The 57,671-nt window shown below is 56.5% G+C and carries 49 protein-coding genes (1 of these 49 running past the window's edge); 17 read left to right on the top strand and 32 right to left on the bottom strand.

The features are described 5' to 3' along the window. The 7 genes from rep to G8770_RS20280 all read right to left on the bottom strand — a co-directional run. Positions 1-530, bottom strand: partial view of a DNA helicase Rep gene (gene rep, locus G8770_RS20310; RefSeq protein WP_167191372.1) — the start only. Its footprint begins 1,489 nt before the window's first position; 530 of the gene's 2,019 nt are visible here — the first part of the coding sequence; its start codon is at positions 528-530; the stop codon falls past the left edge of the window. 201 nt (positions 531-731) lie between these two features. Beyond that, positions 732-3,842: a TonB-dependent receptor domain-containing protein gene (locus tag G8770_RS20305; protein WP_167191370.1), complete on the bottom strand. Its 3,111-nt coding sequence runs from the start codon at positions 3,840-3,842 to the stop codon at positions 732-734. Between the two features lie 274 nt (positions 3,843-4,116). Then, complete coding sequence (locus tag G8770_RS20300) at positions 4,117-5,205, bottom strand: FecR family protein (RefSeq protein ID WP_167191368.1); 1,089 nt, start codon at positions 5,203-5,205, stop codon at positions 4,117-4,119. Between the two features lie 4 nt (positions 5,206-5,209). Further along, positions 5,210-5,722 (bottom strand): sigma-70 family RNA polymerase sigma factor, encoded by a 513-nt coding sequence (locus G8770_RS20295; protein ID WP_167191366.1) that lies wholly within the window; start codon positions 5,720-5,722, stop codon positions 5,210-5,212. 493 nt (positions 5,723-6,215) lie between these two features. Then, on the bottom strand, positions 6,216-8,507 hold the full coding sequence (locus G8770_RS20290) for a TonB-dependent receptor (protein WP_167191364.1): 2,292 nt from the start codon (positions 8,505-8,507) through the stop codon (positions 6,216-6,218). Between the two features lie 387 nt (positions 8,508-8,894). Then, on the bottom strand, positions 8,895-10,523 hold the full coding sequence (locus G8770_RS20285) for a YifB family Mg chelatase-like AAA ATPase (RefSeq protein ID WP_167191362.1): 1,629 nt from the start codon (positions 10,521-10,523) through the stop codon (positions 8,895-8,897). 246 nt (positions 10,524-10,769) lie between these two features. Continuing rightward, complete coding sequence (locus G8770_RS20280; protein WP_208022405.1) at positions 10,770-11,078, bottom strand: accessory factor UbiK family protein; 309 nt, start codon at positions 11,076-11,078, stop codon at positions 10,770-10,772. Positions 11,079-11,377: 299 nt separating this feature from the next. On the opposite strand from G8770_RS20280, the gene G8770_RS20275 reads away from it, so the two are divergent. From G8770_RS20275 to G8770_RS20260, 4 genes are all read left to right on the top strand, one after another. Beyond that, entirely contained in the window at positions 11,378-12,028 is a 651-nt protein-coding gene (locus G8770_RS20275; protein ID WP_167191360.1) for a TorF family putative porin, read from the top strand. An 86-nt stretch (positions 12,029-12,114) separates the two neighbouring features. Continuing rightward, positions 12,115-12,453 (top strand): P-II family nitrogen regulator, encoded by a 339-nt coding sequence (gene glnK, locus G8770_RS20270; protein ID WP_167191358.1) that lies wholly within the window; start codon positions 12,115-12,117, stop codon positions 12,451-12,453. Positions 12,454-12,511: 58 nt separating this feature from the next. Beyond that, positions 12,512-13,744, top strand: a complete 1,233-nt coding sequence (locus G8770_RS20265) for an ammonium transporter (protein WP_167191356.1) — start codon at positions 12,512-12,514, stop codon at positions 13,742-13,744. 287 nt (positions 13,745-14,031) lie between these two features. Further along, on the top strand, positions 14,032-14,370 hold the full coding sequence (locus G8770_RS20260) for a P-II family nitrogen regulator (RefSeq protein WP_167191354.1): 339 nt from the start codon (positions 14,032-14,034) through the stop codon (positions 14,368-14,370). Positions 14,371-14,651: 281 nt separating this feature from the next. Here the strand turns inward: G8770_RS20260 and G8770_RS20255 are convergent, their stop codons facing one another. Beyond that, the gene (locus G8770_RS20255; RefSeq protein WP_167191352.1) at positions 14,652-15,401 is read right to left on the bottom strand and encodes a 2-thiouracil desulfurase family protein; all 750 of its coding nucleotides are present in this window, start codon (positions 15,399-15,401) and stop codon (positions 14,652-14,654) included. Between the two features lie 256 nt (positions 15,402-15,657). Between G8770_RS20255 and G8770_RS20250 the strand changes: the two genes are divergently transcribed. After that, positions 15,658-15,858, top strand: a complete 201-nt coding sequence (locus tag G8770_RS20250) for a hypothetical protein (RefSeq protein ID WP_167191350.1) — start codon at positions 15,658-15,660, stop codon at positions 15,856-15,858. A 189-nt stretch (positions 15,859-16,047) separates the two neighbouring features. Here the strand turns inward: G8770_RS20250 and xerC are convergent, their stop codons facing one another. The 8 genes from xerC to argH form a co-directional block, all read right to left on the bottom strand. Continuing rightward, entirely contained in the window at positions 16,048-16,983 is a 936-nt protein-coding gene (xerC, locus tag G8770_RS20245) for a tyrosine recombinase XerC (RefSeq protein ID WP_167191348.1), read from the bottom strand. Between the two features lie 145 nt (positions 16,984-17,128). Beyond that, the gene (locus G8770_RS20240) at positions 17,129-17,821 is read right to left on the bottom strand and encodes a DUF484 family protein (protein WP_167191346.1); all 693 of its coding nucleotides are present in this window, start codon (positions 17,819-17,821) and stop codon (positions 17,129-17,131) included. Between the two features lie 46 nt (positions 17,822-17,867). After that, positions 17,868-18,698 carry a diaminopimelate epimerase gene (dapF, locus tag G8770_RS20235; protein ID WP_167191343.1) on the bottom strand — a complete coding sequence of 277 codons (831 nt, stop codon included), beginning with the start codon at positions 18,696-18,698 and terminating at the stop codon, positions 17,868-17,870. A 158-nt stretch (positions 18,699-18,856) separates the two neighbouring features. After that, complete coding sequence (gene lysA / locus G8770_RS20230) at positions 18,857-20,119, bottom strand: diaminopimelate decarboxylase (RefSeq protein ID WP_167191341.1); 1,263 nt, start codon at positions 20,117-20,119, stop codon at positions 18,857-18,859. Between the two features lie 213 nt (positions 20,120-20,332). Next, positions 20,333-20,476 (bottom strand): LPS translocon maturation chaperone LptM, encoded by a 144-nt coding sequence (lptM, locus tag G8770_RS24755; protein WP_425050867.1) that lies wholly within the window; start codon positions 20,474-20,476, stop codon positions 20,333-20,335. A gap of 147 nt (positions 20,477-20,623) precedes the next feature. Then, positions 20,624-23,731, bottom strand: a complete 3,108-nt coding sequence (locus G8770_RS20225) for a response regulator (RefSeq protein ID WP_167191339.1) — start codon at positions 23,729-23,731, stop codon at positions 20,624-20,626. Positions 23,732-23,867: 136 nt separating this feature from the next. Beyond that, positions 23,868-24,089: a hypothetical protein gene (locus G8770_RS20220; RefSeq protein WP_167191337.1), complete on the bottom strand. Its 222-nt coding sequence runs from the start codon at positions 24,087-24,089 to the stop codon at positions 23,868-23,870. 46 nt (positions 24,090-24,135) lie between these two features. Beyond that, entirely contained in the window at positions 24,136-25,536 is a 1,401-nt protein-coding gene (argH, locus tag G8770_RS20215; protein ID WP_167191335.1) for an argininosuccinate lyase, read from the bottom strand. Positions 25,537-25,844: 308 nt separating this feature from the next. Between argH and G8770_RS20210 the strand changes: the two genes are divergently transcribed. From G8770_RS20210 to G8770_RS20180, 7 genes are all read left to right on the top strand, one after another. Continuing rightward, positions 25,845-27,047: a sensor histidine kinase gene (locus tag G8770_RS20210; protein ID WP_167191333.1), complete on the top strand. Its 1,203-nt coding sequence runs from the start codon at positions 25,845-25,847 to the stop codon at positions 27,045-27,047. A 63-nt stretch (positions 27,048-27,110) separates the two neighbouring features. Then, positions 27,111-27,860 (top strand): LytR/AlgR family response regulator transcription factor, encoded by a 750-nt coding sequence (locus G8770_RS20205; RefSeq protein ID WP_167191331.1) that lies wholly within the window; start codon positions 27,111-27,113, stop codon positions 27,858-27,860. 180 nt (positions 27,861-28,040) lie between these two features. Next, the gene (gene hemC / locus G8770_RS20200; RefSeq protein ID WP_167191329.1) at positions 28,041-29,060 is read left to right on the top strand and encodes a hydroxymethylbilane synthase; all 1,020 of its coding nucleotides are present in this window, start codon (positions 28,041-28,043) and stop codon (positions 29,058-29,060) included. A gap of 10 nt (positions 29,061-29,070) precedes the next feature. After that, on the top strand, positions 29,071-29,934 hold the full coding sequence (locus G8770_RS20195; protein WP_167191327.1) for a uroporphyrinogen-III synthase: 864 nt from the start codon (positions 29,071-29,073) through the stop codon (positions 29,932-29,934). Positions 29,935-30,225: 291 nt separating this feature from the next. Then, complete coding sequence (locus tag G8770_RS20190; protein ID WP_167191325.1) at positions 30,226-31,557, top strand: uroporphyrinogen-III C-methyltransferase; 1,332 nt, start codon at positions 30,226-30,228, stop codon at positions 31,555-31,557. Beyond that, on the top strand, positions 31,557-32,771 hold the full coding sequence (locus G8770_RS20185) for a heme biosynthesis HemY N-terminal domain-containing protein (protein WP_167191323.1): 1,215 nt from the start codon (positions 31,557-31,559) through the stop codon (positions 32,769-32,771). The genes G8770_RS20190 and G8770_RS20185 overlap by 1 nt, the downstream gene beginning before the upstream one ends. A gap of 342 nt (positions 32,772-33,113) precedes the next feature. Then, positions 33,114-33,521 carry a diacylglycerol kinase gene (locus tag G8770_RS20180; RefSeq protein ID WP_341771182.1) on the top strand — a complete coding sequence of 136 codons (408 nt, stop codon included), beginning with the start codon at positions 33,114-33,116 and terminating at the stop codon, positions 33,519-33,521. 141 nt (positions 33,522-33,662) lie between these two features. Here G8770_RS20180 and G8770_RS20175 read toward each other — a convergent pair whose 3' ends face one another. The 3 genes from G8770_RS20175 to ubiD all read right to left on the bottom strand — a co-directional run bounded on the left by G8770_RS20175 (position 33,663) and on the right by ubiD (position 36,031). Beyond that, on the bottom strand, positions 33,663-33,875 hold the full coding sequence (locus G8770_RS20175) for a hypothetical protein (RefSeq protein ID WP_167191322.1): 213 nt from the start codon (positions 33,873-33,875) through the stop codon (positions 33,663-33,665). Positions 33,876-33,954: 79 nt separating this feature from the next. Further along, positions 33,955-34,359, bottom strand: coding sequence for a hypothetical protein (locus G8770_RS20170; protein ID WP_208022404.1), 405 nt, complete (start codon positions 34,357-34,359; stop codon positions 33,955-33,957). Between the two features lie 190 nt (positions 34,360-34,549). Continuing rightward, positions 34,550-36,031 carry a 4-hydroxy-3-polyprenylbenzoate decarboxylase gene (gene ubiD / locus G8770_RS20165; protein WP_167191320.1) on the bottom strand — a complete coding sequence of 494 codons (1,482 nt, stop codon included), beginning with the start codon at positions 36,029-36,031 and terminating at the stop codon, positions 34,550-34,552. Positions 36,032-36,244: 213 nt separating this feature from the next. Between ubiD and G8770_RS20160 the strand changes: the two genes are divergently transcribed. After that, positions 36,245-37,279 (top strand): mechanosensitive ion channel family protein, encoded by a 1,035-nt coding sequence (locus tag G8770_RS20160; RefSeq protein WP_167191318.1) that lies wholly within the window; start codon positions 36,245-36,247, stop codon positions 37,277-37,279. Positions 37,280-37,444: 165 nt separating this feature from the next. Here G8770_RS20160 and G8770_RS20155 read toward each other — a convergent pair whose 3' ends face one another. From G8770_RS20155 to trxA, 3 genes are all read right to left on the bottom strand, one after another. Next, positions 37,445-38,695, bottom strand: coding sequence for an OmpP1/FadL family transporter (locus G8770_RS20155; RefSeq protein ID WP_167191316.1), 1,251 nt, complete (start codon positions 38,693-38,695; stop codon positions 37,445-37,447). A gap of 476 nt (positions 38,696-39,171) precedes the next feature. After that, positions 39,172-40,431 carry a transcription termination factor Rho gene (gene rho, locus G8770_RS20150; protein ID WP_167191314.1) on the bottom strand — a complete coding sequence of 420 codons (1,260 nt, stop codon included), beginning with the start codon at positions 40,429-40,431 and terminating at the stop codon, positions 39,172-39,174. 800 nt (positions 40,432-41,231) lie between these two features. Continuing rightward, a complete protein-coding gene (trxA, locus tag G8770_RS20145) occupies positions 41,232-41,558 on the bottom strand; it encodes a thioredoxin TrxA (protein WP_167191312.1) in 327 nt (108 codons plus the stop codon). 251 nt (positions 41,559-41,809) lie between these two features. Between trxA and G8770_RS20140 the strand changes: the two genes are divergently transcribed. After that, positions 41,810-42,202, top strand: a complete 393-nt coding sequence (locus tag G8770_RS20140; RefSeq protein WP_167191310.1) for a hypothetical protein — start codon at positions 41,810-41,812, stop codon at positions 42,200-42,202. A gap of 93 nt (positions 42,203-42,295) precedes the next feature. Here G8770_RS20140 and G8770_RS20135 read toward each other — a convergent pair whose 3' ends face one another. The 7 genes from G8770_RS20135 to G8770_RS20105 form a co-directional block, all read right to left on the bottom strand. Continuing rightward, entirely contained in the window at positions 42,296-44,719 is a 2,424-nt protein-coding gene (locus G8770_RS20135) for a hybrid sensor histidine kinase/response regulator (protein ID WP_167191308.1), read from the bottom strand. Positions 44,720-44,925: 206 nt separating this feature from the next. Next, a complete protein-coding gene (hemW, locus tag G8770_RS20130) occupies positions 44,926-46,095 on the bottom strand; it encodes a radical SAM family heme chaperone HemW (RefSeq protein WP_167191307.1) in 1,170 nt (389 codons plus the stop codon). Positions 46,096-46,175: 80 nt separating this feature from the next. Next, the gene (gene rdgB, locus G8770_RS20125; protein WP_167191305.1) at positions 46,176-46,793 is read right to left on the bottom strand and encodes an RdgB/HAM1 family non-canonical purine NTP pyrophosphatase; all 618 of its coding nucleotides are present in this window, start codon (positions 46,791-46,793) and stop codon (positions 46,176-46,178) included. 137 nt (positions 46,794-46,930) lie between these two features. Then, positions 46,931-47,410: a DUF4426 domain-containing protein gene (locus tag G8770_RS20120; protein WP_167191303.1), complete on the bottom strand. Its 480-nt coding sequence runs from the start codon at positions 47,408-47,410 to the stop codon at positions 46,931-46,933. A 491-nt stretch (positions 47,411-47,901) separates the two neighbouring features. Next, on the bottom strand, positions 47,902-48,498 hold the full coding sequence (gene metW, locus G8770_RS20115; protein WP_167191414.1) for a methionine biosynthesis protein MetW: 597 nt from the start codon (positions 48,496-48,498) through the stop codon (positions 47,902-47,904). A 65-nt stretch (positions 48,499-48,563) separates the two neighbouring features. Further along, entirely contained in the window at positions 48,564-49,712 is a 1,149-nt protein-coding gene (gene metX / locus G8770_RS20110; RefSeq protein ID WP_167191301.1) for a homoserine O-succinyltransferase MetX, read from the bottom strand. A gap of 479 nt (positions 49,713-50,191) precedes the next feature. Beyond that, a complete protein-coding gene (locus G8770_RS20105; RefSeq protein WP_167191299.1) occupies positions 50,192-52,183 on the bottom strand; it encodes a dynamin family protein in 1,992 nt (663 codons plus the stop codon). A gap of 196 nt (positions 52,184-52,379) precedes the next feature. Between G8770_RS20105 and G8770_RS24460 the strand changes: the two genes are divergently transcribed. Continuing rightward, entirely contained in the window at positions 52,380-52,511 is a 132-nt protein-coding gene (locus G8770_RS24460) for a hypothetical protein (RefSeq protein ID WP_279537202.1), read from the top strand. Positions 52,512-52,702: 191 nt separating this feature from the next. Here G8770_RS24460 and G8770_RS20100 read toward each other — a convergent pair whose 3' ends face one another. The 3 genes from G8770_RS20100 to G8770_RS20090 form a co-directional block, all read right to left on the bottom strand. Beyond that, complete coding sequence (locus G8770_RS20100; RefSeq protein WP_167191297.1) at positions 52,703-53,299, bottom strand: YggT family protein; 597 nt, start codon at positions 53,297-53,299, stop codon at positions 52,703-52,705. A gap of 86 nt (positions 53,300-53,385) precedes the next feature. Continuing rightward, entirely contained in the window at positions 53,386-54,207 is an 822-nt protein-coding gene (proC, locus tag G8770_RS20095) for a pyrroline-5-carboxylate reductase (RefSeq protein ID WP_167191295.1), read from the bottom strand. 140 nt (positions 54,208-54,347) lie between these two features. After that, positions 54,348-55,046, bottom strand: coding sequence for a YggS family pyridoxal phosphate-dependent enzyme (locus G8770_RS20090; protein ID WP_167191293.1), 699 nt, complete (start codon positions 55,044-55,046; stop codon positions 54,348-54,350). 112 nt (positions 55,047-55,158) lie between these two features. On the opposite strand from G8770_RS20090, the gene G8770_RS20085 reads away from it, so the two are divergent. Continuing rightward, positions 55,159-56,193, top strand: a complete 1,035-nt coding sequence (locus G8770_RS20085) for a type IV pilus twitching motility protein PilT (protein WP_167191291.1) — start codon at positions 55,159-55,161, stop codon at positions 56,191-56,193. A gap of 184 nt (positions 56,194-56,377) precedes the next feature. After that, positions 56,378-57,520: a PilT/PilU family type 4a pilus ATPase gene (locus tag G8770_RS20080; RefSeq protein WP_167191289.1), complete on the top strand. Its 1,143-nt coding sequence runs from the start codon at positions 56,378-56,380 to the stop codon at positions 57,518-57,520. Positions 57,521-57,671: the final 151 nt, after the last annotated feature.

The following is a 57,671-nucleotide window of genomic DNA, read 5'->3' as shown; positions in this document are numbered from 1 at the left end:
AGCAGTGCCGAGTTATAGCGCTTGTAGATGTTGGCGATGTACTCTTCGCCGGGGCTCTGGGCCTTGCTGATGGCGTGCCCCGGTGACCACAGGTCATTTTTCCAGGTGGAGATTTGATGTTGCACCAGATCCAGGTGGTCAGTGTCGAGATCCCCGTCCTTGAGCATCAGCTCTTTCAGCAGCGAGCGGGCATCCTCCTGATCGAAGATGCTGAAGCCGGGCTTGAAGCCCAGCGTCTTGTGCTCCTTGCGGATGATGTTGAGTCCCAGATTGTGGAAGGTCGACACCGTTAAGCCTTTGCTGGCTCGGCCTTTGACCAGTCCCCCAACCCGCTCTTTCATTTCCCGGGCAGCTTTGTTGGTGAACGTCAGCGCCGCTATGTGCTTGGCCTGCATGCCGCACTCCTGAATCAGGTAGGCGATTTTGCGGGTGATCACACTGGTTTTACCACTGCCCGCCCCCGCCAGCACCAGACTGGGGCCGTCGATGTAATGGACGGCTTCACTTTGACGGGGATTGAGTTTGGACATAGGGGTGAGGTTAACCAAAAAGTTGTGGAATCTGCGGCTAGGCAAGCGGAGCGGCATTGTACCAATGCTGGCTGGCAGGCTCCAAGATAAGAGTGGAATAGATACGCCTTTTGATAGACGCCGGGCCGGGAACCGTCGCTGGCGTCCGGGGTTGGGTTGCCGCTACCCCGCTGTGGGTAAAACCGGTGGCTCGGCGGACGGCTAAAAACGATGCTGCAGGCGCACTTTCACCATGCGCCCAAAGGCGTTGTGGAGAGAGGTATCAAAGCGCATGTCTTCACGCACCACCGGTGGCTCCCGGTCGGCGAGGTTGAGTACCGACAGACTGAAGGCCGTCGCCTCGCCGGGCAGGGCCCAATTCAGATGGAGGTCCCACAGGTACGAGGCGGCGACCGTGGTTTCAGTGATGTACTGGTCCAGCGCCGTCTGGGACAGAATGTTGAGTCCGTCATCGGTGTAGGCACTGATGCCATTGAGCTCCAGGCGGCCATTGAAGGCACCCCGGGCGTAATTGAGGTACAGCTTGCCCTGCCACTTGGGCAGCGACTTTAAAAAGGTGCCGCTGTTTAAGCGACCGTCCGCGGAGAAGGCCGGTATCAGGTCACTGGCGCTGACATCGTAGCGTTGCAGGTAAGCCAGATCCACGCCCAGCATCAACTCGCCGCTGCCTGCCGGCGTGTGATATTGACTGTGGAAATCCACTCCATTGGCCACCAGATCGGGGCCGTTGATGTAGTGGCTGAGGATGCGGGAAATATTGCCGCTGCCATCGTAAATGATCTGCGATGCCCATTGCGAGGCGGGGTCGGCCTGGGTGGCATTGACAATGGCGTTGGCGCTTTCCTGAATGATGAGGTCGTCAATGTTGATGTGCCAATAGTCGAGATTGATGTGCCAGCGGTCGGTGGGCGTCCACAGCAGCCCTAGGCTGGAGCTGACCGATTGTTCGGGCTTGAGGTTGGGGTTGCCGATGCGATCGACCGCTTTGTAGGCATAGGCCGCACCGATCAGCGACAGGGAGGTGGTCTCCAGGCCGGTTTGGTTGAGTGACGGGGCCCGGAAGGTGGTGCTGGAGGAGGCGCGCAAGCTCAGCGACGGTGTCAGATCCCAGCGCAGCGCAATTTTCGGGTCGAGGCTTTGGCCGATGTTGCCGCCATAGTGTTCAAAGCGCAGGGCCAGCTGCAGGTAGAGACGGTCGCTGACCGGCATGGCCAGCTCGCCAAACAGCGCCACCACGTTTTGGCTGACGTCATCCTCCTGCCCGCCGCGAAAGAACACAAACGCCCCCGGCAGTTCACCGGGTGTAGAAACCTCGCCCGGATTGACCGACACATCGGCGAGGTCGTTAAAACGAATCTGCAGTTGCTCATTGCGGTATTGCAGGCCCAGGGCGTAATCGATGTCCGGGAGGGTGCGGTTTTTAAACAGGCCTGAGTTAACACGATCCGAGTTGAGGCTGCCGGTCACCAGCGCGTCAGCCACCCACAGCTGCGAAATGTTGTTTTGCACCCCTTCGGCACGCATCCAGTCCAGCAGCTGCGGGTCATTGGCCAGCGCGGGCTGGTGATTGGGACTGAAGGCAATGGCCGAGGCAAAGGGGGTGTAGTAAAGGCAGCCGTTTTGGCCTGCCTCCGTGCCGCGACAGTTCTCGCCGCCAAAGCCCTGCAGGGCCGATTGCCAGCGATCGATCAATACATCCTTGGTTCGCGCTTCGGCCTGGCTGCGGGCGTAAGCCAGGGACAGATCAAAGCTGCCGGGGCCCGATGCGCCGGCGTTGGCGCCGTATTCACCCCGCACCCCGGTCAGCAGCCGCAGGGTTTGTTGCGAGCGGACCCCCTCCGTCACCGGTCCGCTGACACCCACGGGCCGGCCGACGAAAATGGCCCCGCCGGAAAAATCGGCGACATCACCGTCATTTTCAACCACCCCCGGGTTGCGGGCGATAAAGTCCAGCAGCCCGGGGTGGTCGGCGGGCAGGTAACGATTGGCGTCGGCCTCGTTGACCGGCGGGTAACTGGGTGAGGTTTTCCAGGCGGGCACCCGGGTGTCTGCATAATTGATTTCAACATAGGCCTGCGAGGCATCCCCGAGCCAGTTTGTGGCCAGCGGCCGCTGCCAGCGCGTGAACGCCTGCCAGTGATCCTCTTTTTCGACCAGGTTATCGAAGCTGACATAATTAAACCCGCAGCGGGCGCCGTCGATCAGGTAGCCGCCGACGTCGGTGCAGTTGGGGTCGCGGACATAATTGTTGCGGTCCGTGGCTGCCGCGCTGACTTCGGCATCGGTCAGACCAGCGCTTGCTGTGGCGGCATTGATGGGAATGAACGCACCGGGATTGCCAATGGAGGAGACGGTGTAGATCATGCGGTTGAGCTCGGGAATGTCCACCCGGGGGGCGAGTATCTCCTCGCGACTGGCATTTTTCAGTTCACTGCGCCGGGTATAGTTGAACGCCGCCAACCAGTGTGACTGGCCCCACTGTCCCCCACCCAGCAGGCTCAGGTCCCAGTCGCCATCGCTCTCGTCAATGTATTTACCGCTGGCTTGCAGCTCCACACCGTCGTAGCGGTCGCGGGTGATAAAGTTGACGACGCCGGCGACGGCATCGGAACCGTAGGTGGCACTGGCGCCATTTTTCAAAATGTCCACCTGCTCCAGCGCGATGGCGGGAATGCTGTTGATATCCACGAAGGCCTGGCCGTCATTGTGCGGCAGCGAGCTTGCCGGCAGGCGCTTGCCATTGAGCAGTACCAGGGTGCGACTGACACCGAGGCCGCGCAGGTTGATGTTGGCGGTGCCGGCGGCATTGGCATTGCGAAACTGGTTGCTTTGGTTTTCGGTCCCCGACACCACCGGCAAGGTGCTGACCAGGTCGATCATGCTGGGGGAGCCGCTGGTTTCCAGTGTCTGGCGATCGACCACTTCGATGGGGTTGAGGTTGCGCAGCAGTCCGCCGCGGATATTGGTGCCGGTGACCACCAGCTCTTCCAGCGGCGAACTCAGGTCGGTGGCGGGTATGGCGGCGATGGGAGGCTGTGGGTGACGAATGACGAAGTAGCCGGCGGCGTTTTTATCCGCCCGGAGGTTCAACCCCGTCAGCATCTGACGCAGGGCCGTTTCACTGTCGAACTCCCCCCGCAGACCCTGCACCTGCTGCGACGTATCCACATCTACAGCCACCACCACACCCTTGCCCGACTGGGCGACAAACTGGATCAGGGCGTTGGCCAGAGGGGCTGCGTCAATGGCAAAGGTAAGTTTCTCCTGAGCCAGGGCGACACCGCTCAGCAGCAGCAACAGACAAGCGCACACGACCTGCCGGTAGCGAGTCAGGGTGTGAGTCAGGGAGTTACTCGTGGCTAGCAGAATGGGTCTCTCAGCAGGCGTTTGCCTATCTCAATTTCTTATTATGGTGGCGGAGCGGCCGCTGGCAGAGCTGATCGGTACCCTGCCTGGCCTGGCGACTCTCGCGTCCAACACAAGAGGTTAAACCAGCGGCTGTGCAAAAGCCAAGGGATTACGTGACCGGCCGGTTTTGACCTTTGAGCACCCTGGGGCGCCCGGTTTCAACTTTTGGACAGAGCGCTTAACGGGCCCGAATGTCGATATGTTCAGGGCTGATATAGACAATGCTCACTGGCAGCACGGTTTCCAGGGCCAGCAGTATGGTGTCGATGTTGTCGGTGGGGAATACGGCGGTTACCGGCAGCGCTTTCAAGTGTGGGTCCTGCACCGTCAGTTTGGCCTGTTGGTAGCGGCCCAGGTCTTCCAGTACTTCCGCCAGGGGGCGGGACTGGTAAACGCGCAGGTTTTGTCGCCACACCCCGGCGCTGGAAGGGGTGATGTTTTCCAGCGGCTCCAGCCCCTGTTGCTGACTGACGCGTACGCGCTGCCCGGCCAGCAATTCTTTGCGCTCGGTGTCAGGGCCGGACAGGCTCTTGCCGCTGACCTGCACGTGCCCTTCTTCAACGGCGACGGTCACCCCGTAGCTGCTGTTGTTGACATTGAACATGGTGCCCAGCACTTTCACCTGGGTGTAGAGGCTGTCGACAATAAACGGGCGGTTGGGATTGCGGGCGACATTAAAAAACGCCTCCCCGGTCTGCAGCTTCACATGCCGCTGGTCGTGACTGTAGCGAATCTGCAGCGAGGATTTGGGGCCGAGGGTGACCGTGGAGCCGTCGGGCAGATTGATCGTTTGCCGCTGCGCCACCTGGGTGTGGTAACTCCAGCTCTGCGGTGTTTCGGCGGGCATTTGCAGGACCACAGCCACCAATATCACGACCGTGGCCAAGGCGATTCCGGCTGGCATCAGCGCGCGTTGCCATTGCTGCCACCATTGCCGGGGCGCGGCGCGGGAGCGGGTGGTGTTCGGTGGTGTTGCGGTCTTCAGGGGTTCGAGTGATTTTAACGCTTGCAGGCTGGAGCTTGCCTGCCACACCGCTTGCACCTGTTGGAAGGCAAGCCGGTGTTGCGGATCGAGGTTGAGCCAGTGCTCCAGTCGCTGTTGGTCTTCGCCGGTGGCTTCGTCCGAGTCGATCAAGACCAGCCATTCACGGGCGCGACGGCGGGCATCCTGCGCGGTCGATGAGACGTCATCGAGTTCCAGGGGAGACACTGCGGTTGCATCAGGCTGATGCTCGAGAGGGTGAGGGTCGCGGGGAAACTTGTCCATACCATTACTCCTCAAACCGGTGTTGCAGGTGGGTTTGGCAGGTTTCCAGCGCTCGCAATACGTGCTTTTTGACCGCGTCCACGGAAATGTCCATGTCCTCAGCCACCTCTTTATAACTCATTTGATACACTCTGTTCAGTACGAAGGCCCGGCGCCGCTTGGCGGGCAGGGTCTCAATCACTTGTTGTAATACCTGCAACTGCTCGGTCCCCAGCGCGGTTTGCAGCGGTGAGACGGCGGTGGCCTCTTCCGACGCCAGCTCTGACTGTGCATGCTGACTGCGCACCTGTTCACGGCGCAGGCCGTCCACCACCAGATTTCTTGCCAGCTGATACAGGTAGGCCCGCGGCTGCTCAATGCGCTCCGGTTCGGCGACGGCCATAAAACGCTCAAAAGCCTGGTGAGCAATGTCCGAGGCGTCCTGAGGTTGCTTGCGCCATTTACCTTGCAGGTAGCGCACCAGCTCTGACTGGTATTGGTGGTACAGCTTATTCCAGAGCTGTTTGTGTGATGGCACTGCCCGAGTAACCTTAGACTGCGTGAGAGGAGGCTCTATTGTCGGGCGATCGTTTTCATACCGCAAGCGACTTTGTTGGCCGCTCAGACTCGGTTGGCCACTCAGACTCGGTTGGCCACTCAGGCTCGGTTGGCCGCTCAGATTCGGTTGAGCGCTCAGACTTTGGCTGCCAGTCAGGTCGTTCGATGGGCTGTCTGCTCCCGCACTTGCTACTCTCACCTAAGAGGCTCCCGATCATGGGTATTTTTGTCGTTATAGATGGAGGACGTTTGTAGCGGACAAAAAGGGACAATTCGGGGTGTGATTTTTTTGGGGGTGCTTTGTGGTTGTTTGGTGAGTGTTAAGTGGCAGCGCACACTGCTCGAGGTTGGAGTTGTGCAGCCCACAAAAAAGCCAGCACACCGGTGCTGGCTTTTAAGGCCGGCCCCTCAAGTGAGGGGCCGGAGGTGTTGCAGGGCTGTCGTTAAAAGCGCTGTCGTAAAACGCTCTGAAGTTAGAAGCGCAAGCGACCTTCAATGGCGACAGTGCGGGCGTTTTTAACAAAGCCGTACTCTGTGCCTGCCGGTGCCAGAGGAACCTTTCCGGCGTAGGTCACAATCTCCTCATCGGTGAGGTTTTTACCCACCAGCGCCACAGACCATTTGTCAGCATTCACCGCCAAGCGGGCGTTGACTGTGGTGTAGGCGTCAATCTGGTTGCGTGGGTCCAGGTTGGGGTCGATGTTTTGCTCGTCCAGATATTGCGCGTCCAGCGTAGACTGCAGTTCCAGAGCGTCTGTCAGGCTATAGACATAATCCAGCGACAGGTTCACGGTTTTCTTCGGCGTATACTGCGCCGATTTGCCGGTGTAGTCGCACAGCTGGCCATAGGGGGTGACATCGCCGTCAGGGGTTTGACCCGGATAGCAGTTGCCATTGGTGAAGTCCTTGTACTCAAAATCGATATAAGACGCGGCGTAGCCGAGGGTCAATCCCTGGGCGAGAGCCCAGCGGCCATCGAGCTCAATCCCCTGAACAACCGATTCTTTGGCGTTGCCGACATTAAAGCCCAGCGCGCCGTCAAATTGGGAGATCTGCAGGTCTTCGTACTCGGTGTAATAGTAGGCAATGTTGAGTTCGGCAGCGCCGTCTGCGAAGGTGGATTTGGCCCCGACTTCGTAGCTGGTAACCTGCTCTTCCTCGAATTCAAAGGAGCCCACATTGTTGGCGCGGGCGCTGAAACCGCCGGCTTTGAAACCGGTTGTGTAGCTGGCGTAGGCCATCACATCTTCATTGACGTCCCACTGCAGGTTGATCAGGGGGGTGAACGCCGACTCGGAGCGATCGCCGTGCAGGTCGTGGCCGCTGCCCTGATTGGTATCGAGGCCCAATGCGCCATAGGCGATGACAGTGGACGCATCCACGGTGCCGCCAATGCTGGTGATGTCGATGGAGCGCGCGCCCTCTTTATCTTCAGCCGTGTAGCGACCCCCCAGTGTCAGGCGCAGGGTGTCGGTCATGTTCCAGGTGGCCTGGGCAAAGACCGCCCAGGTTTCCGAACTCTGCTCATAGTGACGCGGTGTGGCGGTGCCCTGCAGCGACATAAACACGGGGCTGCCAAAGGCGTTGCTCAGTGCGGCCGGAAGAATGCTGGTATTGGTGACCCGAATGGCGTCATTGAACTCCTGGTCATTTTCCTGATAGAAGGCTCCGGCGATCCAGTCCACGGTCTCGCCACCGGGTGAGGCCAAACGGATTTCCTGGCTGAACTGGGAGTATTCCTCGTCCATCAACACAGTAAAGACTTCTGCCGGGCTGTAATCACAGTCACAGTTGTCTTCAAATTCATAGGCGACATAGCCGGTGACTGCGGTCAGGGTGTTTTCACCCAGCTGGTAATCGACAGTCAGGGTGTAGTTTTCCAGCTCGTTTTCACTGTAGTCGTTGCCATCGGCCTGGCGTTTGTAGTCCAGGTCGTGATCGAAGGCGGGTGCCCCAAAGACGCCACTTAACACGCCGCTGTAGTTGGTTTCGTCCTCAATGATCTCAATCTGACGACCTTTGACATCAAACGTGTCGCGCTCAGCTTTGAGGGTGATGCTCAGATCGGCGCTCGCGTCCCAAACCAGAGTGGCCCGCAAGGCATTTTCGTCGCGGTTGGGCTCATCGTCGTTGGTGAGGGTATTTTCGATATAGCCGTCTTCTTCGTAGCTGCGATAGGCAATTCGACCAAACAGGTTATCCGCCAGGGCACCGGACACAATCGCTGTGACTTCCTTCATTTCGGTGGTTGGCTCGTAAGCGCCGCTGATTTCGGCCTCAAACTCTTCGGTGGGCTTGGCAGTGGTCATGTTGAGAGCGCCGGCCACACTGTTCTTGCCGAACAAAATGCTCTGGGGTCCACGCAACACTTCAACGCGCTCCAGATCCAGGAACGGGGCGCGGATTAACTGCGCGCGGCCATAGTAGATGCCATCGATATATTGACCGACGGACTGTTCAAAGCCCTGGTCGTTACCCGAGCCAATGCCGCGCACGCGCAACTGGGTGCTGAGACCAGTTTCGGTCATGTGCAGGTTGGGGACATAGCCCGCCAGATCGGAGACTTTTTCGATGCCGGCGTCGGCCAGTTTCTCACCGCCCATGGCGCTGACCGAAATGGGGACGTCCTGCAGGCTTTCGGCACGTTTTTGAGCGGTTACCACCACTTCTTCCAGCGCGAAGGTTTGAGCGGCCAGGGGGTGAGCAATGACAGACGCAATGGCGGCGGTCAGTGAAGCTTTGATGAGGGGGTGAATCATCGACATAGTTTCTCTCTTCCTATTGTTATGGTCATGCGCCACTTTATTGGTATCAGTCGGGCTTCAGGGCTCGATGCTGATGGTGGCTGGGGGATGGACGTTTGCCGGCAGTGCTGAGCGTCGCTATGAACAGTCAGCACGAACCGGTATTGGCAGCACAGCGCGCTGCCCGATTGTCCGATCACGAAAAAGGAGACGCTTGAAGACCGAAAAAGGGACAAAATTATTGGCCCGAGTTGGTGACGGTGTTGTTGGTGAAGCTGGCGGACGTGTTGGTGGCGGATTTGGTGACGGTGTTGTTGGTCGGGCCGAGGGCCCGTCTCGACCGGCCCCGGCAAGTCTTGCGCTTGACGCGAGGGCCTGTGTTGAAACCACAATCTTCACCAGAGTGGCCTAGTCCAGGGCCCGGTCCAGGTTGCGGTAACTGAAGGCCTCCATAAAGTGCAGGTCGTTCAAATGCTCTTCGCCAGCCAGGTCAGCAATGGTGCGGGCAACCTTGATCACCCGGTGCAATACCCGGGTTGAGAAGCCCATTTTCAGCATGGCATTTTCCAGCAGTTGCTGCTGGGATTGGGTCAGCGGGCAAAATTGTTCGAGCTGTGCGGCTGTCAGGTCGCTGTTGTTGCAGCCCTGCCGCTGCCACTGGCGGCGGTGGGCGTCCTGAACCCGGGCTTGGATGGTGGCGGAATCGTCGCCGCTGGCCTGGCCGTACAGCTCGCCTTTTTTCAGCGCCAGTACCGGCACGTGCAGATCAATCCGGTCCAGCAAGGGGCCGGACAGGCGATTGCGGTAGCGCCGCACCTGATCCGGGCTGCAGCGGCAGCGGTTGTCCGCCGTGTGGCGAGTGTTGGAGTGGATAGCCGAGTGGTTAGCCGGGGTATTGGCGGGTGCCTTGTGGCTGGGCCCCGACGGTTGCGATTTGGCGCCGGGGCTGTGATGACCCAGGTAGCCACACGGGCAAGGGTTCATGGCGGCAATGAGTTGAAAGCGGGCTGGAAATTCCACCTGGGCGGCGGCGCGGGAAATGCGGATCGAGCCGCATTCCAGGGGTTCACGCAGGACTTCCAGTACCTGCCGCTGAAATTCCGGCAGCTCATCGAGAAACAGCACACCGTGATGTGCCAGGGAAATTTCACCGGGTTTGGGGTTGGAGCCCCCGCCCACCAGTGAGGCGGCAGAGGCGGTATGGTGGGGGGCGGCAAAGGGGCGCAGGGGGTACCCGGGAGCGGTGTCTGACTGGCGGGTTAGGGATTGCACGCAGGCCACTTCGATGGCGGCCTGCTGGGTTAACGGCGGCATGATGCCGGGCAAGCGTGACGCCAGCATGGATTTGCCGGTACCGGGCGGGCCGAATAGCAGGGCGTGGTGTTTGCCAGCGGCGGCGATCTCCAGCGCCCGTTTGGCCTGAGCCTGGCCTTTAACGTCGCGCAGATCACCGTATTTGGACACGCTGCTGGAAGCGGTGGCACCGGACGGTTCAAACGGCTGGTTGTCCAGAGGGGTGAGGAGAGTGTGCTGGGACAAATGGCTGCACACCTCCAGCAGTGAGGCGGCGGCCAGCACCGGAGCCTGATCGCAGAGGGCGGCTTCGGGGGCGTTTTGTCGCGGGCAGAGAAATTGTCGCCCTGCCCGGCCACAGGCAATGGCGGCGGGCAGGCAGCCGGGCACCGAACGCAGTTCGCCATTGAGGCCGAGCTCGCCCAGAAACTCCATGTGCTGAAATTGCTGATCGGGGATTTGCCCGGAGGCTGCCAGAATGCCCAGGGCAATGGACAGATCAAATTGACCGCCGGATTTCGGCAGGTCGGCCGGGGCCAGGTTGACGGTAATGCGCCGCGCGGGAAACTCGTACTGACTGTTGAGAATGGCGCTGCGCACCCGGTCCTTCGATTCTTTCACGGCGGTTTCTGCCATGCCGACAATGGACAGTGACGGCAGACCGTTGGAGAGGTGAACTTCAACCGACACCAGCGGAGCTTCCAGCCCCAGGCGCGCGCGCGAGATGATGGTGGCCAGTGACATAGGCATTCCCTGCTTGGTCAAAAGGCCTGAGCTTAGGGTTGCTGGTGGCGAAAAGCCAGTGCGCCGCCAGTGCCAGGGGGTGGGTATCTGCAACTAAGACCGCAACTCCACACCTTGGTATGAGTTGCTACCGACCTTTGGTCTTTTATGGCCTGTTGTGTGTCAGTATTTTTTACTCGCCACTCGCCACTCGCCACTCGCCACTCGCCACTCGCCACTCGCCACTCGCCACTCGCCACTTTCAATTCAAGACCCCGAACTGTCCTGTGCAGCGGTTTCCAGCTCTGCGAGCTGTTGCTCCAATGCTTCCAGTTTTTCCCGGGTACGCATCAGCACCGCTTGCTGGGCATCAAACTCATCCCTCGAAACGAGGTTCATTTTCCGCAAGGTGCGCTCCAGCAGGCTGCGCAGTTCACGCTCTGGAAGTTCACTGGTGGAGGAAGGAATAGCGGCTTTAAGGTCATTTAAAAGGCTGCGTGCCAGCTGTTCAATCATGGCGGTGTCCTGCTGTGTTTTCAGTTTGAAGAGGGTTTCGATGGCGGTTATTGGCAACATTTTCATTCTACCTGAAGGCAATTGGCAGCGGCAGATTACTTTTGCACCAACGCGGTGCTCATTGTGGTGCATGTCATATATTTGTGCACTCAGACTGGGCTTTGGCGCATTAAGTTGTGCCCCTGTGTGCGCACATGCAGTGCATGATGGCATTAACTTATTGATATATATGGATATTTTAAAGTTGGCAAGCAATGTGCTAATACAGGGCAAGCCGTTTAAACAAACAAATAAGCTTCTAAAAGCGAAGTCGGCTTATTACAGAATCAACTTAAATACAAAGAACGAGAGGAAGTTCCATGAACAAATTAACCCAATTGGCAGCAGCTGTTGCCCTGACCGTCGGCGCTGTAAGTGCTACCCCAGTTATGGCCGAAGGTAGCTTTTCTGCCAATGTTGGCTATGCGTCCGAGTACTATTTCCGCGGTATCTACCAGGAAGAAAGTTCGGCCTCCGCCGGTATCGATTATACAAACGGCGGTTTCTACGTCGGTGCCTGGACGGCGGATGTGGGTGACGGTCTGGAAGTGGATGGTTACCTGGGCTGGGGCATGGAAACTGAAAGCGGTTTCTCTTTCGGCATTGGTGCAACCACTTACCAGTACACCGGTGAATTCGACAGTGAGTACAACGAAGCCAATTTTTATCTGGGTTACAAGTTTATTAGCCTGGAATACTCCGTCGGTGAGCAAGGTGATGACGAAGCTGCCGGCATTTTGGAAGAGTCTGATTACGATTACACCGCTGTCACCTTATCCCACAATGGCTTTTACGGTACGTATGCTACTTGGGGTAAAGACTTTGACGGTGATTTCATCCAGCTGGGTTATGACACCACCGTATCTGGCATTGATCTGGGTGTAGCTTTGATCTTAAACGACGAAGACACTGGCGGTGGTGACGACGACGAAGCTCTCATCTTCACCATCGGCAAATCTTTCGATCTGTAAGGTCTGTCATTTATACAGCGGCCGGGCCCTGTGCCCGGCGCTTTTATCTTAGCGGCGCGAATGCGCGTCATTAAAGGAGCTCAACAATGAAACTGGTAACAGCAATTATTAAGCCTTTTATGCTGGACGCGGTTCGTGAAGCGCTTTCAGACATTGGTGTTCAGGGTATTACTGTCACTGAAGTGAAAGGCTTCGGGCGTCAAAAAGGCCACACTGAACTGTACCGCGGTGCAGAGTATGTGGTGGACTTTTTGCCAAAGACCAAGCTGGAAGTTGCCGTGGGTGACGACCAGGTTGATACCGTTGTCGATGCTGTCAGCAAGGCAGCCCACAGCGGCAAAATCGGTGATGGCAAGATCTTTGTGTCATCTCTGGAGCAGGTTATTCGTATTCGTACCGGTGAAACCGGTGACGACGCTCTGTAAACAGAGTGGATCGTAACGCTCAAACATAATTAAACGTTAATTCTCCCGGAGAAACGCAATGGAAAACTCAATTTTCGAATTGCAGTACGCCTTGGACACCTTTTATTTCTTGGTGTGCGGCGCACTGGTAATGTGGATGGCGGCTGGTTTCGCCATGCTGGAAGCGGGCCTGGTTCGCTCCAAAAACACCACTGAAATCCTGACCAAGAACATCGCCCTGTTTGCGGTGGCTTGTACCATGTACATGGTCAGTGGTTACCACTTCATGTACGGCGGCGACTGGTTCCTGTCCGGCATCATGGGCAATGGCGTGACTGGCGCTGAAGAGCCTGCGAGCTACGCACCTTCTGCCGACTTCTACTTCCAGGTTGTCTTCGTTGCGACGGCCATGTCCATCGTCTCCGGTGCGGTTGCCGAGCGTATGAAGTTGTGGGCTTTCCTGGCGTTTGCTGTGGTGATGACCGGTTTCATCTACCCCATGGAAGGTGCCTGGACCTGGGGTGGCGAGGCTGTATTCGGCATGTACACGCTGGGCGACCTGGGTTTCCTTGACTTCGCGGGTTCCGGTATTGTTCACATGGCTGGTGCTGCTGCTGCTCTGGCAGGTGTCCTGCTGCTGGGTTCACGTAAAGGCAAATACGGCGCTAACGGTGAAGTCAACGCTTTCCCGGGTGCAAACCTGCCTCTGGCCACTTTGGGTACTTTCATCCTGTGGTTGGGCTGGTTCGGTTTCAACGGTGGTTCCGTACTGGCGACTGCGTCTGTTGATTCTGCCAACTCTGTGGCGATCGTCTTCATGAACACCAACGCTGCCGCTGCCGGTGGTTTGATCGGTGCTCTGATTGTGGCCCGCATCCTGTTCGGCAAAGCCGATCTGACCATGGCTCTGAACGGTGCTCTGGCTGGTCTGGTTGCGATCACCGCTGGTCCTGATACCCCATCTGCCCTGCAGGCAACTCTGTTCGGTGCTCTGGGTGGTGTTCTGGTTGTGTTCAGCATCCTGACTCTGGACAAGCTGAAGATCGATGATCCCGTCGGTGCTATCTCTGTTCACGGTGTTGTGGGTCTGTTGGGTCTGTTGCTGGTTCCTGTGACCAATGGCGATTCTTCTTTCTCTGGCCAGCTGATCGGTGCGGCTACCATCTTCGTTTGGGTGTTCGTTGTGAGCCTGATCGTTTGGGGTATCCTGAAAGCTGTGATGGGCATCCGTGTCTCTGAAGAAGAAGAGTTCAGCGGTGTCGATCTGGCAGAGTGTGGTATGGAAGCATACCCAGAGTTCACTACCAAATAAGCCCTCGCTCGACTTGATTGATGGCTATTCAAAAGCCCGGCTGTGCAAACAGTCGGGCTTTTTTGTACCCGCTTGCCGGGTGCCACGCGGTAGACGTCAGGCGGTATTTGGCACAAAATACAGGCTTAGGGGCTTTCTCGGAAATCGCTGTCTGGTCTATGCCCGCATAAGCGTGATATTGTAGAAACCATTACATGTCATAACGGTTTGGTGTTTGGTGTTGATTGGCGTATCTGTTGCTATCAACCACTCTGCATCAAACAATAATATTAAGAAGGACTTTGTTGATGAAATTAATCACTGCAGTAATTAAACCGTTTAAGCTGGATGACGTGCGAGTTGCTTTGTCAGAAGTGGGTGTTCAGGGCATGACCGTTACCGAAGTGAAGGGATTTGGTCGTCAAAAAGGCCATACTGAGCTCTACCGCGGCGCTGAGTATGTGGTTGATTTCCTGCCCAAAGTGAAGCTGGAGTTGGCGGTTGACGAGTCCATGGTTGAGCAGGCGGTGGAAGCGATTACCAAAGCGGCGCAAACCGGTAAAATTGGCGATGGTAAAATCTTCATTACCACCATCGATGAAATTATCCGTATTCGCACTGGCGAAACCGGCAGTGATGCGGTTTAAATTGCACTGACGGACATTGCTCAGGCAGTATCGGTTTTATTGCAGGCAGTATGGAACATTTTTGAAGACGCAATGGGGCGTTTGAGCCTCTGTCGCTGAGTCAGGCCTTTCGAATTAAGACCAGCCTTGCTGTTTCGATGGTAAAACATGTGAGTAATGTGAGAAAAGTCGGCCATGCCGGCTTTTTTTGTGCCTACGGTTTGACCCATCAGGGGTCGCATGGGCGTTTTTCTGCGGGCGCTGACGGTGACCACAGGAACTTGAGTGGCGGCAATGAGGCCTTAAGGGTTCTCGTCAGACAGGGCGGCCAGTCTCTGTTGGCGGTCTTGTCGGGGGGTGTCCAAAAAGTGTTGCAGGTTGCCGTTCCAGCGCAGCAGGTGGTGCAGTTGCTTGATGGCCATCCCGGTGACCCCGTGTGAAACTTCAGGCTGGTTTACCCGTTGTGCATTCTGTTGCAGATACAGCCCGAGAATAAACCAGTGGGCGTCAGTGGGGTGAGTAAAGTAGCTCTCATCGAGGATCACCAGCTGGGGGAAAAAACTTTTCAGGGTGGCGGTAAACAGACCGTCCATGACGCCTAGTGGTTGGTTGACCGCATTCATCAGAGGGGTCGTGCCGTTGCCACAACTGGGGGAGCGGGCTTTGAGGATCGCGGCGCTAAGCGGCCCCTGATGTTGCTCGTTCCAGCGCTGACACCATGCTGTCGCCTGTGCTTCGAGGGGGTAATCGACCGCGCTTGCGGGATGTTCCACCCACTCCAGTTGTGGCGCTTGCCGATGGCGTTGTACCCACTGGATCGGGGCGCGGGGCACGCCCATGCCGGCGTCCATTTCGGGGCAGTGCCGGACCAGCTTCAGGTAGTGCCTCAGCGTAGAGAGTCCGGGACGCAAGCCCTTTTCCTTACCGTCGTAACGCACGTTCTCCCCGGCCAGACAGGCACTGATCAACACATTGGGGGGCGTGTCACATTGCTCGCGCAAAAGCTCCGGCAAATGAACGTTAAAAGTCGCTGCTGGCGTGTCATGAGTCATCTTGGTTCACAGGAAAGTAATTACTATCTGATGATGATGTTCGCATATTCTAGAGCAAAAAAGACTAAAAAATTCATCGATTGGTGGTGGTCAAGCAATTGAAAGTTGGTCTATAAATACAGCGTTCAGGCACGCAGTTGCGCTTACTCAGGGAAATGGCGCCTGCCTGACACAAACTTCAGTGTTTTTTTGTTAAAAGATCACCGGGTTGCTAACGACCTAATGGTTTACAGACTGAAATGTTTCGGGGGTATTTATGACTCAGGATGTTTTGGAAGAAAGAGAAGAGCGTCTCGAGGATCACACCGTGGGTGCTCGCAAAAAGCTGAGAGAACAGCTGCAGAATGAAGTGGAAGCCTTCTTGGCCAGGGGGGGACAGATCCAACAGGTCGATGCGCATATCTCTGCCGATCCGCCTCAAAAACCCATCAATAATTATTGCAGCCGGCCTATCTAAACCGGGCTGGCTGGATTGACGGCTGGACCCCTGGCTTTGGTTTCTGCCGCCAATCAGGGGTTTTGCTGTTGGCTAAGGGTTTAACCGATTATGAGCTCACAGGGCTGACGGCGGTCATGGCTGACGGCTCTCTGGCTGCGCACACCAAGGCTCAAGGCTTCTCGAATAAACGCTTTCCAAACGGCGGACTCAGGTCTCGGTGGTGTCGTCATCACCGCTCGGCTGACGGCTTTTGGCCCGCGGATGGGCATTGTCATAGACTTTGGCCAGGTGTTGAAAGTCCAGGTGGGTATAGACCTGGGTGGTTGAAAGGTTGGCGTGTCCCAGCAGTTCCTGTACCGCTCTGAGGTCACCACTGGACTCCAACAGGTGACTGGCAAACGAGTGTCGCAACTTGTGCGGGTGCACTGACTGGTCGACTCCCTGGGTAACACTGAGTTTTTCAAAACGCAGCTGGATGCTTCTGGGGCTCAGACGCTTGCCCTTTTTTTGCGTGAAAATGGCAGCGATGTCTTCGCCACAGGTGCTTAGCTGTTTTTTCTGCCACGCCGCCAATGCCGCTCGGGCAGGTCTGCCGACGGGCAGTTCACGGGTTTTATTGCCTTTACCGGTGACCCTCAACTGACCTTGTGCAAGGTCCACATCGCTCCAGTTGAGCGACACCAGTTCGCTCAGTCGCAGCCCGGAAGAATAAAACAGTTCCAGGCAGGCCCGGTCGCGCACCGAGAGAAAATCGTCTCCGCGGACTTCCACAAACTGAATCGCCTGATCCACATCCAGCGCTTTGGGCAGGGGCTTTTTGGCCTTGGGTGCTTGCAGGCCGGTGCAGGGGTTAACGCTGATCAGCTTCTGCTTCAGGCAATATTGGAAGAATGTTCGCAACGCCGACAGCCAGCGCTGCAAGCTGCGCGGCTGAAGCTCCTGGCGGTGGAGCTGTGCCAGACAGTGGCGGATATGATGATGCTGAAGATCGATCAGGGTAAGTTGCTGGTTCTGGCAGTAGCGGCTCAGGCGGACGAGATCACGCTGGTAGCTGACAAGGGTATTGGCCGATAGCTGTTTTTCAAATCGCAGGTACTGGTAAAAACTCTCCAGGGTTTGTTCGAGCGAAGTTAGCTCAGTCATGGGGGGGCTCATGTGATTAAGTCGTCGCTCATCGACATCGCGCCTGAAGGCACAAAATACCGATTTATCACGAGCGCACAATTGGCTCACGCAGGCACTCAGAAAACGACCTGCTGTTGGTTTATGGCTGTCTGCCGGTTCTAGGCTAGGGCAGGTGCCGGGGCAGCTGTCGGTTAAGCACTTCGGCGATGTAACTGAGAAACAGTGTGCCCATGCTGGAGCGGTAGTAATTGGGGTCGCGGTTGGCGATGGCCAGCACCCCAAACGAGTTGCCGTGAATGAGCGGCACGAGTGCGCTGGAACCGACATTTTGCGAATGTTCCGGGAACAGGTATTTCACTTCCTTGGGGGAGAGGATACCACACAGGGGTTTGTTGTTTTTCAGCGCCTGGCCAATGCTCTCGCGCGCTTCACTCAACGGCTCTACCCGGGCTTTGGACTTGGGCAGAGAGTCGGGATCGGCAAACAGAATCAGGGTGGTGTAGTGAATTTTAAAATCGTTTTTGAAACTGTAATACAGAGAATCAACGATATCGGTGAGACCTTTGCCCTCCAGTAAGGCCAGCACCAGTCGCTTGGTTTTATCAAACAAACGGTCATTGTCGCGGGCATTGTCGAGCAGTTTGCTGAGGCGGTGGCGCATGTCCATGTTGCGTTCGCGCAGGATCGAGACTTGTCTCTCCACCAGTGAAATGGCTTCACCGCTGGCGTGCGGTAAGCGTAAATCAGCCAGCAAACCAGGCTGCTTTACGAAATAGTCCGGGTGCTTGCGCAGATACAATGTAACCTGCTCTTCGGTGATGGCGTTTTCCGTGTCGATAACTGTTTGATCGCTCATATTCAGCTGTGACCTTTCGCTTATGACCTTTGGCTGTTGAAAAGGGTTAAATCTTTACCTGACCATGAAACACGTGCGTCGCGGGTCCGGACATCAGTACCGTTTGACCTTCACCCTGCCATTCTATGGTCAGGCTGCCACCGGGCAGATTCACCTTTACCACGGAGTCTAACAGGTTGCGCAAGCGTCCGGCCACTACCGCAGCGCAGGCGCCTGTACCGCAGGCGAGGGTTTCTCCACTGCCGCGTTCGTAAACCCTGAGGTTGATTTCCTGACGTGAAACGATTTGCATGAAGCCGGCATTGACCCGTTGCGGGAACAGCGGGTGGGATTCCACCTCGGGGCCCCACTGTTCAACGGGCGCGGTGTTGACATCGTCAACCAGGGCCACTGCGTGGGGATTGCCCATGGAGACCGCACTGATTTCCAGGGTGGTGCTGGACAGTGGCAGCGCATAGGTGACCGCCTGCTGGTCGGCGGTAAAGGGAATCTCCGAGGGCGTCAGGCGCGGTTCGCCCATATTCACACGCACATCGCCGTTGTCCAGTGTATGCAGGGTCATGATGCCGTTGGCCGTTTCAACCACAATGTCGCGTTTGCCGGTGAGCTTGCGCTCGATGACAAAACGGGCGAAACAGCGGGCGCCATTGCCGCAGTTCTCCACTTCGGAGCCGTCGGCGTTGTAAATGCGGTAGCGGAAATCCACGTCCGGATTCTGTGGCACTTCCACCAGCAGTATCTGATCGCACCCCACTCCAAAACGCCGGTCGGCCAGGCGGCGAATTTTATCTTCGCTCAGGCGGATGCGCTGGCTGATACCGTCGATGACGATAAAATCATTGCCGAGGCCGTGCATTTTGGTGAATCGTAGTCTCACTGGTGGTCAGTCCTCGTCGGGCATCCGTAGGTTTTAGTATTGCCGTAACCCTGTCGCCCGGGGTGTGTCGTGGATTGGGGCAACGGGGCTACATGTATAAGTTCACAGCTAACAATTCAACGGGTAAAGGTTCAATTACTCCGTTCACAGCTAACAGTTCAACTGGGTTTCAACTGTTGCGAGAGCAGGACTTCGCCTTGCGTCAGGCTGGCAAGGGATTCCCTGGCTCTCACCACACTGGCCTGATCTCCATCAACCATGACCTCGGCCGCCCGCGGCCGGCTGTTGTAATTGGAGCTCATGGTAAAACCGTAGGCACCCGAGGACATCACCGCCAGGAAATCGCCGGTCTGTAAGTTTAGCTGACGCTCTTTACCGAGAAAGTCACCGGTTTCACAGACTGGGCCGACCAGATCCCAGCTCTGGGTATCGCCCTCGCGGCGCTGGAGGGGACGGATGTCCTGCCAGGCCTGGTACAGGGACGGCCGGATGTTGTCGTTCATGGCGGCGTCGATAATGGCAAAATTTTTGTGTGGCGTTGGTTTCAGGTATTCCACTTTGGTCAGCAGCACGCCCGCGTTGGCGGCAATGGAGCGACCCGGCTCAAAGATCAGTGACAGCGGGCGATTGCCCAGACGCTGTTTGATGGCCTGCATGTAATCGGCGACCGCTGGCGGTTGCTCGTCTTTGTAAGTCACGCCGAGGCCACCGCCGAGGTCCAGGTGTTTAATGGTGATGCCCTGCTCTGCCAGCTGGTCCACCAGTTGCAGAACGCGGTCGAGGGCATCGACAAACGGCGACAGCTCGGTCAGCTGTGAGCCAATGTGACAATCAATGCCCACCACCTGTAATGCCGCCAGCTGGTTGGCATGGGCATAAACCCGCGGTGCTTCGGCGATATCGATACCGAACTTGTTCTCTTTCAGACCGGTGGAAATGTAGGGGTGGGTGTTGGCATCCACGTCGGGATTAACCCGCAGGGAGACGCGGGCGACTTTCCCCATCTCGGCCGCGACAGCCGCCAGAACATCCACTTCGGCTTCGGACTCGACATTAAAACAGTGCACACCGACATCCAGGGCGCGGCGCATTTCGGCGGGAGTTTTGCCGACGCCGGAAAAGACCACACGAGCGGGATCACCACCGGCGAGCAGTACGCGCTCCAGCTCACCTTCGGAGACGATGTCGAAGCCCGCTCCCAGTTGCGCCAGCACATTGAGTACTGCAATGTTGGAGTTGGCTTTGACGGCGTAGCAGATCATGCCGGGGTGATCGCCCAGGGCGTTGGCATAGTCCTGATAATGGCGGCTGAACGCGGCCCGGCTATAGACGTACAAAGGTGTGCCGTGCTGCTCGGCGAGCTCGGTGAGGGAAACCTGTTCGGCAAACAATTGGCCGTTGTGTTCAGTGAAATCTTGCATGGGTAACTCTTGTCTAGTGATCCGGGGTCTACGCCGTGAAATCTGAAAATCTGTGTCCGGTGATCTGAAAGCCTGAGCTGTGTGGCTGGTGTTCAGGGTTCGATCGGTCTGTTTTTCGTGGTAACCGGCTCGTTCGTAATTGGCCCGTTGGCTACCGGGGCGATATCGGCTGCAACGGTATCAGCCAAGAAAAATGGCCGCTTGCGCTCTGCCTCAGCTGTTTTTGGCCGGTGTGTTTACGGCGGATTGTTGAGCCGCTTCTTCCGGCTGGGGCAGGTAAAGGGGGCCTTTCTGGCCGCAGCCTATCAGGCCACCTAACAGCAGGGCAGTTGCCAATATCAGGGAAAAAAGTCGCATTGGATCTCCAAAAAATGGGGCTAGCCCAGCGGTTTTCGTTTCCAGGGTTAAGCCGCCTAGTATACCGGTGGTTGGCGTGGGGGTGCCAGCAGTTAAATAGCACCCTGCGGGAGTTGAATGGCTCCGTGCGGGGCCTGGACGGCAGGGTCAATGGCGACTGTTGACGGGGGCCTGCCGCTTCAGGTGTTGGGCCAGAGTCCGGTACAGCTTCTGCGGACTCACGGGTTTGGTGATGTAATCGTCCATGCCGGTTGCCAGACAGCGCTCCCGGTCTCCTTGCAGGGCGTGTGCGGTCATGGCGATGATGGGAATGTCCGGGCAAATGTTGCCTGCACGGATGCGGCGCGTGGCCTCGTAACCATCCACGCAGGGCATTTCCATGTCCATTAAGATCGCATCGAAGGTGCCGGCCTGATGCTGTTCCAGGGCATCAATGGCCTCCTGGCCATTGTTGGCGAGGGTGACGTGGGTACCGCGTTTTTTCAGAATACCGATGGCGACCTTTTGGTTCACCACGTTGTCTTCCGCGAGCAGAATGTGCGCACCCTGCAGCGCTTCGTTGATCTGCACATCTTCCGGGTTTGTGTCCTGTGGGGGACAGTCGTTGTCCATGGGGGGCTCCGTCGAGACCGATGCCAGGACGGCTTCACCAAACACCTGCGCCAGGGCATCGTACAGGCGTGAGGGCGTGACGGGTTTGTGGATCAGGCCCTGCAGGTTATCGGTTGGGTGATTGAGGTCCGCCAGCGAGTTGAGCCGTTGGTCAGCGATCAGGATCGCCCGCGGCTTGTGTTGAATGTGTTTGGACTCCTCAATGATCCTGCAGGTTTGGGCGCCATTGATACCGGGAACCTTGAGGTCGATGAGCAACAGTTGGTAATACTGCCCCGGTGTGCTATCGGCTCTTAGTAACATTTCCAGAGCCGATTGGGCATTGGTGGCGGTATCCACGTTCAATTGCAGGGACCTGGCCGTATTGGTCAGGGCCCGCAGGGTACCTGGATAATCATCCACAATCAGGGTGCGCAGATCGTTGAAGCGTTCCGGATTGTGCTGGATCGCTTGCTCCCCCAGCTGGCTGCGCTCAAACGTCAGGGTAAAGGAAAAGCAGCTGCCCACCCCCTGTTGGCTGCTGATCTGTAACTCCCCGCCCATTTGCTGGATCAGATGGCGGCAAATGGCGAGTCCCAGGCCGGTGCCGCCAAACTGGCGTGACGTCGAGCCGTCTACCTGGGTGAAAGGCTTGCCCAGCAGCGGTATGGCTTCAGGTTCGATGCCAATGCCGGTATCGGCGATGGCAAACTCCAGTTGGATCTTGTTTTTCCGGTGCCCCACGGTGCGGGTGCGCAGGCTAACCTCACCCCGGCGGGTAAACTTCACGGCATTGTTCAGCAGGCTGTCCAGCACCTGATGCAGTCGGCAGGCGTCCCCTTTGATGAAGCGAGGCACGTTTGAATCGATATCAATGATGAGTTCGAGGTGCTTGGCCTGTGCACTGTCGGTGTGGGTTTTGGCCAGCTGTTCAAAGATCTGGTTTAAATCCAGGTGGGAGTGGGCCAGCAACACCTCACCGGATTCCAGTTTGGAAAAGTCGAGAATCTCATCAATGGTGTGGAGCAGGCAAAAAGCCGATTGCTGGATGCTGTTGAGGTAGTCCTGCTGTCGGCGGCTGAGAGAGGTGTCTTGCAGCAGGTGCCCCATGCCGATGATGGCGTTCATGGGGGTGCGGATCTCGTGGCTCATGCGGGTGAGAAACTCGGTTTTGATCTGGCTGGCGTTTTCAGCTTCTATTTTGGCCTGGCGCAATTCCTGTTGTGCCTGTTTGAACTGGGTGATGTCGGCATTGACCCCAATGGCACGTTGAGGATTACCGTCGTGATCGATGTCCACCAGAATGGCTCTGGAGTATATCCACAGGGTGTGGCCATCTTTATGCCGCATGCGGTATTCACACTGCACCGGTTGCTCGGGGGCCTTGAGGGCCTGTTGGGCAATGTGCAGGATGTATTGCACATCCTCAGGGTGTATTAACCGTTTTAAAACGGCTTGGGGGGTGGCATCGATTTCGCCCTCCTCATAGCCAAGCATCTGCAGGTAACTGGGGCTGAAGTGCATGCGCCGATTGACCAGGTCCCAATCCCAAAGTCCATCTTTAGAGGCCTGCAAGGCGAAAGTGTAGCGCTGCTCGCTCTCTTCGAGGTGGCGGGTGGTGCGGTGCTGGTTAACGGCGCGGGAAATGGCGTCGGCAATGATGACGGCCGCTTCCAGGTCGCGGCTGTGCCACTGTTTATCTTCCTGGTCAGAAGGCAGGGTGAGCAGGCCGTCCAGATTGTCCTGATAGAAAATAGGGATGAGAAGCGCCGAAGCGATGCCGTATTTCTGGAAAAAAGACGCGATGCGCGGATCCATCCTGGCGATGCCCTGTTTATCCAGCACCAGGGGTTTGCGGTTGGCCAGGCTTTGGCTCAACACCGGAAAATTGTCAAACGGATGGCCGGCCACAGGATCCTCAATGACCTGTTCCTTCGGATCGGAGGACCAGTGTGAAACCATTGTCATTTGTTGGGTTTGGGGGTCAAACCAGCGCAGGGAGCAGCGCACCAGTTCAAAGTGTTCTGCCAGCGCCTTCAGGGTCTGATTGATAGTGGCCCAGCCGCCGTCCTCCAGCAGCTTGCGCAAAGTCTGGTGCAACCATTGTTCGGTGCGGGCAATCGCGGTTTGTTCCAGCTCCTTGCGTTTGATGGTGTCAATGTCGGTGACGGTGCCGATCAGGTAGCTGGCCTGGCCATTGGCATCGCGGGACTTTACATGAACCCGCAGCTGCAACCATGTGGGGGTACCGGTGCGTGAATACGCCTGCAACTGGGTGCTGTAATCTGTTCCGTTGAGAATGCAGTCTTTAAAGCATTGGCGAATCCGCTCGCGGTCCTCTTCGACGATGTGCTCGCGAATAAAATTGTGGTGGAAGGTGTCGTGGGAGTAGCCCATCACTTCGGCGGCATTTTTGCTGTAGACCAACCCCTTGCCGTTGTTGCGCCAGGTGAAACAGATCGTGTGGGAGGTGCGTTGCAGAATTTGTGCGAACTCCGCTTCGGATTGCAGCTCTTGCGTGTCGTCAGGTGAGGCGGCGATGGCTGATCCCGTGGATTCATGTTGGGCCAGTCGGGCTTCCAGCTCGCGGATGTGCGCCTGCAGCGCTTCGAGTTGATCGGGTTTGTGACGTTTGCGAGGCTTGCTGCCGTTGTTTGTCGTCATACAAGTAGACCGGTCTTCAGTAAGGGTTCGACGTCTGGTGGCCTTAATGCATGGGGAGGGTGAAGAATTCAGTGCCGGTGGCAGGTGTTTATTCCCTGCCGGTGACGGAGCCCTAAGCCAAGTTCGTTATTATCGATTAAGTGTAGCTGACAGTAAGTTTGTCGCCAATGGTCTGTAACTTCTCGACCTCGTCAGTATTGAGCCGGGAAAAGGCCGGGTTGGTCGCGATCAGACCTGTGCATTGCTCTGGCGGGAGAGGTGTTTTGCCCGGGGAGGTGTTCTGGCGGGAGCGGGGGTAGAGACGGCGTGAGGGTATCAGTGGCTGCGCAGGGTGCAGCCACTGATCGGCGGCACTCACGGGAGAGCACGTTGTAACGCTTGCTCCCGGTGAGTGTGGCTGAGATTCAGCCGCGTTCGGCGACCCGCTGTAAGGCCGTTTTCGCGGCTGCGCGCACCTGGTTGGGGGCGGTGCCACCGATGTGGTCACGGGCGGCCACGGAGCCTTCCAGTGTCAGCACCTCAAAGACGTCTGCGGCGATGGTGTCGGAGAACTGTTGCAGTTCTTCGAGGCTCATTTCCGACAGGTCTTTGCCCTGCTGAATCCCATACGCCACCGATTTGCCGACAATCTCATGGGCGTCACGGAACGCCACGCCCTGGCGCACCAGATAGTCGGCGAGATCCGTCGCGGTGGAGAATCCACGTTTGGCGGCTTCCAGCATGCTGTCTTTTTTGGCTTCGATGGCGGGAATCATATCGGCAAATGCGCGCAGGCAATCCTTGACGGTATCCACGGTGTCGAACAGAGGTTCCTTGTCTTCCTGATTGTCCTTGTTGTAGGCCAGTGGCTGGGATTTCATCAGTGTCAGCAGGCTGATCAGGTGGCCGGTGACGCGGCCGGTTTTACCGCGCACCAGTTCCGGGACGTCCGGGTTTTTCTTCTGCGGCATGATCGACGATCCGGTGCAGAAGCGGTCGGGCAGATCAATGAAATTGAACTGGGCTGAAGTCCACAGGATCAGCTCTTCGGACATGCGTGACATGTGGGTCAGCAGCAGGCTGGCGAAAGCGCAGAATTCGATGGCAAAGTCGCGGTCGGAAACCGAGTCCAGGCTGTTGCGGGTGGGCTGTTCAAAGCCCAGCAGCGAGGCGGTCAGCTCGCGGTCAATCGGGTAGGTGGTCCCCGCCAGGGCGGCGGCCCCCAACGGTGACTGATTCAGGCGCTTGCGGCAGTCCTGCAAACGGCCGAAGTCACGCTCCAGCATTTCGTTCCAGGCCAGCAGGTGGTGGCCAAAGGTCACCGGTTGGGCGGTCTGCAGGTGCGTAAAGCCTGGCATGATGGTGTCGGCTTCGTTCTCGGCCAGGCCGATCATGCCTTGCTGCAGGCGGGTCAGCTCGCGGGAAATCGCATCGATTTCGTCACGCAGCCAGAGGCGAATGTCGGTGGCCACCTGGTCGTTGCGGGAGCGGCCGGTGTGCAGCTTTTTACCGGTGATGCCGATTTTGCCGGTGAGCGCGGACTCGACGTTCATGTGCACGTCTTCCAGCGGAATGGACCACTCCTGCTTGCCGGATTCGATGTCGGCCTGCACTTCGTTGAGGCCGGCGATGATGGCGTCGCGCTCCTCGGTGGTCAGAACCCCGGCGGTTTCCAGCATGGTGGCGTGAGCGATAGAGCCCTGAATGTCGTGGCGATAGAGCCGCTGGTCAAATTGAATGGAGGCGGTAAAGCGCTGCACAAAGGCATCGGTGGGCTCATTGAAGCGGCCGCCCCACTGTTGATTGGTCTTATCGTCCTGGCTCATAAATCGGTCTCATCGGTTGTCGTCTGGACGCAAGTCTGCCAACGTGAGGCTGTTTGGCGCCTGTGGCAACTGTTTACATCCGGGGCTAAAAGCCCGTTACTATAGAAAAGCCCGTTATTATAGCCCAGCTTGGCCCAAAAAAGGGCTATCGGAAAAGGTCTGTTCAATATGCAATCGAGGTCTGTCTCACATGCACCGCTCAAGGCATTCTCAAGTGCACCGCCCAAGGGGTTTTAAAGTGCACCGCCAACGACATTATCCCGTGCGCTTTCAGGTGCACTCTGACGCACCCGACCGGTTGACTGAGCATGGCAATACCCACCACATCTGAGGCCGCAGCGCCTGCCGTGAGCGCGGCCCGCGCGGGGACAGCGAACTCGCTGACCAGGCCGGCACCGCCCTTCCTGTCTCCGTTTCTGCCGGATATGTGCAGCCTGCAGGCCGTTTTTCTGCTGGTGTTGCTGGGGGAGCTGCTGGCACTGGCGTTGACCCTGGCGGACTCGGGGCTCGGCCGGTTTGACTGGGAGGGGCTGGGTTTGCGCTCATTCCTGATGCAGTGGATCGTGTTGCTGAGTGCGGCTTTGCTGTGTCCGCTGCGGTTTCGACTGTCGCGGTTACCGGCCTGGCTGGCCGGTGCTCTCTGTTATCTGCTGGTGCTGGGGGTGACGCTGTTGTGCTCCGGACTGGGGTTGTGGGGCGTTGATGGCTGGCAGGACGATGACCTTGACACCCTGCTGGGGAATTTACTGCTCGCGGCGATTTTTGCCGGCGTGGTGCTGCGATACCTGTACGTGCAGCAGCAGTGGAGCAATCAACAGAAAGCGGAATTAAGTGCCCGTTTGCAGGCCTTGCAGTCACGCATACAACCGCATTTTTTATTCAACAGCATGAACAGCATCGCCAGTTTGATTGCCACCCGGCCGGAGCTGGCAGAGCGCCTGGTGGAAGATCTGTCCAGTCTGTTTCGCGCCAGCCTGGCGGAACCGGGGCTGGTGGCGTTGGCGGACGAGCTGGACTTGTGCCATCAGTATCTGGAGATTGAGAAAACCCGCCTCGGTGACAGATTGCAGGTTCGCTGGCGGGTGGATCCGGTGCTGGGCGAGGGCTCCATCCCCTGCCGGATTCCCAGCCTGTTGCTGCAGCCGCTGCTGGAAAATGCCATTCAGCACGGCATCCAGCCTTTGCCGGAGGGCGGCCTGGTGACCATTGATGTGGGGCTGCAAGGGGAGCAATTGACCCTTGGCGTCACCAACCCGGTCCCCGGCAAGGTCACAGAAACCGCTTTTGGCCACAGCGGAGCGTCAATCAACTCGCCAGACACCGCGACGGGCAGTTCCGGCAATCGCATCGCGCTGGACAATATCCGCCATCGACTGCAGGCGTATTTTGGCGACGCCGCGAGTTTCAGTGCACAATTTGAAACATTTGAGGCAGAATCTGCTGATGTTGAATCAGATGCCGAGTTACACTGTTTTGTGGTCAGATTAAGTTACCCGGTGAGCTTTTTATAGCTGCCAGTTATAGCCGCCAGCAGGAACACAAATATAGCCGCCAGCAGGAACGCAAAAACCTTTATGGACATCATTATCGTTGACGATGAGCCCCTTGCGCGGGATCGCTTACAGCGTATTTTACATGACGAGGCGGACTATCGGGTTGTCGGTCAAGCCGCCAATGCGCAAGAGGCCATGGCGTCCGTGATGGCGCTGGATCCGGACATTGTGCTGCTGGACATTCACATGCCCGGTGACAACGGTTTGCAGGCCGCGCAACAGCTCGGTGCCCTGGATGATCCTCCGGCGGTCATTTTTTGTACCGCTTATGACCAGCACGCCCTGGATGCGTTTTCGGTCAACGCCCAGGGCTACCTGCTCAAGCCCGTGCGCAAAGACAAGCTGCTCGACATCCTGTTCAGGGCGCAGCGTGTGACGCGGGCCCAACGCCAGAGCCTGCAACAGCAGGGTCATCTGACGACCGCGAACCGGGACGCAGGTCGCAGCCACATCAGTGCCCGCACCCGGCGCGGGGTGGAGTTGATTGCGATCGAGTCGATTTTCTATTTTGCCGCCGACCAGAAATACGTCACCGTCTACCATGAAGGCGGTGAGACTCTCATTGATGACACCCTCAAAGAGCTGGCGGACGAGCTGGGCGACCGCTTTGTGCGGGTCCATCGCAACGCTCTGGTGGCCTTGAAAAGGGTTGAGGCCATGGCCAAAAACGCGGCCGGGCAGTTTGAAATTCGCCTCGCCGGCACCGACCACCGTCCGGTGGTCAGCCGCCGGCACGCCAGCAACTTGAGAGAATTGCTCACCCGCCTGTAGGGCTTATCTATGATCCAGGCCCTGGGCGGGGCTGGTGGGCGTGCGGGTTTCGCGGAAGAGTCGAACCACACAGGGCAGCACTTGTCGCCCACCTTTGTTATGATTTGCGCCGTGTTATTTCGAAGACTGATATTCTGTGGTGTTAACGGCCACAGGAACCCCAGCTGAAAGAGAATTCCTATGTCTACAACCACCTCGTCGTCTGCAACCGGCTCCCCGTCGGCTACTGGCTCCTCGTCGGCTACTGGCGCGGCTGAGCGGCGCTCCAACACCCTGCGCATTGCCACCCGCAAAAGCGCCCTCGCCCTCTGGCAGGCCGAATACGTCAAGGCGGAGCTGGAGTCGCACCACCCCGATTTGATCGTGAAACTGGTGCCCATGGTCAGTCGTGGCGACAAAATACTCGACGTGCCGCTGGCCAAAGTCGGCGGTAAAGGGCTGTTTGTGAAAGAGCTGGAACACGCCCTGCTCAATGACGAAGCGGATATTGCGGTGCACTCAATGAAAGATGTGCCGATGGAGTTTCCCGAGGGCCTGGGTCTGGCGGTGATCTGCCCGCGAGAAGACCCGCGCGATGCCTTTGTGTCCAATCGCTACGACTCACTTGAGACCTTGCCGGCCGGCAGTGTGGTGGGCACCTCCAGTTTGCGCCGTCAGTGTCAGTTGCTGGCCAAACGCCCGGATGTCACCGTGAAATTCCTGCGGGGTAACGTCAACACCCGCCTGCAGAAGCTGGATGACGGCGAGTACGATGCCATCATTCTGGCCAGTGCGGGCCTGTTGCGATTGAACATGGAAGACCGCATTCGCGATTACATCGCCCCGGAATACTGCCTGCCCGCCGGTGGTCAGGGGGCGGTGGGTATCGAAACCCGCACTCAGGATCAGCGCATCATTGAGTTGCTGGCGCCGCTGCATTGTGCGTCCACCGCCGAGACGGTTACCGCCGAACGTGCGATGAACCGACGCCTGGAAGGCGGCTGCCAGGTGCCGATTGGGTGTTTTGCCCTGCACGAAGGCGACGACCAGCTGTGGCTGCGTGGCCTGGTGGGGAGTCCCGATGGCTCGGTGATGCTGGAAGATGAGCTGCGCGGACCAGTACAAGACGCGGAAGCCCTGGGTATTGAGCTGGCCGAACGGCTGTTGGCGGCCGGTGCCGGTGAGATACTCAAAGCCGTTTACGGTGCGGACGACGCCTGAGGTGGTCGACGTGACTGAGCTGTCAGACGCTGCGTTGAGTGGTGTGCGGGTCTTGATTACCCGCCCGCAGGCGCAGGCGGACCAGTGGCAACAACTGCTGCAGGCTGCCGGTGCGCAGACGGTGCGGGTGCCGTTGCTGGAGATCGTGCCGGTGGAGGCTTCGCAAAAAGACGCCTGCCAGGCGATCAAGAACATTGTGATGGACGTCAGTCGCTATCAACACGGTATTTTTGTCAGTCAAAACGCGGCTCGCTACGGTCTCGATTGGCTGGAGCAATACTGGCCGCAAATGCCGCTTGGGCTTCAGTTTTACGCCGTCGGCAGTGCCACCGCCAACTACCTGCAACGCGCCGGGTATCAGGTGACGGCGGCCGGCGGGTCGATGAATACCGAAGCGTTACTGGCGTTGCCGCAGTTGCAGGATCTGAGCCACCAGCGAGTGGTGATCTTCCGTGGCCAGGGCGGTCGGCCGGTGTTGGCGGAGGTGTTGCGTGAGCGCGGTGCACAGGTGGATTATTGTGAGTTGTACCAGCGGCATTTTCCCTCCGCTGGCGTGGTCGCAGCTTTAGACCATTGCCGGTGGGGAACAGCCGGGGATGTGGTCTCGGTGCACAGCGGTGAAACGTTGTCCAACTGGCGGGCGATCATAGCATCTCGCGCGCACCAGACAGCGGCGGACCCGGGCCGGCCAGGCGATCAAACCGACTCTTGCAGCCAAAAACCCTGGAAACAACTAACCTTACTGGTACCGGGTGAGCGCGTTGCCGCGCAGGCGCGGGAGTGGGGATTTACGAATGTGGTGATGGCAGAAAATGCCTCAGACGCCTGTATGTTAAGCACCCTGGCCGATTGGCGCGCTCAACAACCGTCATGACCGAACGCCGGCTTCAATGGTCAGTACAGCACGGTTCAACGGCCCGGACGCTCTGGGCGGGTCGCGCTCAGTCAGGGAGTGGCGCGACATGGCAAGTTTTCATCAGCACACAGTAGTCAGCACAATCATGCTTTCAGTATCATGGCATGTTAACAACCACGCTTTTTTTGAAGAGCAGTCATCATCGCCAGCAGATGGATATCGCCTAACGGGCTACATGAATGACGCCCATTTGGCTGCATGAAGAGCAACCGCGCCCACAGCGGCTGTGCCCAACCTACGGAATACGTTATGACGACAGATAAGAACAACGACCCCTCTTCTGATGAAGCGGCCAGCTCTGCTGGATCGGTAACTTCCGGTGATGCTGCGCAGGCTCCTTCCGCTTCATCCGATTCGGCACCCCAGTCCGAGTCCGCAGCCGCCACGTCGGCGCCTTCTTCCCAATCCTCGGCCGTCACCGAATCCAGGGCCGCGGCAGAGCCAAAGCAAACGGCTGACAAGGGCAAGCGCGACGGCTCCAGCGGGGTCAAAGCGAGGACGCCATGGTGGATGTTATTGCTGATGCTGTTGTTGATCGCCGGTGGAGCGGCACTGGCGTATTTAGGCTGGTATGCGTTTGAGGGCCAAACCCGGGATCTGAAAGCGATCGTTGCCAAACTTGAGCAACAGGAGCAGCAATGGTTTGACACGCAAAAAGAGCTGGGCCAGCTCGATCAGCAGCAAACCGCGCAGGTTGAGCAGTGGCGTGCCAGTTTAAACGGTGTTGAGCAGCAGGTGGAACAGCACAGCCGTCGCCTGAAAAGCCTGTCGAGCACCAGTCGCGACGACTGGTTGTTGGCGGAAGCCGAATATTTAATGCGCCTGGCCAATCAGCGGATCTTGATGGAGCGCGGCACCGAAGGTGCGGTGGCCTTACTGGAAGCCGCCGATCAAATTTTCGAAGAGATTGGCGATGTGGACCTGTTTGCGGTGCGGGAAAAAGTCGCCCGGGACCTGGCGGAGTTAAAACTGACCCCCACTGTAGACCGCAGCGGCCTGTACCTGGAGTTGTCCGCACTGGCGGATCAGATTGACAAATTACCGCTGCTGCCGGTGCTGGCGAACACATCGCTGGACGATAACCCCGATGATGCCGACCGCTCACAATCCCCGGACGTGTGGCAAAACGACAGTGTCGACGTGCGCTCTGTGTGGACCCGGGTCAAGGCGCAATTCTGGGTGGCCATGGATAAGTTGAAGCACCAGGTGCGTATCCACCATCACGATCAACCGGTAGAACCCCTGCTGCCCCCGGACAGCGGCCATTACCTGCGGCAAAACCTGCGCTTTCACCTGGAGCAGGCCCAGTTGGCGATGCTGCGTGAAGAGAGCACGATTTATCATCACAGCTTGCAGCAGGCGGTAGCGCAGCTGCGCCAGTATTTTCCCAATAATGCCAAAGCGGACATCATTGCGGGCGAATTGCAGGCCCTGTCTGAGAAGAATGTCGTGATTGCGCTGCCGGATATTTCCGGTTCTCTGCTGGCGTTGCAGAATTACCTGTCTGAATTGCATTTGCTGGATAAGAAAGCGGGCCGGCCGCAACTGGATCCGGCCGCCGACAGCGAGGCGCAACAGTGATGAAATATTTTTTCCTGTTTGTCGTTTGCCTGCTGGGCGGCACCTGGTTTTATCAGTGGGTTGGTGATCACCCCAGTTATCTGCTGGTGGTGGTGGGCAAGACCTCGGTGGAGATGAGTCTTTGGTTTGCGCTGGTGTGTTTGCTGCTGTTGCTGTTCTTGTACTGGGTCAGTCACCGGATTTTGATTGGCGGCGCACGCAGTGTCGGCAAACAGGTGAATCGCCTGTGGGTCGGCAGTGAGCGTCGGGCGCAGAAAAATACTTCCGCCGGCCTGCTGAGTTTTATTGAAGGCGATTGGCGACCCGCCCTGCGCCGGTTGAATCGTTCAGCGCCCAATGCGCAGGCACCGCTGTTGAATTATCTGGCAGCGGCGCGCAGTGCTTACGAGTTGGGTGACGAACAACAAGCCAACGCATTGTTGGCCAAAGCCGAGAAAGCGGATCCCAATGCCGGCCTGGCCATCGCGCTGGCGCAGGCGCGGATGCAAATGCTGGGCAAAAAATACGAATCCTGTGCCGCGACGCTGGAGCGAGCCCGCAAGCTTGCGCCTAAACATCCGGTGGTACTGGATATGTTGCGCCAGGTCTATGTACACCTGCAGGACTGGGAATCGCTGGAAAAAATATTGCCTCAATTGCGCCGGCAATCCACCTTGAGTGAAGAAGAGCTAACGGAGTTGACGAGCCTGCTGTATCGCAAGTTGCTGCAGCGAGCGGGTCAATCCAGTTCCGGGGTGGAGGCGATTCAAGCGGTCTGGCACCAGATTCCCAAACAGTGGCAATCTCACCCTGAGCTGTTGTTGATCTACGTAGACCTGCTGGAGCGTGAAGGTGAATCTTCAGCCGCGGAAGTGGTGTTGAGAAAAGCGCTGCAATCGGACTGGAACGATCAACTGATCTTGCGCTATGGCCTGTTGAGGAACACCGATGCCAGTCGCCAATTGCTGAAAGCGGAAGGCTGGGTCAAAGAGCGCCCGGGCAACAGCGCGTTATTATTGACCTTGGGACGGCTTTCCATGCGCAATGAGTTGTGGGGCAAGGCGCGTGACTATTTTGATCACTGCCTGAAAATTCAGGCAAGCCCCGAAGCCTATGCCGAGATGGCGCGCTTGCTGGCCAATTTGGGCGAACACGAAAGCAGTACCGAGTATTATCAGAAAGGCCTGCTGATGACCGCGGATCAATTGCCCGAGCTGCCCATGCCGCATCACTAATTCGTCCCCACCAGACGCTCTGTCTCCCTCTTGGTGTGGCCACGTTCTTGACCCGATGACAACCCGACTTTTTCACAACAAGCCGGGTTGTCATCCGGGCGTCACACAAACCCACTACAACTCTACAGCTTTGCAGCGTCACCGCTTTGGCTCTCGACAAAATGAGTCGCCGGCCGTGGTTGCTGATCCTTTCCCGGTGATACGTTGTCGGTGATAAGTTATCAGTGATCGGTTGTCTGAGATACGTTTTTGGAGATACATTGTTGGAGATACATTGTTGGAGATACATTGCCCGTGATTCTGGTCGACGGCGGGTTTGGGTTAACGGTGGGAGACTAAGTGGTGAATGCCAATAAGCTGAAGAGCACTCCGGTAAAAGGCAAAACAGGGTTGCGGCGCATCATCAATGCGTTTGGGTATTCCCTCAAAGGATTTAAAGCGGCCTGGGCCCATGAAGCGGCGTTCCGGCAAGAGCTGACCGCCTGTGCCATTTTGCTACCCCTGGCCCTGTGGCTGGAGGTCAGCAGCTTGACGAAAATTATGCTGGTGGCGGTGATGGCGATCGTGATTATTGTGGAGCTGCTCAACAGTGCCATCGAAGCGGCGATTGATCGCATCGGCCCGGAAGCGCACCACCTCAGCGGTGCGGCCAAAGATCTGGGCTCTGCCGCTGTGCTGGTGGCCTTGTCGCTGATGGTGTTTGTGTGGGGCGTTGTCCTCTGGGATGTGTTTCAACATCACCGTGGCTGATCGCCCGCAGCTTTAACCTCCCGCACGTCAGTCCGGGTCCCGCACCGATCCAGCGCAGTCATGGCCGAGCGGCTTTATGGTTTCAAGGGCGTGTGCGCGACAGCCAGTGCCACGACGGTGATGTGCTGCAAACAGTCACCTTTACGGGAGATAGGATTTCAGCACAAACGGTGCTGCCATCAGCAGGACGCCCACCGTCAGCAGTGCCGCCGTGGTGCCCATGAAATACGGGTAGACCATCAAACCTATGCCGCTGTAAAAGGCGAGTTTGTGATTTTGTCGTCTGCCGTAGAAAAAATAACCCAGACCGGCGGAGCTGAACAAGAGGCTCCAGGTGATGGTTGCTGTGTCCATAGGGGAATCCGTCGCGATCCGCACTATCGCCAGCTGCACAGGGCTGTGTCATTCGTGCCTGGCGATAGTGTTGAGGGAATTATTTCTTGGCCGCGGCCTTAAACTCGCGGATGGCGCTGTTGAATTGTTCGGCGAGCGCTTTTTCGGTATCCACTGATTTGTTGTAATCATCGGTCAGCTTGCCCATTTGGGCCTGAGCCTTGGCCATGTCTTCGGCACTACCCTCGGCAGTGGTTGCTTTGACTGCGGCCATTTTTTTATCCATGCAGCCCAGATATTCCGTATTGGCCGCCTGAAAGTCGCCAATGGCTTTCTTGCTGGCCAGCATTTCGTCCATGCTCGCGGTTTTGCCATCGGGGATAGTTGGCGCGGTGGGGCTGGAACAGTCTGCGAAGCTGTAGCCGCTACCCAGCGTGAGGCACAGCAGTGCGGTTTTTACGAGGGTTTTGGTTTTTATTAGAGTCCCGGTTTTTATTTCAGTCATAGTCATCGCCTCAGTTAATTGGAATTTTAAAGGTAGCAGGACACCCATTAACTTCCAAGCCCCAAGCTGCTGGATTGTTGGATAGCTCAAGGTATTTGGGGGAATGTGAATCATGCGTCAAGGCCTGACGCATGATGCTCTACCAAGGCGGTGTCCCCTGCGGTGGCGAGCCGCGATTGAGGTGTCTCCCCTACTGAGCGGTGCCAGCGGTAATGCCCAGCGAGTCCCACAGCTCGTCCACGCGATCTTTCACCGCCTGATCCATTTCAATGGTTTTGCCCCACTCCCGGTCGGTTTCTCCGGGCCACTTATTGGTGGCGTCCAGGCCCATTTTTGAGCCAAGGCCCGAGACCGGGGAAGCGAAATCCAGATAATCGATGGGGGTATTGTCCACCAGCGTGGTGTCGCGGATGGGATCCATGCGGGTGGTGATGGCCCAGATCACGTCCTTCCAGTCGCGGGCGTTGACGTCATCGTCAGTGACAATGACAAATTTGGTGTACATAAACTGACGCAGAAACGACCAGACTCCCATCATCACCCGCTTGGCGTGCCCCGGGTATTGTTTTTTCATGGTGACTACCGCCATGCGGTAGGAGCACCCTTCCGGTGGCAGATAGAAGTCGACAATTTCGGGAAATTGTTTCTTCAAAATCGGCACGAACACCTCGTTCAACGCCAGCCCCAGTACCGCCGGTTCATCGGGCGGGCGGCCAGTGTAGGTGCTGTGATAAATGGGGTCTTTGCGATGGGTGATGGTTTCCACGGTAAACACCGGAAAGCGATCCACTTCGTTGTAATAGCCGGTGTGGTCGCCGAAGGGGCCTTCATCGGCCATGTCATCGGGGTAGATATGGCCTTCGAGCACAAATTCCGCCGAGGCCGGCACCTGCAGGTCATTGAGCTTGCTTTTCACCACTTCGGTTTTGCCGCCGCGCAACAGACCGGCAAAGGCGTACTCACTGAGAGTGTCCGGCACCGGTGTCACTGCGCCGAGTATGGTGGCGGGGTCGGCACCGAGAGCTACCGAGACCGGATAAGGCTGCCCCGGGTTCTGTTGTTGCCATTCGCGAAAATCCAGGGCGCCGCCGCGATGAGAGAGCCAGCGCATGATCAGGCGGTTTTTGCCGATCAATTGCATGCGGTAGATGCCCAGGTTTTGCCGTTCTTTATGCGGGCCGCGGGTGATCACCAGGGGCCAGGTCACCAGGGGCGCGGCGTCGCCGGGCCAGCAGGTTTGAATGGGCAGCTGATACAGATCGACCTGATCTTTTTCGATCACCACCTGTTGGCAGGCGGCCTTGCTGACTTGCTTGGGGCCCATGTTGAGCACCTGTTTGAACAGCGGCATTTTTTGCCAGACGTCTTTCAAACCTTTGGGCGGCTCCGGCTCTTTCAAAAAGGCCAGCAGTTCCCCCACTTCGCGCAGGGCTCCAATGGACTCTTCCCCCATGCCCAGCGCTACTCGCTCCGGGGTGCCAAACAGGTTGGCCAACACCGGTGTGGTGTGCCCTACCGGGTTTTCAAACAGCAGTGCCGGGCCACCTGCGCGCAGAGTGCGATCGCAGATTTCGGTCATTTCCAGGTTGGGATCAACGGGCACTGAGATACGTTTCAGTTCGCCGCGTTTTTCCAGCATGTCCATAAAATCGCGCAGGTCTCGGTATTTCATAGTCAATCTAGGTCGTGGTGGTGAAAAACGCATTGTACGGGAATTGGCTGGTGGACGGAATCGGCCTGCTGGCAGTGATCGGCCCGCGGCGATAGCTGTGGTATTTTTGTACTGTCATTGACTCCATGCGGCGCTCTTAATTTCACCTGAGTTGCAATAGACGGGCGCTGGAATTAGTCTGCTTAACACCTGTCCCCCACGTTAAGGATAAGCATGGCCGACTTTGTAAGCATGACCGAGCAGTTGACCCGCGATTATGGGTATTCGCTGCTGTTGCTGTTAGTGGCTGCGGGGTTTATCAAACTGATAAATTTGCGTTCACTGACGCAATCGAAACACTATCGCTTTCGCAATCAGATCCTGGTGATTGTGCTGGTGTTGTTAGCTGGACTGGGGCTGGTATTAACGCTGCCTTTGGACAGCGGCACCCGGGGGCAATTACTGACGTTAATGGGGTTGGTGTTTACCGCTGTATTAACCTTGTCGTCCCCGACCGTTGCCGCCAATGCGATGGCCGGGTTTATGATCCGTTCGGAAAACAAATTTTCACCGGGGGACTTTATACAGGTTAATGAGTATTTTGGCCGGGTGACCGAGCAGGGTTTGTTCCAGACCGAGATTCAAACCGAAGACCGGGATTTGCTGTCGGTGCCGAACCTGTTTATTTCATCCCATCCGGTGAAGGTGGTGCACGCCGATGGCACCGTGGTGTCGGCCGAGGTGACGCTGGGTTATGACGTAGACCACCATCTGATTGAAGCCATGCTGTTGCAGGCGGCCACCGATGCTAATCTGGAAGAACCGTTTGTGTACGTGATGGACCTGGGCGATTACTCGGTGAAATACCGCGTTGCCGGTTTTTTAAAGCAGGTGAAGCACCTGTTGTCATCACGCTCTATGTTGCGCAAGAAAATGATGGATCGGTTGCACGAACAGAATATTGAAATTGTTTCACCGGCGTTTATGAATCAGCGACAGATCAACAGTGATGTGATTCCCCAGCGGTCTTTTGTGATTCCCGATAATCCCGCCGAAATAGGGCCGGAAAGTTTGATTTTTGATAAGGCAGAGCGGGCGCAACAGCTGAATGAATTGAAAGAAAGTTACAATGAACTGAAGCTGGAACTGAAGGCGATGGACAGCGGTAATGAACCCGATACCGACGCTTTAAAATCTCGCAAGTTGCGCCGGCTCAAGGCGTTAAAGCGGGCTATTGCGGTACTGGATACGGCTCAAACCGAGGGTTGATTCCGCCAGGCTGTGAGCGGCTGTTGCAATCCGGGCCCATGAAAAAACCGCAGTGCTTTAACGATAGAGGTTATCGGTTAAAGCAACTGCGGTTTTTTTCGGCCGCGATTTTCCAGGCTGCTGGTGGCCGGCCTTATGCGGTCTGGTCGTTAAAAGGCCAGGTCGTTAAAAGGTATAGTTGACCGACACCCCGAAGATTTTTGCATCACCGTGGGTGGTGCCGGTGAACACCGAGCCCAGTGAAGACGTTTCGGTGACATCCACTTCTTCCCCGTCGATGAAGGTGGCGGCGACATCCACACTCAGGTGCTGGTCGACGTTATAGGTGAAGCCGGCGCTGTACCAAACCCGGTCCGTGTCGGGAATGCTCAGTGAGCGGTATTCTGCACTGACGGCGCTTTCATCGTAAGCAATACCAAAACGCGCGGTCCACTGAGGATTGATGTCATAGGTGGCGCCGACGCTGTAGCGCATGTTGTTGTTAAAGTTTTCGTCTTTTAAGTGCTGATCCATGCCGTTGTCGAAGTTCACTTCCAATTCTTCAAACACGCTCCACTCCGTCCACTGCGCGCTGGCGGAGAGGGTCCAGGCCGGCGTCAACTGATAGATCGCCGACAGCTCCGCACCGGCGGGTAAGGTCAGGTCCAGCGATCCGCCCTGATCGTAGGTCGGCACCAGATCTGAGGTTGAATCCCCTTCCAGGGTCAGGTCCACCTCGCTGCGGTAGGCAAAGCCGACACGCAACGCGTCACTGGGTTGCCAGGTGATGCCCGCATTCCAGCCGAACGTCGTATCGTCGCCTTCCAGCTTAAGAACTTGTGCGCCTTTCATGCTGTATGGCAGAGAGGTCCCAAAGGTGGCTTCGGCTTTGACCAGGCTGACCCCCAGCCCCAGGCTGACACTGTCACTGAGTTCATAGGCGACGCTGGGGTTAATGTTGTAGGTGATGATCTCGGCTTCGTCAGCCAGATCAGACGCGTTGTACTGGTCGCCGAAATGGGTACTGAGACCGAAGTGGGAGTTCAGTGACAGGCCCCAGCTCCAGCGATCATTAATGGGCTGTACGAAGTAAGCGTTGGGGACCCAGGCCTCGGGGGAAAAGTCGGTACGATCCGCATCGAATGGAACACCCGGAGCGACGGCGTATTCCACTGATCCTTCGGCATCGACCTCGGGATTGATATGAGTGACACCGCCAGCAACATGGATGCTGTCAAATTGTGTGCCCAGCGCCGGGTTGCGACCAATGGCGGCGGCGTTGTCGCCGAAGGCGGCTTCACCGGCAAACGCGCGACCCAACCCCGAAGTGCTGTGCTCGTTGAGCTGAAAGCCGGCAGCGTGCACTTGCTGGCTCAGGGGGGCGCCGACCGCCAGGCCTAACAGCAGCAGTCGTGGGTAATTTGATTTTGTTAACATCAGTGTTCTCTCTGTGTATTCATCGACTTGATTTGACGGTGTTTGTTCGGCAGGTGTTACCAGGACGGGCTCACGGGAGCCCGTGTGCTTGTGGCACGACACGGTGTGATTTGGTGGATTTCTGCGCTACTTTTAATTCGCCGGCGATTATAGGGAGCGAGAGAGAGAAGTAAATGATGGAGAGAGGATAGGCTTGAGTTTAATTTTTCTTAAATTATATTTTTTTTAGGATAGACCGTTTGGTCTTTTTTGTTTTTTTGGTATTTAGGCAATAAAACCTTAGGTCTGAGGTCGTGTGAGAAATGACTATTGAGTCCACTTTCATTGAAGGATTTTCAATTCTCGGCTCGGCGCGTTAATTAATGTTATGACAGAAACAAAAAAGCCCTGACACAACAGGGCTTTTGGGGTGGCGCAATCAATCAGCTTGCGAGGTTAAGGCAAAGTGTTATCCGCACACTTTGCCTGTGTTCGCATTATTTGCGCTTCATGGACAAGAAAAACTCGTCGTTGGATTTGAAGTCTTTGAGTTTGTCGACCAGAAATTCAGTGGCACTGGTATCTTCCATGTCGTGCAACAATTTGCGCAGAATCCACACACGTTGCAGCTCTTCTTCGCGCATCAGCAAATCTTCGCGGCGGGTACCAGACTTGCGGATGTTGATGGCAGGGTAGACACGCTTTTCAGCGATCTTGCGATCCAGATGCAATTCCTGATTGCCGGTACCTTTAAACTCTTCATAAATAACCTCGTCCATTTTCGAACCGGTGTCGACCAGTGCGGTGGCAACGATGGACAGGCTACCGCCCTCTTCGATGTTACGGGCGGCACCAAAGAAGCGTTTCGGGCGCTCCAGCGCATGGGCATCCACACCACCGGTCAGCACTTTACCGGAGGAAGGCACGATGGTGTTGTAGGCACGGGCCAGGCGGGTAATGGAATCCAGCAGGATGATGACGTCTTTTTTGTGTTCCACCAAACGCTTGGCTTTTTCGATGACCATTTCGGCCACCTGAACGTGACGAGCGGGGGGCTCATCAAAGGTAGAAGCAACCACTTCGCCGCGTACTGAGCGTTGCATCTCGGTCACTTCTTCCGGACGTTCATCGATCAGCAATACGATCAGATGACATTCTGGGTTGTTGCGCGTGATGGCCTGGGCGATGTTCTGCATCATGATGGTCTTACCGGCTTTCGGCGGAGCGACGATCAGACCGCGCTGGCCTTTGCCGATGGGAGCGATCAAATCAATGATGCGACCGGTTAAATCCTCGGTGGAACCGTTGCCGGCTTCCAACACCATGCGCTCATTGGGGAACAGCGGCGTGAGGTTTTCAAACAGAATTTTGTTCTTGGAGTTTTCCGGCTTATCAAAGTTAATCTGGTTAACTTTGAGCATGGCGAAATAGCGTTCACCGTCTTTAGGTGGACGGATTTTACCCTCTATGGTATCGCCGGTGCGCAGGTTAAAGCGGCGTATCTGGCTCGGCGAGACATAAATATCGTCCGGGCCGGCCAAGTAGGAACTGTCTGCGGAACGCAGGAATCCAAAGCCATCCTGAAGGATCTCAAGTACGCCGTCGCCGTATATGTCTTCACCGCTCTTGGCGTGGCGTTTGAGAATATTAAAGATGATGTCCTGCTTGCGGGAGCGGGCCAGGTTCTCCATGCCCATTTCTTTGGCAATGGCGATCAGTTCTTCAATGGGTTTTGTTTTCAGGTCGGTTAGGTTCATAAGCTCTTATTGAGACAGTTGGCGTCTTTTTGGGGAATGAATGGAATGGGCAGCGTTAATGCAGCACCAATAAATGATGTGTTGGGGAATAATGGGATAGCCTATTTCTTGATTAGCGGGCTTAAGCGTGGAAAGCATTCCTGCTTCTCGTTGTTATGCCTGTTGTTTTATGTCTACTCACAAGTGTCTAACTTAATTTTATTCTCAGTCTGTTCTATGCCAGAGCACCCAATCATGGTTAACCACGCTTTGGTGCCTGTCAGAAAGCTTTACAACACTGTGTATAGGCTACCTAGAATCCAACGATAGATAGAGTGATCCCAAGGGGAATCAGCGTATGGAGAATGGTAGGTACAGAAGTCGTAAAAGAAGGTTCTGGGAATATGTCTGGTCAGGGTTTCTTGTGATCTCTTGCTTTATGCCAACTTGGATAGGTGTGGTGCAATACGAAGTTGGGACAAGACGGCTGGCCAGACGACCAAATTGATGGGGTCAGTATAGCGATAAAAATCTGACTGTGCAAAATTAAAACAACCACCGGGTTAAATTTTTTACCCGCCCTCTTGTAGGCCACCCTTTTGGGGCTGCTTGCAGACTTCTTGAGGCTACGTTTTGCGACTACTTTTTGAGACCGCGTTTTGCGACGAGGTTCGAGTTGACACTACGTTCGAGCTTGAAGTTTGCGGCCACCATTGAGTTTGATGTCCTATCGAGTCTGCGTCTGCAGGGGTACTGTCGCACTTGTCGCTGCTGCAGACGTGGACTCGAATCGGACTGAACCGTGGAAACCGGTTACCGTTTTAGAGGCTGCCGTCGATGAATTCGACCAGCTGGGCCTTGGACAGAGCACCGACTTTGGTGGCTTCCGCATTACCGCCCTTGAAAATAATCAGGGTGGGGATGCCGCGGATGTTGAACTTACCCGGGGTTCCCTGGTTGGCATCTACATCCATTTTACAAATTTTAATCTTGCCGTCGTATTCTCCGGAAAGTTCATCCAGAACGGGTGCAATCATTTTGCAGGGGCCACACCACTCTGCCCAAAAATCAACCAGTACGGGGCCTTCAGCATTAAGGACTTCAGCCTCAAAGCTGGCATCAGTTACGTGAACGATGCTGTTACTCATAATCTTTCTCCTGAGAGGGACGGTTGCGCTAGCTGCAAAATTACAACAAACACGAAATAAAGACCACGGATGATAATAACTGCAGCAGCAACACTCAAGCGTTGGGGCACAATGAGCGACTATTTAGGTCAAATAGGCATCAAGAGTCCTGCAAACAGGCCGCCGGCCTAAGGCAAACTGGCCCTTGGCTTAAGGCAAACCGGTCGCCGACTTAAGGCAAACCGGCCGCTAGCTTAAGGCATATAAGACCGATGGGTTACCTGAGTGGCGTTAAAGCGGCGGGCGCGGGCCAAACACAGCGGGTTGAGAGCGTGCGGACAGAGCCGGCTGGACGGATGGGAGCTGTTGCCTGGCGGACCCTGTTGTGGCGGACCCAGTCGGCGCAAGGGGACGCACAAGTTGCGGACCCCGGCAAGGCGCAACTCGCAGCGCCCTTGCCGCCGGCCACCGTGGTTGGCGGCCGGTTAGATGCTCCAGGGGTGGCAGTGAGGGAATCACCAAGACGGCAAGCGTGTATCAGCGAGGGGCTGACATACGCAAATGCCCATTCTGCTGGGGATTACCCGCTGGATTTGCAGACCGGTACCGGCCGATTGCCGCTTGGCCTAAAGCCCCGGCAGTTGGCACTACACTCCTTGCAATAATGGCTTTGGATTTGGCCGTACGAGAAGGCACAGTGTGCCGGCTCGCCACTCCGGGTGGGTTGCGTTGATAAGAGACGGCCGCCGCAGAGGGCCCTAATCAAACGTCGATGACGCTTGTTCCGCAGACTTGGAGAGTCCGAGTTTTTCAAATGCCGTGCGCAGTTCCGCCAGGGTGATCGGCTTGCAAAGAAAGTAATTCATGCCGCAGGCATACACCATTTCGCGGTGCTCTTCCATCGCGTGAGCGGTGAGAGCCACAATCGGAGTGGCTTCCAGATCGTGGTTCTTTTCGTAGTGACGGATGCGGCGCGTCGCTTCGAAACCGTCCATTTCGGGCATTTCGCAATCCATAAAAATTAAATCGTAGGGCTTGTCACTGTTCTGGCAATGCTCCCAGGCCTGGAGACCGTTTTCGACGATGTCAGGGGTTATGTGTAGCTTGCCCAGTAATCCCTTGATCACCATTTGGTTCACCGTGTTGTCTTCAGCCACCAGTATATGAAGGTTGGAGAAGTTGGACGTGACATTAGTTTCTTCAGTTTCCAGAGGGATCAGGCTTTTATGGCCGAGTAAATCCGCCAGCAGATCACGTAATTTTTTCGGGGATACCGGTTTGCGCATGACTTTTTGGATGTGTTTCTGCGACAAAATGTCGTGACTAAACGGGGTGTCAGAGGCGGTCAGTAAAAACATGTGGGCGGGATAATTGTCGAAACGGGTCAAAATATTGCCGGCCAGTTCAATGCCGTTCTGATCACTGAGCTGGTAATCCAGCGAGATAAAGTCAAAGTCCGGTTGCTGATGGTCGCGGCGCTGTTGAATGGTTTGCAGCGCTTCTGCCGCCGTGTGGGCCTGTTGTACATGCATGCCCCAGCTTTGCCCGTGATAGCCGAGGATTTCGCACAGGGGCAAATTGTCTTCCACGATTAACAGATGTTTGCCGGCCAGCGAGGGCACGACTCTGATGCTGCCATCTTCCGTCTCTGCGGCGAGATCAAAGCGGACGGTAAACCAAAATGTTGACCCCTCACCTTCCCTGCTGTGTACACCGACTTCGCCGCCCATCAATTCCGCCAGACGTTTGCAAATGGCCAGCCCCAATCCGGTACCGCCGTATTTGCGGGTGGTGGAGCCGTCCGCCTGGCTGAATGACTGAAACAGTTTTTGTTGGGCCTCATGGGAAATGCCAATACCGCTGTCGGTAATGGAAAAACGGATCACCGGGTGATCGAGGTCGGTTTCAGGCTCCCGTTGGGCTGTGATGCAGATGCAACCTTCATTGGTAAATTTGAACGCATTGCCAACCAGGTTGATCAGAATCTGTCGCAAACGGGTGGGGTCACCGACGACCTGGACAGGGGTGGTCGGAGTGACGCTGCCGACCAGCTCAATGTGACGTTTATTGGCGGTGGCGCCGAACAGTTGCACGCAATCTTCAATCAATTCTTCGAGGTTAAACGGCACGGTCTCAAGGTCCATTTTACCGGCTTCAATTTTGGAGTAATCGAGAATGTCGTTGATGATCGTCAGCAGAGTTTCCCCGGAGCGGTGGATGACATCCAGATAATGTTGTTGATTGTTGTTCAGTGGTGTATCGCGCAATAACTCCACCATGCCAATGACACCGTTCATCGGCGTGCGGATTTCGTGGCTCATGGTGGCCAGAAACTGACTCTTGGCTTTATTGGCTTGTTCAGCAGCAGCCTGCTCGCGGCGACTGATGAGTTTCTCTTCTTTCTCGGCCAGCAAAGCGGCTTCCATGCTGCGGCGTCTCTCAATATCTTCCAGCAGTGATTCGCGCATCTGGTTAATGGCCGAGACGACATTGTCGAGTTCGTCGGGGGCGGCATCGATGGGTTTGTTGCGTTTGAGCTTTAAGCCGATACCCAGTTTTTCCAGGTTCAGCTGACGGGCATAGGCCGCGATGGTGTCCATGTGCCGAGTCAACAGAAAGCGCACCAGCAGTAAAATAAACAGGCACACAATCAGCGTTGTGAAGCCCTGTACCAGGCCAATGTAACCGGCGCGAGACCAGAGCTTTTGATACACACGGTCGAGGCTGGCGACCACAATCAGAGTGCCGAGAGTTTGGTCGGGGCTGTTATCGGAGGCGTAAACCAGAGGGTATTCTTTCGTTAACACATTCTGTGTGGCTTTATCCATTTCATCGAGGCCCTGCTCGGTTTCAAGCGCGCTGGCCATCATGGCTTGTTCCTGGTTGTTCCAGTCGCGCCACACGACCGTGACCTGAACCACGTCTTCGACTTCCAGTACACTGCGAATTTGTACGTTCAATTGTTCTTCGTCAAACCCCCAGAGGCTTTTGGTGATGCTGGGGAGGGTGCTGATACGGACTTGATTGAGACGCTTTTCCAGTTCGGACACATCGTCGTGGTAGCTGTAATAAAGCTGCAGCAGGGTGCCGCCGAGGGCAAACAGGGAGCTGGTCAGCAGGATCAGCACCATCAATTTGGTGGCGATAGGGTTTCGACGTCGATAATCGCTTAAGTTAAACATCTTGGGGACTACCGTCGTTGCAGTTCAACATATTTTGTTTAACGAACGTCTTGTGAGTTAGCTCAGTGTAGCAGCGCCGGGGATTCCTTTCTTTGGGTAGCCGGGTATCCAAACCCGCTTTGGTTGTTTAAATCATACATGGCTCAGCCGCGAATAAACAAAAAAATGTCCGCTTGAGGAGATTTCCTGCAGGTGCGCCGCCGTTGTCACATAAAGGTGGCGAGCACTTCGTTCAGGTAGCGCTGGCCCAGCGCGGTAGTCGCCAGGCGCTGGTTGTCGTCCAGCAACAACTTCTGGTTGCGTAAGCTCTGCAGCATCGGATTGAGGATGTGCAGGGGTAAACCTGTGCGCGCCGGCCACAAATTGCTGTCAACCCCTTCGACCAGACGCAGCACATTCATCATAAACTCCAGCGGCAAGTCTTCCGCAGCGATCGCTTTCTGTTGCGCGGTGAAGGACTTGTTGGCATCGAGATAATGATCCGGCAAGCGGGTTTTGTTCAGCCGCAGGATGCGCTGTTGCCGGGGTTGGGTGATTTTACCATGGGCGCCAGCGCCCAACCCCAGGTAATCGCCAAAACGCCAATAGTTGAGGTTATGCCGCGATTGCCGGTTTGTCTGCGCATAGGCTGACACCTCATACTGTTGATAGCCGTGGGCACCAAGCAGGGTCTCCCCCGCCTGTTGGATATCGGCTAGGGCATCGTCCACCGGCAGGGTTGGGGGGCGGCTGTAAAATTCGGTGTTGGGCTCGATGGTTAATTGATACCAGGAGATGTGTTGCGGCCCGAGTTCGATGGCGGTGCGCAAATCCTGTTCGGCATCGATCGGAGTCTGTTGGGGTAAGCCGTGCATCAGATCCAGATTGATGTTGTCAAAACCGGCGCTGCGGGCCATGTCCACGGCCGACAAGGCCTCCCTGGCACCGTGAATACGCCCCAGTTGCTGCAGGTGCAATTCCGAAAAACTTTGAATGCCAATCGACAGGCGATTGATTCCTGCCGCCCGGTAGTCGCGAAATTTATCTTGTTCGAAAGTGCCCGGGTTGGCCTCCATGGTGATTTCGATATCGTTGGCAAAGCCAATGTGCTGCTCGGCGGCGTCGAGCAGGTCGCCAATGGCCGTCGGGCTGAACAGGCTTGGTGTGCCGCCACCGAGGAAAATACTGTGCAGCACTCTGCCCTGAACCAGTGGCAAGCTTTGTTGTAAGTCTTCCAGCACCGCTGCCACATACTCGGCTTCCGGCAGGCTATTGCCGGCCTTGTGTGAGTTGAAATCACAGTATGGGCATTTGCGAACGCACCAGGGGATATGAAGGTACAGCGACAGCGGCGGTAAAGAGTGTGTTGCCAGGGACAGTGGGGGTAATGGTTGCATGGAGATTCTTGGTGTGGTTCGCGAAAAGGCGGCGAAAAATAATTAATGAGTGTGCCCGTGACTAAAGACCATCACGGGCTCTACTCCCCGGCGGCGGTTAATGTCTGCAGCAGCAACTGCATGGCTTTGCCACGATGACTGAGGCTGTTTTTGTCGGCTTTGCTCAATTCGGCCGCACTGCAATCGCGCTCGGGCACATAAAATAGCGGGTCGTAGCCAAAGCCGCCCTCGCCGCTGATTTGGTGCTGGATCTGACCTTCCCAGCTGCCCTGACAAATGATCGGCGTCGGGTCTTCGGCGTGTCGCATGTAGACCAGTACACACTGAAACCGGGCACTGCGGTCTTTCTGGGTCAGCCCTTGCAGACTGTTGATGAGCTTGGCGTTATTGGCGCTATCGCGTTCGGCACCCTCCACTCCGGCAAAGCGCGAGGAATAAATACCGGGCTTACCCATCAGGGCGTCGACCTCCAGGCCGGAATCGTCAGCAATGGCGGGCAGCCCGGTTGCACGACAGGCGTGCCGGGCCTTGAGGATCGCGTTTTCGACAAAGCTCAGACCGGTTTCCTCGGCGTCACTGACGTTAAACTCCGACTGCGGCACCACTTCCAGACCACAGTCGGTCAACAGCGACTGAAATTCTTTCAACTTGCCAGCGTTGCCGCTGGCCAGCACGATGCGTTGCGTGTGTTCACTCATGGTTTACGTCTTTTCGTATACAATTGGTTTTGTCACAAGCCCGGGGCGTCAGTCACGATGATCGTCACTCGTCACTCGTCACTCGTCACTCGTCACTCGTCACTCGTCACTCGTCACTCGTCACTCGCTACTGTCTTCTATTCCGCATAGAGTTTTTTACTGAAACTCACCGGATAGGTTTTGCCCTTGTGCTTCACCTCAATGTTGAAGTGCAGTACTTCTTCGCTGCTCACCCGCAACGGGGCCAGATAATAGACCGCGTCTTGCTCACTAATTTCAATGAATTCCAGCTTTTTTTGCTGTTGCATGAGGTTGGTTACGCTACCGCTGACCTCAGCGGGCAGGCCGTTGGTATTGCCTTCCGTGTTACTTTTGATGAGGGCAACATTGACCAGTGACTGACCTTTGCCGCGGGTCAGGTTGTAGGTGCTGGCGACCTCCGGTGGAATAAAGCTGCTGTTGAATACGGTAAACAGCACCGTGTACTCACCGAAGCTCTGGTAAGGCCGGTTGTCGGCCTGGGTGGCTGAGGCGGTGAGGTACAAACTGACCAATAACAGCAGGGCGGTGAAGCCGCTGCGCTGAAACCGATGAAGGGCGTGCAGAAAGGTGGTCATGGGAGCCTCCGGGCAGATCAATACGGTTATAACCTATAACCCTGTTGTTAATAGAGTGTTAACACGTTATTAACAAGCTGTTAATAAGTTGTTAATACGTCGCTAACACATTGTTTTATCTGGGTTATTGAAACCTTGTCGTTAAAAATTTTGTTAGTTAAAGCCTTATTTTTAAAGCCTGGTATTTAACACTATGTCTTTAAAACTCTGGGTCTAAACCTCGTCTTTACAACCTGGTTCATGAGCTCAGGGTGTTCGGTCCCGTCACGGGGTAATCGTGGTGGTGTGCAACCCGATAATCCAGCGTGAAGCCTATCCTTACAGTGTAGTCGGTGGTTTGAGTCATTGGAGCCGCGGGTGAGTCCGGCTGCTCTGCTCAGGTTTTGGCAACCGGTGGGTTGCGAATACGTTGTTGCCGGGGGCCGTGTAGCCCGTTTATGGCACCTCAGCGTTGCTAGTTATTCAATTTCAGCGTTGCTTTTTAGTCAAATTCAGCGCTGCTTGCGCAGGTGGTAAATGGCGGTTTCACCAAACAGGTTCGGACGCAGATCCTTCAGCAGGCGGCTGAACGGACGCTCGGCCACCACCTGGCGCTGCAAAATATCGATATTCAGCTCCCGACACAGGAATTCAAAGTCCCGAAAGGTACAAAAGTGAATGTTGGGCGTGTCGTACCACTGATAAGGCAGCAGATCGGAAACCGGCATACGGCCGCTCACGCACAAGTGCCAGCGGGCTTTCCAGTGGCCAAAGTTGGGAAAGGTGACAATGCACTCTTTGCCCACGCGCAGCATCTCCTCCAGCACCTTATGGGGCGCGTGCATGGTCTGCAGGGCCTGGGTCATGATGACGCTGTCAAAGCTGTGGTCGGCAAAGTTGCTCAAGCCGCGGTCCAGGTTCTGGTCAATGACATTCAGGCCTTTGCCGATGCAGGTGGTGATCTGCTCCGGGTCGATTTCGAGCCCATAACCGGTGACCTGCTTGTGGTCGCGCAGGTTTTCCAGCAGGGTACCGTCGCCACAGCCCAGATCCAGGATGCGGCTGCGGGGCTGGATCCAGGCCTGAATCACATCGAGATCGATGCGCAAACCGCTGGGGTTGGCGCCCGTGGCTATGGCTGTCGAGGATAGGGTTTTTGCGTTGTTTATCTGGCTCATTGGTGAGTGCTTACTCCCTGCATGTACTCATTGAACAGGCGGTAATAGCGGTCAATGGGGAGTAAAAAGGCGTCGTGCCCATACTCCGATTCGACTTCGGCGTAGCTGACGGCTTTGTCGGCGCCGATCAGGGCTTCGACAATTTCCCGCGAACGCTCGGGGGCAAAGCGCCAGTCGGTGGTGAACGAGACCACCAAAAAGCGGCAGCTGGCGTGGGAGAAGGCCTGGATGGGGTCGTCATCGTATTCCCGGGCCAGGTCAAAGTAATCCAGTGCCCGCGTCATCAAGATGTAGGTATTGGCGTCGAAGCTCTCTGAAAACACATCACCCTGGTAGCGCAGGTAGCTCTCTACCTGAAACTCCACCGGTTCATCCTGGCCGCGCTGAAAACTGCCGGAGCGGATTTCCCGGCCAAATTTTTGCCCCATGCCGTCGCCGGATAAATAGGTGATGTGGCCAATCATGCGTGCCACCGCCAGGCCGTCTTTGGGGTAGGTGTCGGCCAGGGTGTAGTCACCGTCGTGAAACTTGGGGTCGGACATGATCGCCTGACGGGCGGTTTCGTTAAACGCGATGTTCTGGGTGGTCAGGTTCATGGCGGAGGCAATCACTACGCAGTGGCGCAGGCGATCCGGGTATTCCAGTGCCCAGCGCATGGCTTGCATGCCGCCAAGACTGCCGCCAATGACTGCGGCCCACTGCTCAATCCCCAGCCGGTCAGCCAGCCGGGCCTGGGAGTGAACCCAGTCGCGCACTCGCAGTTTGGGAAAGTCTTTGCCCCAGGGCTGTCCGGTTTGCGGGTTAATGGAACGTGGACCGGTGGAGCCGTGGCAGCCGCCCAGGTTGTTCAGCGACACCACAAAGAATCGGTTGGTGTCGATGGGTTTGCCGGGGCCGATGTAGCTGTCCCACCAGCCGGGCTTGCGATCCTCAACACGGTGGTAGCCGGCCGCATGGTGGTTGCCTGACAGGGCGTGACAGATCAGGACGCCGTTCGATTTCTCCGGGTTCAGGGTGCCGTAGGTCTCTATCACCAGTTCGTAAGACTCCAGCTCACGGCCACAGGCCAGCATCAACGGTTCGTCGAAGTGCAGGGTTTGCGGGGTGACCAATCCAACAGAATCTTTGGCAAAAGTCTCGGGCATAGCGTTTCCAGGCTTCCTGATAATGTGTGCCGTCAGGGCGTTGGCCGACGGTGTGTATATGAAGACGGTGTTTTTATGAGCAGTGCCTTTGCGGACAAAGCCTTAAAACCACAAGGTGTCTGATAATAGCGTGGGTCTGACTTTTTTGCCCGCCTAAGACGGTGCTGAGCCCACGGCTAGGATTCCGGTCGGATCCCCAGGGGCCTCGTCAGTGGTTGTGGCTGCAGACCAGCGGAGGCAAGTCTAAGGTTGAGCCGTGAGTCCTGCAAGGCCCCGCTGCAATTACTGCGTCGAAAGAGGGGGGAATGGGATAAATTTGCCCGTCAGCGGGAGATTCAGGGATTTATCCTGGATAAACCCGCTGGCTGAGGCCACTTTGAAGTGGGTTGCCCCGCTTGGCCCTTGACGCTGGTGGCGGGTGACTTATTCGGTGTTGTGAGCCCCGCTTTGATTTATACCGCTAGACCTTTGACTTGCAGCTACCGCGACAGCAGCGCAGCTCTGGTGGGGGCGGCCCGTGAGTTGTGTTTTTTGTAGGGCAACGTCTCACGGTTGAGGTCCATCTCATTGAGAATCCGATCCAGTCCCACCAGGGCGTATTCGTACTGGGCAATCAGGGTCTGCAGCTCCTGCAGGCGGTTTTCCTGCCCGGTCTGATGTTGATTCAGGTTGGTGATGCGCAGCATTTGCTGGTCGAGCAGACTTTTCTGATACTGGGTCTCGTGGCTGATCGGTGCCAGTGCTTCTTTGGCCCACAGGTTGATGTCAGCCTGCAGTGCGGTGTTCATGGACCGCACCTCCTGCACCAGGGAATTAATGAAGCGGCCAATGACGCGCTGTTTCGAATTGAAGATTGTGCCCAGCGAACGCCGGAACTGGCGCGCTTGCTGTTCCAGCTGTTGCAACCGCTGGCGGTGGACGCGCAGTTGAAAACCGTGTTGCTGGGCGGTTATCTGGCCATCGGTGTATTGAGTGCGCTGGTAGATGCCCAGCAGGAACTCGTTGGCGGTCTTGGCCTCGCGGTCAATGTTGTTGAATTTGTGCTGCAGCTGCTGAAAAAATTCATCAATGGCTTTCGCCAGTCCCACAAAGGACCAGCTTTTGACCATTTGCTGGTGGGTGCTGGTGATGAGCCCTTCGAGTTGAATCGCCGCCATTGGGGCGCGCAGCTGTTGCCCGCACTGATCGATCTGGCGCTGATAAGAGCGCAAATCCAGGTGTTGCCGATGGTATTGTTGATGGCGCTGGCGCACGTTGGAGCGCAGTTGCCTGATTTGAGCTTGCAGTTCGGTCGGGTTGCTGAGCTGCTTCTGCAGGCGCTCCAGTTCCTGGTCCGATTGGAACAGCTGAGCTTGCAGTTGGCCGCGAGTGGCTTGCATCATCTGCACAGCGTCGGTGATGGCGCGCTGTTGAGCCACGAATTGCTGGCTTTGGATCAATTGTTGCGTCAGTAACAGTTCCAGTCGCGGCAGGTTGCTGCGCTGCAGCAATTCGTCATCCTGTTGGGCGCGGGCCAGCAAGCCCTGCTTGGCGGAAATGGCCAGTACCTGCTCCATGGGCTGAGCCAGCATGCGAGCCGTGGCTTCACGAACCTGGTGAATGCTCTGCTCAGTCTGCTCCGGGTCGCCCAGGTCATTCCACAGGGTGTCTACCTTGTTCAGCAGAGTGATGGTGCTGCCGTGTTGTTGCGTCGCACGCAAACCCTGCAGGTGGTCCTGCCAAATGGTGATGTCGCTGTAACTGAGGCCGGCGTCGGCGGCCAGCAAAAAAATCACCGCGTTGGCCTGTTGCAAGGTGCTGAGGGTCAGTTCGGGTTCGTTGCCGAGGGCGTTTAGTCCGGGGGTGTCGAGAATTCGCAGCCCGTGCCTTAGCAGCGGGTGATCCAGATTGATCAGGGCATGACGCCAGCGTGGCACCGCCAGCAGGCCGTCGGTCGAAGGGCTGAGTTGTTGGGGATCAAACCCCATGGCCCGGGCATCACTGGCGTCCACTCGTTTAATCTGGGAAATGGTGCTCATGGCCCGATCCACCGACTCCGGGTCCGCCGGGTTGAATTGCAGTTTTATCCAGTTTTTGGGGATGCGTTTAAAATTGTTCAGGCTGGTGGTGGTGCGACGGGTTTCGATGGGCAGCAGGTGAACTGACCCCGGCTCGCTTTGGGGATCGTAAAAGATTTCCGTCGGACACATGGTGGTGCGACCCGGTGTCGAGGGCAGCAGGCGTTTGCCGTATTCTGAAAACAGCAGCGCATTGATCAATTCGGTTTTGCCGCGTGAAAACTCCCCCACACAGGCTACCGTAAAGGTGTCGTTGTCGAGCAGTGCCTGGGCTTGTTGCAAGCAGTGTCGCGCCGTAGGGCTGGGAAAGCTGTGGTCTTCAAACCACTGCTGACTGTGCTGCAAGTGTTGGCTCAACGTGGTTTTCCACTGAGCAAAGGTCGCCATTTGGCGATAAAAGGATGTTAGATCCATGCGTTGTAAAACCTTAGGGCTATTCGAATCGTCAGACCTGTCTGACTGTTGCAGTGTCTCTGGCTCGAACAGGCGGCCCGATTGTTATTGTTGTATGACACACAGTGTATTTTTATGTTTTTACAGTGTGCAATTCGGCGCCAGCACATTAAAACCGAATTACGCCCGGCATGGAAGTTAGAAAGCGGATGTTTGTATGTTTATCCTTTTCTATGGACGATCCCGGCGGGACATGGCGGTGAAAATGTACACGCCTGGCTTGCAAATTGATCGACAGCGCGTTCGCATTGAGCGTGGCCTGGCCGTTGCTGGGAGTGAACGTCCATGAAGGACGGGAAGGGACACGCTTGAGAGGGACACGCTTGAGAGAGACACGGTTAAGGCGTTCGGGGCGGCGGCTGCAGGCCTCAACCGCCGGAGGCTTCGAGGGTGGAACGCCAGCCCGCATTACCGCCTGGGTGGTGCGGGCCTTTAGCTGTTGGGGTTCGTGAAAACTGGCATACGCTGATCACGAACAGATTATATGCCCATCACCAACTGGCTCACGGCACCGCTCATGCCGGCAGAGGCGGCGAGGTGTTTGATCAGCACCTGAACCACATTCAACGCCAGAAAGGCAAAAATCGGTGAGATATCGATGCCGCCCATGTCCGGTAGCAGTTTGCGGAAGGGGGCCATCACCGGTTCCACCAGCTGACGAACCAGCATCAGCGCCGGGTTGCTGCTGTGTGGTGCCACCCAGCTGGTGATCACCATGATCAGCAGGCCCCAAAAGAAAATATTGGCCGTCAGTGCCAGTATGCCAATCGCTGACCACATCACCGCGTAGAGTGGATTGATCAGGCCATAGCCGAGGATCAGGGCGCTCAGTTCAAGGATGACAAACTGCACCAACAGAGCCAGCAACAGGGCGGCCAAATCCAGCCCCATGACCCCGGGAACGATCCGGCGCAGGGGGATCAGCAGCGGGTTAGTGGCTTTGACAATAAACTGCGAGATCGGGTTGTAGAAATCCGCCCGCGCCAGTTGCAGTAAAAAACGCAACATGACGACCAGCAGATACAGTGATCCCAGGGTTTGTACGATCAAGGTGCCGATTTCCTGCATTGGCGCCATGGTGTTCTCCTTTTTAATGAGTGGCAGTCGCTGGACGCGAACAACTGGTAAATCAACGTCAGTGCCCGGGCCGGCACGGGCGTTTGTCAGGCTCCCAGTTCTTTGGCCATTTCCTTTGAGCGCTCGGCACAGGTTTGCATCGCCCGGGCAACGATTTCACGCAGGTTATCGTTTTCAAACGACTGGATGGCTTTTTCGGTGGTGCCGTTGGGCGAGCTCACCCGGCGGCGTAATTCCACCACATCCACATCGCTGTCCTGTGCCAGTTTAGCGGCCCCCAGGGCAGTTTGCAGGGTGAGTTGGGTGGCGTTTTCACGGCTTAAGCCCTGCGCGACACCGGCGTCAATCATGGCTTCCATCATCAGGAAGTAATAGGCCGGTCCGCTGCCGGATACCGCAATGACAGAGTCAATCAGGTCTTCAGAAGCGGTCCACTGAACAATGCCCACGGCTTCCATGATGTCGTTGGCAATGGCCTTTTGAGCGTCGCTGGTGCGCTCATTGGCGTACAGGCCGCTGGCGCCGGTTTGTACCAGCGCCGGAGTGTTGGGCATGCAGCGCACAATCGCCAGGTCGTTACCCAGCCAGGTATCCAGGCTGCGAATATCAATGCCGGCGGCAATGGAGATGATCATGGGCTTGTGGGCCAGGTGAGGCTTCAGGGCGGTACACACCTGCTCCATCACCTGGGGTTTTACGGCCAGCACAATCACATTCGAGCGCACCGCAGCGGCGGCATTGTCTGCTGTGGTGACGACGGGAAAGCTGTCAGCCACTTTGTCCAATGTGGGCTGGTGGGTATCGGTGGCGGTTATCTGTCCGGCCGAATAGCCCTTTTTGACGAGTCCGCCAATGATGCTGCTGGCCATGTTGCCAGCGCCGATAAACGTAATTTTTGTCTGACTCACTGCGTCTTCCTGTTGTCTATGTCTGTACAGCTATTATGAAGGTATAGCTATGAATGTGTTGCCAGGCCCGCCGCCGGCGGGCTGGCGATGTTTGTTTTCCAGTTTCTAGCCCCTAGCCACTAGCCACTCGCTACTGGCTTTTAACGCTTGCCAAAAATGTCCGTGCCCACCCGCACCATCGTCGAACCCGCCGCAATGGCCGCTTCCAGATCGCCGGACATGCCCATTGAGAGGGTGTCCAGCTGGGGGTGCAGCGCGTGTATCCGGGGCGAAGCCTGCAGCTCTTGCAGTGTTTCCGCCAGCGGTAACAGCGCCTGGCGCTGCTGTTCGACATTGTCCCGTGGCGCCGGTATGGCCATAAAGCCCCGCACACAGATATGGGGCAGATTCACCAGGCTTTCAAGCAAATCCGGCAGTTCGCTCAGTAAAACCCCGGATTTAGTGGGTTCGTTGTCCACATTGACTTGCAGGCACACGTTGAGGGGCGGCAAGTGGGCCGGACGCTGGTCGTTCAGGCGGGTGGCGATTTTGACACGATCCACACTGTGAACCCAGTCAAAGTTTTCGGCAATGGCGCGGGTTTTGTTCGACTGGATGGGGCCAATAAAGTGCCAAACGATGGCTAAATCCTTAAGCTGTTGTTGTTTGTCCAGGGCTTCCTGCAAGTAGTTCTCGCCGAAGTCCCGCTGGCCTGCGTCAAAGGCGAGCCGCACGTCTGCGGCGGGCTTGGTTTTACTGACGGCGAGTAATAGGGCGCCATCCGGTTTGCGTCCACTGTCTTCCAGCGCCTTCGAGATGCGATGGTGGACAAGTGCTAGTTGGTCATGAATGTTCGGCATATACTTGGTACATTATGAGTCTGGGTGGGACTAAAGTCTGATTTTCTTGGCACCTTGTCGGGTGCAATTTCACAGATTTTGGCTGCAAATAAGTATTAAATTAAGGTTGTTTATGGATATTACCGAACTTTTGGCGTTCAGTGCCAAGCAGGGCGCTTCGGATTTACACCTGTCGGCGGGGTTGCCGCCGATGATCCGGGTAGACGGCGATGTGCGCCGTATCAACCTGCCCGCGATGGAGCACAAGCAGGTACATAGTCTGATCTACGAGATTATGAATGACAAGCAACGCAAGGATTTTGAGGAATTTCTGGAAACGGATTTCTCTTTTGAGGTGCCGGGTGTGGCGCGCTTCCGGGTCAACGCCTTTAACCAGAACCGCGGTGCCGGTGCGGTGTTCCGGACCATTCCGTCGAAGGTATTGACCATGGAAGAGCTGGGCATGGGCTCGGTGTTTCGGGATATCTGTGCCGTGCCCCGGGGGCTGGTGCTGGTCACGGGACCCACAGGGAGTGGTAAATCCACCACCCTGGCGGCCATGATGGACTACATCAACGACAACAAGTACGAGCACATTCTCACCATTGAAGACCCGATCGAATTCGTGCACGAATCCAAAAAATGTCTGGTCAACCAGCGGGAAGTCCACCGCGATACCCACGGTTTCTCGGAAGCCTTGCGGTCAGCGTTGCGGGAAGATCCGGATATCATTCTGGTGGGTGAGATGCGGGATCTGGAAACCATTCGCCTGGCGTTGACCGCGGCGGAAACCGGTCACCTGGTGTTTGGTACCCTGCACACCACCTCCGCGGCGAAAACCATTGACCGAATTGTGGATGTGTTCCCGGCCAACGAAAAATCCATGGTGCGGTCGATGCTGTCGGAATCCCTGCAGGCGGTTATTTCCCAGACGCTGATGAAGAAAAACGGCGGTGGCCGGGTCGCGGCTCACGAAATTATGCGCGGAACGTCAGCCATCCGTAACCTCATCCGTGAAGATAAGGTGGCGCAAATGTACTCTGCCATTCAGACCGGTGCCTCGCTGGGCATGCAGACCATGGATCAATGCCTGGCCGACCTGGTGGCGCGACGCGTCATCAGCCGCGACGTGGCCCGTGAAAAAGCCAAGATGCCGGACAACTTTTAATCGCGGCCTTCACCTCCGGGCTTGAGTGGCGCCCGGAGGCAGAGGGGGCGGCGACTTGCCTGGGGGGCAGGCGTTGCACCGACGATTGAACCCGTCAGTTGAGCTGCCCGCAGAGGCGCTGAAAACAATCGGTGACGGTATGTCACACAGTCCGTAACGGCACATCACAAAATAGGAAGACACAATGGATTTTGAACGCCTGCTGGCCCTGATGGTAGAGAAGGGTGCCTCTGACTTGTTTATTACTGCGGGCGTACCACCGTCCATGAAGCTTAACGGCCGTGTTGTTCCTGTGACCAGCACACCACTGACCCCGGAAAAGGCTCGTGAGACCGTGCTGTCGGTGATGAATGAAAAGCAGCGCAAAGAGTTTCTGGACAGCAAGGAGCTGAACTTTGCGGTGAGTGCGCGGGGCATTGGCCGTTTCCGCTGCAGTGCGTTTTACCAGCGCAACCTGGCCGGGATGGTGCTGCGTCGGATTGAAACCAACATTCCCAAAATTGATGACCTGGGCCTGCCGGAAATCATTAAAGAGCTGGCCATGACCAAGCGTGGCCTGATCATTTTTGTCGGCGCCACCGGCACCGGTAAGTCCACCTCGCTGGCGGCCATGATCGGCCATCGCAACCGCAATTCCAAAGGCCACATCATTTCCATCGAAGACCCGATTGAATTCATTCACCAGCACCAGGGGTGTATTGTCACCCAGCGGGAAGTGGGGATCGATACCGACTCGTTTGAAGTGGCCCTGAAAAACACCCTGCGCCAGGCGCCGGATGTGATCTTGATTGGTGAGGTGCGCTCGCGGGAAACCATGGAACACGCCATTGCCTTTGCGGAAACCGGGCACCTGTGTCTGTGTACCCTGCACGCCAACAACGCCAACCAGGCGCTGGACCGGATCATTCACTTCTTCCCGGCGGATCGTCACCGCCAGTTGTGGATGGACTTGTCGCTGAATCTGAAAGGCATCGTCGCCCAGCAGCTGATCCCGACCCCGGACGGCAATGGTCGCCGCGCCTGTCTGGAAGTGTTGCTGAATACGCCGCTGGCCGCGGACCTGATTCGCAAGGGCGATGTGGTCGAGCTCAAAGCACTGATGACCAAGTCCTCCGAACTGGGCATGCAGACCTTCGACCAGGCCCTGTTCGAACTCTACGATCAGGGGGAAATCACCTACGAAGACGCCTTGTCTTACGCCGATTCACCGAACGACCTGCGCCTGATGATCAAGCTGGCCTCGGAAACGGATTCGTCCTACCTGTCCAACGCAGCGGATGAACTGACCATTCAGCAGGACGACGACGACCGGTCACGGTTGTTTTAAGGGCAGAGGTTAGAGACGAGAAGCTAGTGGCTAGATGTAGAGTTCAGATACGTTGTTCACTACAGCCAGTCTGCTGATGGGTGGTTTATTACCTAAACTACCGTGAGGTCTTACCAGATTAAACCACTTCAAATAGCACGGTAGCCAGCTA

It is taken from the genome of Pseudomaricurvus hydrocarbonicus, assembly GCF_011602365.1.
Taxonomy (GTDB): Bacteria; Pseudomonadota; Gammaproteobacteria; order Pseudomonadales; family Cellvibrionaceae; genus Pseudomaricurvus; species Pseudomaricurvus hydrocarbonicus.
This window is presented reverse-complemented; position numbering and strand designations above follow the sequence as displayed.

What these genes read in the sequence shown, in the direction of transcription:
- G8770_RS20300 (WP_167191368.1), bottom strand. Translation starts at nt 5,205, where the DNA reads ATGGACAAGTTTCCCCGCGACCCTCACCCTCTCGAGCATCAGCCTGAT.
- G8770_RS20290 (WP_167191364.1), bottom strand. Translation starts at nt 8,507, where the DNA reads ATGTCGATGATTCACCCCCTCATCAAAGCTTCACTGACCGCCGCCATT.
- G8770_RS20285 (WP_167191362.1), bottom strand. Translation starts at nt 10,523, where the DNA reads ATGTCACTGGCCACCATCATCTCGCGCGCGCGCCTGGGGCTGGAAGCT.
- G8770_RS20280 (WP_208022405.1), bottom strand. Translation starts at nt 11,078, where the DNA reads ATGTTGCCAATAACCGCCATCGAAACCCTCTTCAAACTGAAAACACAG.
- G8770_RS20275 (WP_167191360.1), top strand. Translation starts at nt 11,378, where the DNA reads ATGAACAAATTAACCCAATTGGCAGCAGCTGTTGCCCTGACCGTCGGC.
- glnK (WP_167191358.1), top strand. Translation starts at nt 12,115, where the DNA reads ATGAAACTGGTAACAGCAATTATTAAGCCTTTTATGCTGGACGCGGTT.
- G8770_RS20265 (WP_167191356.1), top strand. Translation starts at nt 12,512, where the DNA reads ATGGAAAACTCAATTTTCGAATTGCAGTACGCCTTGGACACCTTTTAT.
- G8770_RS20260 (WP_167191354.1), top strand. Translation starts at nt 14,032, where the DNA reads ATGAAATTAATCACTGCAGTAATTAAACCGTTTAAGCTGGATGACGTG.
- G8770_RS20255 (WP_167191352.1), bottom strand. Translation starts at nt 15,401, where the DNA reads ATGACTCATGACACGCCAGCAGCGACTTTTAACGTTCATTTGCCGGAG.
- G8770_RS20250 (WP_167191350.1), top strand. Translation starts at nt 15,658, where the DNA reads ATGACTCAGGATGTTTTGGAAGAAAGAGAAGAGCGTCTCGAGGATCAC.
- xerC (WP_167191348.1), bottom strand. Translation starts at nt 16,983, where the DNA reads ATGACTGAGCTAACTTCGCTCGAACAAACCCTGGAGAGTTTTTACCAG.
- G8770_RS20240 (WP_167191346.1), bottom strand. Translation starts at nt 17,821, where the DNA reads ATGAGCGATCAAACAGTTATCGACACGGAAAACGCCATCACCGAAGAG.
- lysA (WP_167191341.1), bottom strand. Translation starts at nt 20,119, where the DNA reads ATGCAAGATTTCACTGAACACAACGGCCAATTGTTTGCCGAACAGGTT.
- lptM (WP_425050867.1), bottom strand. Translation starts at nt 20,476, where the DNA reads ATGCGACTTTTTTCCCTGATATTGGCAACTGCCCTGCTGTTAGGTGGC.
- G8770_RS20225 (WP_167191339.1), bottom strand. Translation starts at nt 23,731, where the DNA reads ATGACGACAAACAACGGCAGCAAGCCTCGCAAACGTCACAAACCCGAT.
- argH (WP_167191335.1), bottom strand. Translation starts at nt 25,536, where the DNA reads ATGAGCCAGGACGATAAGACCAATCAACAGTGGGGCGGCCGCTTCAAT.
- G8770_RS20210 (WP_167191333.1), top strand. Translation starts at nt 25,845, where the DNA reads ATGGCAATACCCACCACATCTGAGGCCGCAGCGCCTGCCGTGAGCGCG.
- G8770_RS20205 (WP_167191331.1), top strand. Translation starts at nt 27,111, where the DNA reads ATGGACATCATTATCGTTGACGATGAGCCCCTTGCGCGGGATCGCTTA.
- hemC (WP_167191329.1), top strand. Translation starts at nt 28,041, where the DNA reads ATGTCTACAACCACCTCGTCGTCTGCAACCGGCTCCCCGTCGGCTACT.
- G8770_RS20190 (WP_167191325.1), top strand. Translation starts at nt 30,226, where the DNA reads ATGACGACAGATAAGAACAACGACCCCTCTTCTGATGAAGCGGCCAGC.
- G8770_RS20185 (WP_167191323.1), top strand. Translation starts at nt 31,557, where the DNA reads ATGAAATATTTTTTCCTGTTTGTCGTTTGCCTGCTGGGCGGCACCTGG.
- G8770_RS20175 (WP_167191322.1), bottom strand. Translation starts at nt 33,875, where the DNA reads ATGGACACAGCAACCATCACCTGGAGCCTCTTGTTCAGCTCCGCCGGT.
- G8770_RS20170 (WP_208022404.1), bottom strand. Translation starts at nt 34,359, where the DNA reads ATGACTGAAATAAAAACCGGGACTCTAATAAAAACCAAAACCCTCGTA.
- ubiD (WP_167191320.1), bottom strand. Translation starts at nt 36,031, where the DNA reads ATGAAATACCGAGACCTGCGCGATTTTATGGACATGCTGGAAAAACGC.
- G8770_RS20160 (WP_167191318.1), top strand. Translation starts at nt 36,245, where the DNA reads ATGGCCGACTTTGTAAGCATGACCGAGCAGTTGACCCGCGATTATGGG.
- G8770_RS20155 (WP_167191316.1), bottom strand. Translation starts at nt 38,695, where the DNA reads ATGTTAACAAAATCAAATTACCCACGACTGCTGCTGTTAGGCCTGGCG.
- rho (WP_167191314.1), bottom strand. Translation starts at nt 40,431, where the DNA reads ATGAACCTAACCGACCTGAAAACAAAACCCATTGAAGAACTGATCGCC.
- trxA (WP_167191312.1), bottom strand. Translation starts at nt 41,558, where the DNA reads ATGAGTAACAGCATCGTTCACGTAACTGATGCCAGCTTTGAGGCTGAA.
- G8770_RS20140 (WP_167191310.1), top strand. Translation starts at nt 41,810, where the DNA reads ATGGGTTACCTGAGTGGCGTTAAAGCGGCGGGCGCGGGCCAAACACAG.
- G8770_RS20135 (WP_167191308.1), bottom strand. Translation starts at nt 44,719, where the DNA reads ATGTTTAACTTAAGCGATTATCGACGTCGAAACCCTATCGCCACCAAA.
- hemW (WP_167191307.1), bottom strand. Translation starts at nt 46,095, where the DNA reads ATGCAACCATTACCCCCACTGTCCCTGGCAACACACTCTTTACCGCCG.
- rdgB (WP_167191305.1), bottom strand. Translation starts at nt 46,793, where the DNA reads ATGAGTGAACACACGCAACGCATCGTGCTGGCCAGCGGCAACGCTGGC.
- G8770_RS20120 (WP_167191303.1), bottom strand. Translation starts at nt 47,410, where the DNA reads ATGACCACCTTTCTGCACGCCCTTCATCGGTTTCAGCGCAGCGGCTTC.
- metX (WP_167191301.1), bottom strand. Translation starts at nt 49,712, where the DNA reads ATGCCCGAGACTTTTGCCAAAGATTCTGTTGGATTGGTCACCCCGCAA.
- G8770_RS20105 (WP_167191299.1), bottom strand. Translation starts at nt 52,183, where the DNA reads ATGGATCTAACATCCTTTTATCGCCAAATGGCGACCTTTGCTCAGTGG.
- G8770_RS24460 (WP_279537202.1), top strand. Translation starts at nt 52,380, where the DNA reads ATGTTTATCCTTTTCTATGGACGATCCCGGCGGGACATGGCGGTGAAA.
- G8770_RS20100 (WP_167191297.1), bottom strand. Translation starts at nt 53,299, where the DNA reads ATGGCGCCAATGCAGGAAATCGGCACCTTGATCGTACAAACCCTGGGA.
- G8770_RS20090 (WP_167191293.1), bottom strand. Translation starts at nt 55,046, where the DNA reads ATGCCGAACATTCATGACCAACTAGCACTTGTCCACCATCGCATCTCG.
- G8770_RS20085 (WP_167191291.1), top strand. Translation starts at nt 55,159, where the DNA reads ATGGATATTACCGAACTTTTGGCGTTCAGTGCCAAGCAGGGCGCTTCG.
- G8770_RS20080 (WP_167191289.1), top strand. Translation starts at nt 56,378, where the DNA reads ATGGATTTTGAACGCCTGCTGGCCCTGATGGTAGAGAAGGGTGCCTCT.